The sequence below is a fragment of the Acidimicrobiales bacterium genome (genome assembly GCA_035536915.1).
In the GTDB taxonomy this organism is placed as follows: Bacteria; Actinomycetota; Acidimicrobiia; order Acidimicrobiales; family JAHWLA01; genus JAHWLA01.
In genome coordinates this window covers 1-57671 of sequence record DATLNE010000049.1, presented here as the reverse complement: position 1 = coordinate 57671, position 57671 = coordinate 1, and the positions used below count along the sequence as shown (strand labels likewise).

Here is a 57671-nt window from a genome sequence, read left to right as displayed (position 1 = left end):
GGGCGACAGCGCACTCGTCGAGCTCACCGAGGCGGGCGCACGCCGGCACGGCCTCGCCTCGGCCACCGTGGCCCGGGTGGTGGCCGCCGCCACCGAGGGGTGAGCGGCCTTAGGAGGTGAGGGCCACCATGGCGTCGTGCAGCCCGCCCAAGGCCTGGGCCAAGCCGCCCTTGATCTCACCGCGGTCGCCGTGTACCACCGGCATCTGGTCGGGCCGCAATGTCGCCGCCAGCTCCGCCAGCCGGGGGTCGTCGTAGCGCAGGTGGCAGAACGCCAAGGCCACCTCGTAGTCGGCGGCCACCCAGAACGTCGGGTCCTCCACGGTGCCGCGGCCCGTGCGCACGCCGTCGTCGCCGATCACGGCGAACCACGTCAAGGTCTCTTCCCCGGGCCGCAGCAGGTGGGCGGGCGGCGAGGTGAACTCCTCGTACCACGACACCTGCTGCCCCTCGAGGTCGACGCCCGCCACCAGCGAGCGGATGACGCCTTCGGCGCGCGCCACCCACTCCTCACTGCCCAGCTCAACCAGTGCTTCGTCCATGGCCGTCACGCGCTGGGCTCGGACCCGACGACGCTGATGAAGCTGACGCAGCTACCCGGCGCACCGCCGAGGTTGTGGGTGAGGCCGAGGGTGCGGCCCTTGGCCACCGACTCCAGCTTGCGCTGCTCGGGCGCCTCGCCCCGCAGCTGCAGCCAGCACTCGAACAACATGCGCAGGCCGCTGGCCCCGATGGGGTGCCCGAAGCTCTTGAGCCCGCCGTCGGGGTTGACGGGAAGCTCGCCGTCGCGGTCGAACACGCCCGCCAGCACGTCCTTCCAGCCCTGGCCCGGGTCGGAGAAGCCGAGGTCCTCCATGAGGACGAGCTCGGTGGGGGTGAAGCAGTCGTGCACCTCGGCCAGCGCCAGCTGCGAGCGGGGGTCGGTAATGCCCGCCTGGGCGTAGGCGTCCTCGGCGCAGCGAACCACCTCGGTGAAGCTGGTGTAGCCGTAGCCCGGGTCCATCGGCCCGGAGGACGGCCCGGCCACGAACGACAGCGCCTTCACGAACAGGGGCTTGTCGGTGTAGCGGTAGGCGTCCTCGGCCCGCACCACGATGGCGGCGGCCGAGCCGTCGGCCACGCCGGAGCAGTCGTGCACCCCGAGCCAGCCCGCGATGCGGGGGCTGGCCTTCACCTGCTCGACAGAGACCTCTGTCTGGAACTGGGCACGCGGGTTGCGGGCGCCGTTGGCGTGGTTCTTGGAGGCGATGCGGGCCATGACCTCGCGCATCGTCTCCTCGTCGACGCCGTAGCGCTCGGCGTAGGCCGGGGCCAACAGGCTGAACAGGGCAGGGGCGGTGAGGTTGGGGTCGGTGCCGTCGGTGACGGGACCGGGGGCGTAGAGCCCGGAGATGCCGGAGTCCTTGAGCTTCTCCACGCCGATGGCCATGGCCATGTCGTAGGCGCCCGAGGCCACCGCGTAGCAGGCGTTGCGGAACGCCTCACTGCCGGTGGCGCAGAAGTTCTCGTTGCGCGACACCGGCTTGTAGTCGAGCTTCAACGGCTTCGACAGGGTGATGCCCGAGTAGCCCGAGGCCATGGTGCCCAGCCAGTAGGCGTCGATGTCCTCCGGCGGCACCGAGGCCGAGGTCATGGCCTCGTTGGCGGCGTCGATCAGCAGGTCGTCGGTGCTGCGGTCCCAGTGCTCGCGGAAGGGGGTACACCCCATGCCCACGATGGCGACGCGGTCGCGGATGCCGTGCGATCCCATGGTTTCAGCCCTCCATGGCCCGGACCGGCCGGGCCTTCCAGAAGTAGTCGTGGACACCGTCGACGGTGGTGTAGAGCCGGCGGAACGTGAGCTCGACGCGGTTGCCCACGGCGACCGTGTCGGCGTCGACGTCGGTCAGTTCGCACTGCAGGCGGCCACCGCCGTCGAGGTCGACGACGACCAGCACGACGGGCGGTGCCACCGAGTACGCCAGGTGGTCGATGCTGAAGGTGGCGACCGTGCCCGACTCGCCCGCCAGCGAGACCGGGGTCATCTGGTCGGTGGCCTTGCAGTTGAAGCACACCCGCTCGGGCGGCAGGTGGCGCGTGCCGCAGGCCACGCAGGCCGAGCCCACGAAGCCGAACTTCCAGCCCACGCGGCGCAAGGCGGGCGGTGCCGCCGGGCGGTCGGGGTCGGGCCGGCGCGGGGGCTCGCGGCGCAGCATGCCGCGCCACGTCAGGGCGTCCTGGTAGCTGATCGAACGGCCGGGGAGCTGGGCGGCCACCGACACCGCAGGCCGCCGTTCGGCGACGCCGTCGGCCACTCGCAGCACGATGCAGTCGGCGCCGTCGGCCAGGGTGAGGAGCACCACGACGGCGCCGGGTGCCGCCTGTTCGAGCACCGACGCCAGCAGCACGCCGGGGTGGGCGGCGCCGCAGTTGCCGATGGACCCGACCAGGTCGTCGACCAAGGCGTCGGGCCGGGCGCCCGCGCGCTTGAGCACCGTGCGGCCGGCCCGGGCGTGCAACCCGGTGACGATCAGGTGGTCGACGTCGGTGGGCGTGAGCCCGGCTTCCTTGAGGCCGTCGGCCAAGGCCGCTTCGGCCAGCGGCACGTAGGCGGTCTCGCCGAAGCGCTCCTCCCACACCCGTGAGAACGACTCGCCGGGCTTGCGCCAGCGGTCGAGGAACTCGCCCGTGGTGGAACGGTGGGCCAGCAGCTCGGCAGCCAACGGCCCGCTGTCGGCCAGCACGAAGGCGGCCGCGGCGTCGCCGCCGTCGCGTTCGTCGCCCGAGCCGGCGAGGCCCCAGCGGACGTCGGAGAGCACGGCGAGGGCCGGGCGTCCGGCCGCCGCGCTGTCGGCCGCAGCGCGGAAGGCGCCGAGGGCGGAGCGCACCGAGCCCACCGAGTCGTAGGCGGGCACCGCCGGGTCGAGGCCGAGGGCGGCGTGCACTGCCGCCGCGTTCGTACGGTCGGCGTAGCCCGGGTCGGTGGTGGCGAACACCAGGAGCTCGGGCGAGGGAGCGGCCGGGTCGAGCCCGCGGGCCGCCTCGACGCCCATCGACGTGGTGTCCTGGTCGTAGCCCGCCACGGCACGTGAGCCGCGGCCCCCACGCCCGCCGATGGCGGCGGCGATGGTGGCCCGTTCCAGGCGGTACAGCGGCAGGTGGGTCGCCCAGGCGGCGATGCCGACGGTCATCGCCGGCCCCGGCGTGCGGGCTGCAGCTGGTCCATGGACTGGCTCCTCCTGGTCATCGGTTCTCGAACACGGGGGTGCGGCGGGCCCGGAAGGCATCGACGGCCTCGCGGTGGTCCTGCGTGCAGGCGCACACGATCTGCGTCTGGTTCTCCAAGGTGATGGCCGCTTCGAGGTTGGGGGCGTCGAAGTTCGCCGTCATCACCTGCTTGGTCATGCGGATGGCAAAGGGAGCGTTGGCGCAGATGTCGTCGGCGATGGCCAAGGCGGCGTCGAGCACCTCGCCCACGGGGACCACCCGGAGTACGAGGCGCGATGCCAACGCTTCCTCGGCGTCGATCAGCCGGCCGGTCAGCATCATCTCGAAGGCCAACGTGGGGCCGACCACCCGCGGGAGCAGGTAGCTCACGCCCACGTCGCACCCCGAGATCCCCAGCCGCACGAAGGCGGCGTTGAAGCGGGCGGCGGTGTCACACACCCGGGTGTCGGCGGCCAGTGCCATGGCCAGGCCGCCCCCGGCGGCGGGGCCGTTCACCGCGGCGATCACCGGCTGGGGGATCGAACGGATGCGGGCGACCACGGCGGCAAAGGCGGCCTGCACGCCGAGGAGGCCCGGGACGGTGCCGCCGCCCTCGTGGCCGCTGGCCATCGACGCCAAGTCGTGCCCCGAGCAGAAGCCGCGCCCTTCGCCGGTGAGCACGACCACCCGGGTCGACTCGTCGACTGCCACTTCGTCGAGCAGGCTGTGCAACTCGTCGACGAACTCGAGGCTCATGGCGTTGAGCACCTCGGGCCGGTTGAACCGGAACACCGCGACCTCAGGCCGCGGCCGCTCGACCACGACGGTGGTGCGCTCGGCCATCTAACGGACCGCGTCGCGCCAGGGGACGTCGCGGTCGACGCGTGGCTCGGCGGGGAGGCCGAGCATTCGCTCGGCGAGGATGTTGCGCATGATCTCCGAGGTGCCGCCCTCGATGGTGTTGCCACGCGACCGCAGGAAGGCCTTGGCCGGGTCGATGTAGAGGTCGAGCGGCGAGGCGTTCTCGTAGGGGGTGCGCACGAGCATGCCCTCGGCACCGAGCAGGTCGAGCAGCATCGAGCCCAGGCGCTGGTTGAGCTGGGTGGCGGCCAGCTTGGAGATCGACCCCTCCGGTCCCGGGGTGCCCGCCGAGGCGAGCGCCTTGGCCCGCATCGACGTGAGGCGGTTGACCTCGAGGTCGGCGTAGAGCTTGGTGACCTCGGCCCGCAGCCGCTCGCGCTGTGTCGGGCTCACCACCTCCCAGATCTTCAGCAACACCTCTGTGGGCGTGCCCGCCGGGCTCGAGCCCGCGCCGCCCAACAAGACCCGCTCGTTGGCCAAGGTGGTGAGGGCCACCCGCCAGCCCGCCCCCTCTTCGCCCAGGCGCTCGGCCTCGGGCACGACCGCGTCGGTGAGGTACACCTCGTTGAACTCGGCGTCGCCGGTGATCTGGCGCAGCGGCCGCACCTCCACGCCGGGGGCGTGCATGTCGATGACGAAGTACGTCATGCCCTGGTGCTTGGGCACCGACGGGTCGGTGCGGGCCAGGAGCAGGCCGTAGGAGGCGACGTGGGCGAACGAGGTCCACACCTTCTGGCCGGTCACCCGCCACACGTCGCCGTCGCGCACGGCGCGGGTGGCCAGCGAGGCCACGTCGGAGCCGGCGCCGGGCTCACTGAAGAGCTGGCACCACACGTCCTCGCCGGTGAACAGGCGGCGCAGGTAACGGCTGCGCTGGTCGGCCGAGCCGTGGGCCACCAGGGTGGGCGCCGCCATGCCGAAGCCGATGGGGTTGCGTTCGTAGCATGTGGGCGCGCCTGCGTCCCGGAGGCGTTCGGCCACCACCGCCTGCAGTGCGGGGGTGAGGCCGAGGCCGCCGCACCCCTCGGGGAAGTGCACCCAGGCCAGGCCCGCGTCGAACTGGGCGCCGAGGAACGCCTCGGGCTCGGTGGTTGCCGGGGGGAACTGGGCCAGCAGCGCGTCGACCCGCTCGGCCAGCGCGACATCGTCGACGGTCTCCAGAAGGGTCACGGGGAGGACAGTAAGGACCCCCCTCCGCGCCAGACAGTGGGGACTTCCGGGCAGTTAGAGCACTCTCCCTTGGAGGCGGTAACCACCGGGGAAATCCTGCTGGCGACACCGGTCGCGCGCGGGGTCCACTGGGGCGGAGGCCGCGACCGCCGGAGGCGCTGATGTGCTGCGAGGAGCACCACGGGGACGACCTGCCGCGTGTGGTCGCGCAGGCACTGGAGTCGTACCGCGCCCTGCAGGCTGCGCGGGGCTGGGACTGGGGCGAGGAGTGGCGGGGCGGGCCTTCCGCTTATGACAGCCCGCTGTGGTTCCACCACTCGCGGTATGCCGACTGGACCTCGCTGTTCGTCATGACCCTGCGGCTCCAGGCTGAACAGCCCGGCGCCACCTTCCACGAGGCGCTGTGGCGCTTGACCTCGGCCGACCCCCCTGTGGGCCTGGTGGCCGTGGAGCTCACCACCACCGGGCCGTGCATCAACCCGTCGGTGTGGCCCTTCGCCCTCGACGGCCGCACGGTGACGCTCGGCGTGCTGGTGCGCTCCTCGCTCGACCGACCGGTGGACGTGACCGTGGCGGGCACCACGCTGCCCCTCGCATCGGGTGCGGCCGACTTGGTGTTCGTCGACCGCTCGGCGGAGGCACCGACGTTGGTGGTGACGGCCGACGGGCATCAGGCCGAAGCGCAGGTGGTCGAGCCGCGACCCGCAGGGCGGCTGCGGGTGCGGTCGAGCAAGCCGTGCCGGTGGTCGGTGGTCGACGAGCGCGGCGACGGGTGGTTCCCCGACGGCGTGCTGCGCAAGTGGGACGCCCACGGCCGGCCCTACTTCCACGGCGCCGAGGTGGAGCTGGTGGTGCCGGTCGGCTCTCTCGCCGTCAGCGCGGCGCGAGGCATGGAGCACGGCAGGGCCGAGGCCGTGGTCGACGTCGCCGCCGACGACGACACCGCGGCCGTGGTCGAGCTGGAACCTGAGCGGCTCTACGACGCCGCCGCCGAGGGGTGGTTCGGCGGCGACCTCCACGTCCACCTGAACTACAGCGGCGACTACGTGGCCACGCCCGCCGACGTGGCCGCCATGCAGGAGGGCGAGGCCCTGCACGTCTTGCACCTGGTGGCAGGCAACCAGAACACCGCGCTGGTCTACGACCTGGAGGCCTTCGAGCACTGGGCAGGTTCCGACCTCCCGTGGACGAACCCGTCGCAGTTGGCCCGCTGGGGCCTGGAGTACCGCAACGACATGTTCGGCCACATGCACGCCTTCGGCGCCACCGGCGCGCCGAGCCGATACCACTCGGGCCACGCCTGTTCCGACCACCCCGTCGACTGGCCGCCCAACGCCGAGGCGTGCAAGGAGCTACGGGCCCTCGGGGCCACCGTCGGCTACACCCACCCCATCCTCGGCAGCCCCATCACCGCCGAGTCGCCTGCCCCCGCCTTCGCCGTGCCCCGCAGCTGCGAGGCCCGCGAGCTGGTGGCCGACGCCGCCTTGGGGCTGGTCGACTCCGTCGACCTCATCGGCCCCGCCACGACCGACGGCCCCGTCGTGCTCTACCACCGCCTGCTCAACACCGGGCTGCGGCTGGCGGCCACCGCGGGCACCGACACCATGGTCTCCATGGCCCGGGTCGGCCCCTTCTCCAACCCGCCCGGCTGGGCGCGGGTGTACGCCCGGCTCGACGGCGAGTCGCCCACCGCCGAGGGATGGCAGGCCGCGGTGCGAGCGGGCCGCACCTTGGCCACCAACGGCCCGTGGGTGTCGCTGCACGTGGCGGGCGCCGAGCCGGGCACGGTGCTCGACGTGGCTCCGGGCACCGAGCTCGACGTGGTGGCCCGTTGCGTGGGCGTGGGCGCCGAGTGGCTACGCGTCGTCGGCCCCGACGGGGTGCTGGCCGAGGTGGCGGTGACAGGGGAGCGAGCGGAGCTGTCGTTCCCGGTGCGGGTCGACGGCCCTCTGTGGGTCGCCGCCACGGTGGCCGGCAGCGCGCACCCCGGCATCCTCTACGGCGCCGCCTTTGCCCACACCACGCCTGTCTACGTCGACGTGGCGGGCGGCCGCGTGCGCCGGGCTGCCGACGCCCGCTGGTGCCTGGAGTGGCTCGACCGCTTCGAGGAGCTGGCCCGCACCCACGGGCACTTCGACGAGGCGGGCCAGGTCGACGACCTGGTGGCCGTGCTCGACGAAGCCCGCCCCTACTACCGGGCGATCGCTTCCGAGGCCTGAACGGCGACCTCGCGGGCCCAGCCGTAGTCGGCCTTGCCCGCCGGGCCGCGGCGCACGGTGTCGACCCGCACGACCGCCTTGGGCAGCTTGTAGCGGGCCAGCCGCGCCGCCGCGGTGGCGACGAGGTCGGCGTCGGTGGCCGTCGACTCGGGGCGCAGGGCCACCACGGCGACCACCTCTTGGCCCCAGCGCTCGCTGGGCCGGCCCACCACGAGGACGTCGACCACGTCGGGGTGGCAGACGAGCGCTTGCTCCACTTCCTCGGCGAACACCTTCTCGCCACCCGAGTTGATGGTGACCGAGTCGCGGCCCAACAGCTCGATGAGGCCGTCGCCTCGCAGTCGGGCCCGATCGCCGGGCACCACGATGCGCTGCCCGGCCACCACCGGGAAGGTGCGCTCGGTCTTGGCCGCGTCGCCCAGGTATCCCAAGGGGATCGGGCCTCGTCGGGCCAGCCAGCCCACGCCGTCGTGCCCGGGGGAGAGGAACTCGTCGATGGCCTCGTTCACCACGCAGGTGTCGCGCAACGCTGCGAACACGCCCTGCGAGGTGTCGCCGCCCGACTGGCTCACGTGGCTCAACAGGCTGCCGCTCTCCGAGGAGCCCACGGCGTCGGTGATGACCACGTGGGGGAGCAGGTCGAGGAGGCGACGCTTCATCCCCGGGCTCAGCACGGCGCCGCCGCTCATCATCGATGTCAGGGCCGACAGGTCGTAGGAGCCTCGTTCGAGCTCGTCGCACAAGGGCCGGGCGAAGGCGTCGCCCACGATGTTGGTCACCACCACCCGCTCGCGCGCCAACGTGGTCAGCACGTCGGCGGCGTCGAAGCGGTCGACCACGCCCTGGATGACGATGGTGGCGCCGCTGAACAGCCCGAGGAACGCCACCCACTGGGCCGAGCCGTGCATGAGCGGCGGCATGGGCAGCAACGGGGTGGCGGGCAGGGCGGTCATGGTGTCGACCAGGCACTGCATCGACGTCATGTCGGCCACGTAGGCCTCGAGCGCCGGCGCGATGGCGCCCGCGAAGAGCTCGGCCTGCGTCCAGAGCGTGCCCTTGGGCATGCCCGTGGTGCCGCCGGTGTAGATGATGTAGAGGTCGTCGGGGGAGGGCTCGGTGTCGGGCGCCGCGCCCGACCCGGCCGCCAGCACGGCTTCGTAGTCGTAGGCGCCAGGGAGGAGCGGGTTGCCCGAGCCGTCGTCGACCTGGATGAGCAGCGGGCGCCGGCGCAGCCGGTCGACCACGGCAGCCAGCTTGGGTGCGAAGGTGGCGTGGTACACGACCACTGCGGCATCGGCGTCGTCGAGCAGGTACGTCAGCTCGTCCTCGACGTACCAGTAGTTCACGTTGAAGGGCACGGCCCGCGCCGCGTTGGCGCCGAAGGTGGCCTCGATGTACTCGTTGCCGTTGTGGAGGTACAGGGCCACGTGGTCCTGGCCCGACTTCCACCGCTCCAAGGCGTCGCGCTCCTTGTGCAGGGTGACGCCCTGCGACAGGAGGAACTCCGCCAGCCGGTGGGCCCGGTCGAGCACGTCGGCGTAGGTGAGGCGGCGGTCGCGGAAGACGACGCACTCGCGGTCGGGCACCGCGGCCGCGATGGCAGAGAAGAGGCTGTAGTGGTTGAACATGGCGGGTCCGTCCCGATCAGGAGGAAGCCCGAACGGAGTCCTTGCGGGCGGGGACCGGCGGCGGAGCCTCGTGCCACGGGCCCACGCCGTCGGCGGGCGTCGCCACCGGGAAGCCGTCGTTCACTTCGGCCCAGTGGGCGTGGTTCACCTGGTGCAGGGTGAAGCAGGCGGTCAGGGCGTTCTGGAAGCCCATGTTGTCGACCGTCTGGTTGACGCTCTCCTTGATGAGCAGCGCCGTCATCGTGGGCAGGGCGGCGATGCGTTGGGCGAACTCCAGCGTGCGCGCCTCGAGGTCGGCCCGGGGGAAGACCTTGCTGACCATGCCGAGGCGGTAGGCCTCGTCGACGTCGAGGGCGTCGCCGGTGAGCATGAGCTCCTTGGTGCGGCGGGGGCCGATCTCCCAGGGCAGGGCGAAGTACTCGACGCCGCACATGCCCAAGCGGGTGCCGACCACATCGGCGAAGAGGGCATCGTCGGCGGCCACGATGAGGTCACAGCACCACATGAGCATGAGCCCGCCCGCGTACACCGGCCCTTGCACCTGGGCGATGGTGATCTTGCGCAGGTCGCGCCAGCGCCGGGTGTTCTGGAAGAAGTAGTGCCACTCCTGGAGCATGCGGGCCTCGGCGGCCTTCCGGGTGCCCCCGTTTGTGCGGTACGTCTCGTGGCGGGTTTCCTCGGCCAGCTCCGCCATGAACTCCGGCGTGCCCAGGTCGTGGCCCGACGAGAACACGTCGCCTGTGCCGCCGAGGATCACCACCCGCACGTCGTCGTCGCCCTCGGCGCGCAAAAAGGCATCGTTGAGCTCGACCAGCAGGCCGCGGTTCTGGGCGTTGCGGCTGCGGGGCCGGTTGAGCATGATGCGGACGACTCGCCCGTCGTCGAGTGACTCGTAGGTGACGTAGTCGTAGGCGGTCATGGGGGAAACGTACGACGGGGTTGAATCAGGGCAACAGCCATGGAACCCCTGCACCTAACCCGTCGCGGCGTGCTCCGGGCCTCGGTAGCTCCAGCAGTCGCACTGGGCGCCGAAGTAGAGGTCTCGCACCGCGACGACCCCGTCGTGGCGGTCCTTGGTGAAGTGCACGCGGAACGTGCCCACGCCCGGCTGCGGGCCTTGCGACTCGACCACCTGGCGGAGCCCCTCGGCCGTCAGCGACGGCGCCGCCTCCAGGCCTCGCTTGAGGAAGAAGAGCTGTTCGCAGATGGCCTCGTACACGCCTTCGTAGCCGGGCGGGAAGTCGTTGCCCATGCCCGCCTCGACGATGGCCTGGCGGCATGTGGCCTGCGGCCCCGGCCGGGGCGGCTCCACGTTGTTTGTCGCCAGGTCGGTGCCGGGCTTCCACCCGAAGGCGACGGCGTTGACGAGCTGCTCCTTGGGGGCGCCGAGCGTGCGCAGGGCGCCGATGGTGTTCTGGGTGGTGAGGCCGTAGACGGGGTCGTAGTCCTGGTTCTGCGCCGTGGCCATGAAGTTGGCCACCGAGACCTGGCAACTGAAGCAGTTGCCCCACATGATCCGGTCGATGCCCAAGGTCTGGAACCGCAGCACTGTGGTCGACAGGTTCTGGTCGTCGAAGTAGTAGGCCTTCTCGACCACGTTCGCGCCGATGCGGGCCAAGGCGGGCTCCAACACCTGCTCGGAGAGGCGCCGCGCCGTCGGGGTGTCGGTGATGAGGAGGCCGACCTTGGAGCCGGGGGCGAAGAAGCCGCGCCGTTGGAGCTGGGCCACGGTGACCTCTTCGCGACGCTCGCCTCCCATGCCGTCGAGGCGGTACCAGTAGGCGCCCAGCTCGGCCGTGCGTTTCTTGTCCATGATCTCGTCGAGGTTGCCGATCACCGTCGAAATCATCTTCCGCTTGGCGGCACAGGTGTTGAAGATGCCTTCGGAACTGAACAGGGGGAGGGCGGCGAAGGCCTTGGCGTCCTGGGTGAAGGCGTCGCACGTCGACTGCTCGGCCTGGCTCCGGGTCGAGGCCTGGGCTGCCGCGTGCACGGGGTACTCGTGGTAGATCGGGACGATCTTGCGGCCTGCGATGCCGCCGTTCTTGTTCATCCAGTCCACCACCGCCTGGGCCGCTTCCTTGGAGGTGGCCTTGGCCTCGTTCCTCGCCGTCGGCGCGAAGGCGGCGAACAGGGCGGTGATGTCGAGCCAGGTGATACCCACCGTGATGGTGGTGGGGGTGATGCCCGTGCCGGTGGCGAGCCGCCCCCGCTGGGCGGCAGCTTCGGCGGCCTTCTTGGCCGCTTCGGTCGCCGCCGCCGACGCGCCCGGTCCTGCGGTGGCGGTCGGCCCGGTTCCTGCAGGGCCGCTGCCGGCGAAGTCGTCCGCCGGCCCGCCTTCTTGTGTTGTGAGCTCTTCGAGCGCTCGGGGCGACAGCCCGTCGACACCCTTGACGGTCGTCCCGCATGCGGAGACGAGGAGGACAGCAGCAGCGAGGCCCACCCAACAGCGCTTCGTCCTCATGGCGTCACCCGACTCCGTGCAGGGGGCCTCGGAACTTCCAGCAGTCGCAGGCTCTCTCGAAGAAGAGGTCTCGCACCGCCGACACGCCGTCGTGGCGACCGGGGCCGAACCGGGTGGCGAAGGTGCCGACGGGGACGTGGTCGCCGAAGGACTCGACCGCCTTGCTCATGCCGTCGATGGTGAGTGACGGTGCCGCTTCGAGCCCTCGCTTCAGGAAGAAGAGCGCTTCGCAGATGTTCTCGTAGGCGCCCTCGTAGCCCGGCGGGAAGTCGTCGGCCATGCCCGCCTCCGTGACCGCCCGGCGGCAATCCGCAGGCGGTCCCGGACGGACCGGCTCCACGTTGTTGGTCGCCAGGTCGATCGCAGGCTTCCAGCCGAACGCCACCGATCGTTCGAGCGCGGCGGGCGGGGCGCCCAGCGTGCGCAGCGCCCCGATGGTGTTCTGCGTCGTCAAGCCGTAGGCCGGGGTGAACCCCTGCGCCTCGGCCGTGGACATGAAGTTCGCCGCCGACACCTGGCACGAGAAGCAGTTCCCCCACATGACGCGGTCGACCTTCGCGTCACTGAAGGTGAGGACGGTGCTCGACATGTTGTCGGCGTCTGTGTAGGTGGCCTCGACCACGGGCGTGACGCCGATGCGCTTGAGCGCGGGCTTCAACGACGTCTCCGCCAGGCGACGGGCTGTGGGGGTGTTGGTGATGAGCAGGCCGAGCCGTGTGCCGGGAGCGAAGAAGCCGCGCCGGTGGAGCTGGTCGACGGTGACCTGCTCGCGGCGCTCGCCCGCCATGCCGTCGATGCGGTACCAGGTCTTGCCGATGTCCTTGATCCGGGGGTTGTCGACGATCTCGTCGAGGTTGCCCACGACCAGGGAGACGAGCCCGCGCTTGGCGGCGCAACTGTTGAAAACGCCTTCGGTGCTGAACGTCGGCATGGCGGCGAAGACGACGTTGTCCTGGGTGAAGGCGTCGCACATCGACTGCTCGGCTTGGCTGCGGGTGGAGTCCTGGGCTGCAGCCTGCGCGGGGTACTCGTGGTAGATCGGGACGATCTTGCGGCCCGCGATGCCGCCGTTCTTGTTCATCCAGTCGACCACCACTTGGGCGGCGTCCTTGGTGGTGGCCTTTGCATCGTTGCGAGCGGTGGGGGCGAAGGCCTGGAAGATGGCGCTGATGTCGACCCACGAGATGCCGACGGCGATGGTGGTGTTCGTGATGCCTCGGCCCATCGCCCCCTTGGGCGGTGCCGTGGTCCCCGTCGTGCCGCCCGGGCCACGCCCGCCCGGCCCGGTGCCCGTCGTGCCCGCCGTGCCGCCGCCGCCGGCCCCGCCGGCGCCCGGCCCGCCCGCTCCGCCTGCACTCCCGGCGCCGCCGATGCCGAGGCCGTCGCCACCGGCGTAGGCCTCCAGCTCGGCGCTGCTGAGGTTCTCGGCGCCGGGCACCGTGGAGCCGCATGCGGCGGTGGTGAGCATGGCTGCGACCAAGGCGACGAGGTGGCGTCGGCCCACTCGTGCGGTCTTCGCCTTCGTGCGCCCGTCAGGTGCGGATGACATCGGCGTGCTCCTCTCGTTGGTCCCGGTTGCCGGAGCGCTCGATGGCCTCCATGCTCCCGCCGAGGTAGGCCTCGACGACGCGGGGATCGTTCCGAACTTCTTGCGGTGAGCCGACCGCCAGGACGCGCCCTGCGTCCATGGCGATGACCCGGTCGGAGATGCTCATGATCAGGGGGATGTCGTGCTCGATGACGAGCAACGTCAGGGCCAGCTCCTCGCGGAGTTGGTGGAGCAGCCCGCCCAGCGCCTCGGTCTCGCGCTGGGCGATGCCCGAGGCGGGCTCGTCGAGGAGGAGCAGCCGGGGCTGCAGCGCGATGAGGCAGGCGATCTCGGTGATGCGGCGGGTGCCGGTCGACAGTTCGCCGATGGTGCTGTGGCGGTAGCCGTGCAGGCCCATGAGGCCGACCAGCTCGCGGGCTCGGGCCGCCTTGGCCCGCTCGGTGCGGCCGAAGCCCAGCACGGCGTCGGCGAGGCGGGTGGGGCTCACGCGCTCGAACGCCAGGTGTACGGCGTCGAGCACGGTCATGGTGGGGAACAGCGCGGCGTCCTGGAACGAGCGGATCATGCCGAGCTGGGCCCGGATCTCCGGCCCGAAGCCGGTCACGTCGCGGCCCGCGAAGGTCACCGTGCCGGAGTCGGGCTCGGTGAAGCCGCCCAGCAGTTCGAACAGGGTGGTCTTGCCTGCGCCGTTCGGGCCGATGAGGCCCACCGTCTCGCCCGGCCACACTTGCAGCGACACGCCGTTGACGGCCTTGACGCCGCCGAAGCTGCGGGCCAGGTCGCGTGCCTCCAGCAGGGGGTCGGGCGTCTGCACCGAGGTGTTGGCGCGGTGGCGGCGCAGCGCGCTCACGTCGATGCCGGAGCCGAGGGGCGTTGCCGCCGGGTCGTTTTCGGCACTCGCACCGCGGCCGGGGGCGTGGGCGATCAAGGCGACCAGCCGGTCGCGGACCGGCAGCATCAACTGGGCCAGCCCGCCGGGCAGGTAGAGGATCAGGATCAGCCAGCCCGCCTGGGTGGCGGCCAGGCCTGCGGCGTCGAGCTCGACGAACTCGGGCACGCCGATGACGTAAAGGGCGCCCAGCAGCGGACCGCTCAGGATCGAGATGCCGCCGATGACGGTCATGGCGACGACGTTGATGCTGGAGTCGATGGGGAAGGTCGAGCCGCTGACCCGCGAGAGCGAGTGGGCGATGAGGGCCCCGCCCACGCCTGCCAGCACGCCCGCGATGCAGAAGGCCTGCACCTTCACCATGCTCGCCCGCACCGAGAAGGCCCTGGCGTTGGCCTCGTTGTCGCGCACGGCCACCAGCAGGCGGCCGAACCCGCCACGGCGGATGTTGCGGGCCAGCCACATGGCGACGATGAGCACGAGCAAGGAGAAGACGAAGTAGCCCTTGGCCGTTTCGATCGGCGTGTCACCGATGCGGGGCCTGCCGGGCTCCACGCCGGCGCCGAAGGCCCACGGCTGCTGGAGGCCCCACGATTGCACCACGAGGGCGAACGACAGGGTGGTGACGGTGATCATCAGCCCGCGGACCCGCAGCGAGGGCAGGCCGACGGCCAGCGAGGCGATCGCCCCCGCCGCCGCGGCGTAGAGCAAGGCCAGGCCGAAGTTGTCGGTGCGCGACATGACGGCTGTGGAGGCGACCGCGCCCACCGCGCCCACGGCGAACTGGCCGAGGGTCAACTGGCCCCCGAGCCCGGTGACGATGCCGACGGCCAGGCCCACCACGGCGTAGCCGACGATGTGCACGAGGATGGTGGCCGAGCTGTTCGACGCCTGCCACGCCACCAGCCCGCTGAGCAGGAGGGCGACCACGGCCACGGCGGCACCCAGGCGGCGCACCATCCAGTGGTTGCGCAGCTCTTCGGCGACGGGCCGCCAGGCCTGCACGGCCGCCCAACTGCCCTTCTCCTCCTCGCGGCCGACCTCCCGGCGCTGGAGGGTCAGGGCCACCACGATCACCACGAACAGCACGAGCGAGACGAAGCCGCTGCGGGGGAAGTTCCAGAGGATCGACTGCTCGATGATGCCGAGGCCGATGCCGCCGACGAGGGCAGCGGGCAGGTTCTTCATGCGGCCGATGACGGCGGCGGTGAGCGCCCGCAGGAGGAGGCTGGGGCCGAAGCCCGCCCCCGAGGCGGTGAACCCGGCGGTGGGCAGCACCAGGATGGCGGTGAAGGCCGAGAGCGAACCGGCCAGCGCCCACGCCAACGCCGACATGCGCCCGGCGAACACACCCGACATCCGGGCGGCCTCGGGGTTGGCGGCGGCGGCACGGATGCCGAGCCCCCACCGGCTGCGGCGGAAGAAGACGGCGAGGGCGACGACCACCATGGGGCCGAAGATCAGCATCGCCATGTACGGCCGGGTGAGGGTCAGCGCCCCGACCTTCGCTGTGGGCAGGAACGGCGGCTGCGGGAAACCCGAACCGGCCTTGGCCTCGTTGTTCACGGCGAAGCCGAGGGCGAGGAGGAACTGGCCCACGCCCAGGGTCGCCACGATGCTCATGACCCGAGGAGCGGCGCGCAGGCGGCGCACGACGGCCACCTCGCTCACGGCGCCGACGCCCGCGCCGAGCAGCAGCGCCAGCACCAGGCCGATGTAGTAGGGCACGTGCCAGCGGCTGACGGCGAGGCCGAACACCGCCGCCGCGAACAGGCCGATCTCGCCGTGGGCGAAGTTGATGACGCGGTTGGTGCGGTAGATGATCACCAGGCCGACGCCGAGCAGCCCGTAGGTGAGGCCCACGATGGAGCCCAGCAGGACGACCGGTAGCGGCGTGTCGAAGCCGAAGGGGGAGAAGGCGAGCAGGGCGGCGGGGCTCATGGGTGCCGGACCTCGGTGCCGATGCCGGTGCGCTGCACGGCGGCGGCGGCTGCTTCGAGCAGGGCGTCCAACTCGGCGTCCTCGGCGGCGGCGTCTGCTTGCTCGGCGTGGAGCTGGAACAGGGTGGCGCCCACCGACGCCAGGGCGAGGCCGCCCAAGCCGCCCGACACCAACCACGGCCACTGCGCGCCGTCGAGCAGGGTGCGGGCGGCGCCGCGCCATGCCAGCCAGACGCCCACGGCGCCTGCGAGCATGAGAGCAGCGCCGACGGCAGAGGCGTTGACCGCCCGTCGTTCCGGCTCCACGCCCGACACGAAGTTGGGCCGGCGGCGGGTGGTGCTCCACACGACCATGGCCCCCAAGGCGATGGCCACGACGGCCCACAGGGCGCCCGCTGCCGCCGAGCCCCGGAAGAACCGCGTGCTCGCCAGCTCGGGCGCGGCCTCGGCCGCTGGTGCTGCGGGTGCGGTGGTGGTCGACGTCGGCGCCGCCTGGGGCGCGAAGAGGTCGAGCTCAGGCGCCGTCAACCCCGGAGCCGACTGGCCCAGGCCGGCGCCGAAGCCGGGATCGAAGCCGCCGCCAAAGTCGTCACCGTCGTCGCCTCCACCGTCGGAGCTGTCGTCGCCGGGGGTGACCACCAACGCGGCGCGCCCCACGGTGAGGCGGAAGGGCGAGGTCACCGGGACGCCGGCCGCGGCGGGCACGCCGTAGGGGACCAGCATCACGCTGCGCATGGAAGAGGCGCCCGCCAGCAGGCCGGAAACGTCGGCCGACCACCGGTTCTCGCCGTTGGGGGTGACGGCGACGCTCGTCTCGCAGTCGGCCACCGGGGCCTCGGCCCACGCGCCGGGGTTGGCGGGCTTCCAGGCGTCGTCGGTCGGGCAGGCGCGAACGGCAGGCGCCCCTTCGAGCACGACGTCGAGCAGGTGGAGCACAGCCCCGTCGTCAGGGCCGAGGCGATCGGCGAAGCGCAGCGCGGCCACGGATTCGGCACCCACCGGTCCGGCCCAGGCGACTTCCACGCCGCCGCTGGGCTTGCCTTCGGCGAGCGGGCGTTGCGTCCACCACCCGGTCGCGGACGGGCCCGCCTCTTCGCCGGAGGCGGAACCCATCGGCGCCGACAGCAACAGCACGGCCACGGCGGCCGTCAGGCGAGCGCGTCGGGCGTTCATGCCGTCTCCGTCGAGAGCCGCCGGCGTCGGGAGGGCTGGGCGGGTGCCGTGCCGTTGGAGGGCTGCACGGCGGGAGCCTCGGCGGGCTGCGCACCGGTGTCGCCGAGGCGGCGCAGGAGGGCGGTCAGTTCTTCGTGCCGGGCGGCACGTTCGGCGGCGCGGCGGCGCCGAGGGCCGCTGCGCAGCAGGAGCAGGCCCACCTGCACGAGGAGGAGCCCCGCGCCGCCCCCGGAGATGACGTAGGGAAGCTGGAGCGAGGTGACCAGCAGCCCGGCGACCTTGGCCCAGGTGAAGACGAGCACGCCGAAGCCGCAGGCGACCAAGAGGACGCCGCCGCCGACCGCCGCCTCGGGCGTGGCCGCCCGCTGGCGCAAGGCATCGAGGACTGTGACGGCCTTGCCGCCACGCGCACGTAGGTTCATTTCGCTCCTTCCGGGGCTGCCCCGGACAGAAAGACCGCTCGCAAGAGGTCGCCTCGGCTGAGGAGGTCGGCGCTCGAACCGTCGAAGCGCATCTCCCCCTTCTCCATGAAGTAGGCGTGGTCGACCAGGCCCAAGGCGATGTTCACCGACTGCTCGACGAGCACCACGGCGGTGCCGCCCGCGTTGATGCGGCGGACGAGGTCGAGCAACGGCCCCACCACCACGGGCGCCAAGCCCAGCGACAACTCGTCGATGAGGAGCAGCCGCGGCTGGAGGATGAGGGCCTTGGACAGTCCGAGCATCTGCTGCTCGCCGCCCGAAAGGGTGCTGGCGTTCTGGTCGCGGCGCTCCTGCAGCCGAGGGAAGGTGGCGAAGCAGAGCTCGATGCCTTCCTCAAGCCCCTGTTTGCGCCGGCCCAGTGTGTAGCCGTAGGTCCGCAGGTTCTCGGCCACCGACATGCCCGGGAAGATGGCCCGGCCGCCGGGCACCTGTGTGATCCCGAGGCCCACGCGGCGCTCGGCGTCGAGGTAGGTGATCTCGTGGCCGCCGAAGCGCACGCTGCCCGCATGCGGCAGGCCGATGCCGGAGATGACCTTGAGCAGGGTGGACTTGCCCGCGCCGTTCACGCCGAGCAGGGCGACCATCTCGCCTTCGTCGACGGTGAAGTCGACGTCGAAGAGCACCTGGAGCTTGCCGTAGGAGAAGTCGATGCCCCGGCACGACAGCATGGGCAGGTGGCCGCCGCTGCGGCGGATGCGCGAGATCTCCTCGTCCTCGAGCACGGCGTCGACGGCCCGGTCGAAGTCGGAGCCGACGGTTCGTGCGGCCGAGGCGATCATGGCGCTGCCGATGAGGCCGGGGCCCATGACGGCGACGAGCGAGCCGCCGATCCCGTAGCGGCGTTCGATGCCGCTGAAGAACAGCAACCCGACGATGCTGCCCGCCGCCGTGGCCATGCCGGTGAGGGCCGACTGGTGGGCGCGCATGGGCGCGGCCACCAAGGTCTGGGCGGTGACGTTGAGCGACGGGGTGATGATGGCGATGAGGCCGAAGGCCAACCCGAACAGGGCGGCCATCACCAGGAAGACGGGCATCAGGGCGGCGATGCAGATCGTCACCACGGCTACGGCCATGAGCGCGCCTGCCGTGCGCACCACTTGCGCCGGGTCCTCGCGGAACATGGCCTCGCCCCGCTTGCCGAACAGGGCCAACGCCCCGATCGAGAGGGCGAAGACGCAGGCGAGGAAGATGCCTCGTTCGCTCGGGCCCATGCCCCAGCGCTCGTCGAGGAAGAAGAACAAGAAGGTGAGGAACGGCGCCGTCAGCGCGCCGATCACGCTGGCCGCGCCGAGCAGTCGGCGCACGGTGCGGATGAGCAGCAGGCGGCGCACGATCTCGAAGAAACCAAGCGTGAGTGTCTCGTCGTGTTCGACGTCGTCACCCGCCTCGCCGTGGCGCTCGTGCACCGCCTGGCGGATGGCCCGCTCGTCGTAGCGGCCGAAGCCGGGGTCGCGCAGCCGGATGGCCGACAGCGACACCACCAATGACAAGAGGCCGGTGACCAGGAAGACGCCTCGCCAGCTCAGGTAGAACCAGCCGGTGAGGATGGCCACCAGCAGCGGCGCGATGACGTTGGCCGCCTGCAGGCCCACTTGGTAGACGGTCAGCGCCCGCACCCGGGCCGACGGGGGGTGGCTGTCCATCATCAACGGGGTGTGCAGCGCCTGGCTGGCGCCCGAGGTGAGCCCGTCGATGGTGCCGACGCCGAGCAGCCCCCACACCCCGGTGACGAAGGCGGTGGCGGTGCCTGCCAGGCTGAAGCCGATGGCGTTGCCCACGGCGAGCAGGGCTCGGCGGGGCTTGCGCGTCAGCGCGGCGGCGGGCAGCGGGGCGACGGCATGGGCGAAGTTCTTGAGGGTGAGGACGGCGGCGACGGCCCCGACCGACAGCCCGAACGAGCTGCTGATCTCCGGCGCCAGCACCACGAAGCCCCACCCGTGCAGGGTGTCGATGACGGCCAGCAGCGAGATGGTGACGAGCGGGTACCGGCTGACGCCGTGGCGCTTGAGGATGGTGTTGAGCTTCTCCGGCTCCCCTTCGCCGGTGCCCTCGACACCGAGGGCGGAGCGCGCCGCCGAGCGCAGCTCGTCACGCGTCTGCTCGATCTCGTCGAGCGCGGTCTCTTCCTCGGCGTTGTGCGCGCCGCGGCCGTTGGCGTGCGCGGGGGCGGTCACCGCCGCCCCCTGGCGACCTTGACGGTGCGAGTGAAGGCACTCTCACCGATCCTGTGACCTTGGGGGTCGACAAGCACGATGGTGATCGTGTGCTCCTCGGTGTCCCCCTTGGCTCGGACAAAGGGCAGTCGCTCCAGCGTCAGCGAGGTGCCGCTTACACGGTACACATCGTGGGAGTTGAACCACTTGTCGTCCGGGCAGCCCGGGGTGGTCTCGCACGCCCGGTCGTCGCGGGCGAGCCAGCTCAGCGGCTTTCCGGGAGGCTGGGGCGCAGCATCGACGAAGACGGCGAAGTACCCGCTCTTCTTGCCTGCCTCGGCGCCCGGCTCGGTGATGGTGAAGTCGTCCACGTCCCAGCGGATGGTCAGCGGCAACTCGACCTCGGCGTCCTCGGCCGGAGCCTGGAAGCTCAGCCGCCGGTCCACCTGGAAGTCGAGGTTGCTGACGCCGCACCCGGTGGCCGTCGCCAGCACCGCCACGAAGGCGATCGGGCGGCATGCCGATGCGAGGCGGCGGCGGGGCTGGAGGGCCGTGGACTGGGGTTTCACAGGTTCCTTTCTCCGTTCACCAATCGAACACCGTGTGTTCCTGTAGGAACAGGTCGGAGTCCCCCAGACTTAGGATCGCGTCGGCCCGCGTGGCCGCCGAGCGTTCCGGTCAGTCGAGGCGCTCGATGATGGTGGCGTTGGCCATGCCGCCGCCCTCGCACATCGTCTGCAGGCCGTAGCGGCCGCCGCTGCGCTCCAGCTCGCAGAGCATGGTGGCGAGCAGCTTGGTGCCCGAGCACCCGAGCGGGTGGCCGAGGGCGATGGCGCCGCCGTTGGGGTTCACCCGGTCCAGGTCGGGGCCCACTTCCTTGGCCCACGCCAGGACGACCGACGCGAACGCCTCGTTCACCTCGAAGTGGTCGATGTCGCCGATGCCCAGGCCCGCGCGGTCGAGCACCTTTGTGGTGGCGGGGATCGGGCCGGTCAGCATGGTGACGGGGTCGGAGCCCACGACGGCGAAGGTGTGGAAGCGGGCCCGGGGCTTGAGGCCCAGCTGGTTGGCCCGCTCCTCGCTCATGATGAGCACGGCCGACGCGCCGTCGCTGATCTGGCTGGCGTTGCCCGCGGTGACGCGGCCGTCCTCGTAGAACGCAGGCTTCAGGCGGGCCAACGACTCCACCGTGGTGTCGGGGCGGATGCCCTCGTCGGCCGTGACCAATTCGCCGAACTCGCCCGGCGCGCCCGTCTCCGGATCGATGCGCCGCTCCCGCACGGGCACCAGCTCACGCTCGAAACGGCCCTCGTCGCGAGCCCGGGTGGCGAGCTGCTGCGACCGGGCGCCGTAGGCATCGAGGTCTTCACGGGACAGGCCCCAGCGCTGGGCCAGCACCTCCGCGCCCACGCCTTGGTGGGGGAGGCCCTTCACGCCCAGCGTCTCGATGTCGCCGTAGCGGCCCCACACCGCTTCGCCGATGGGGAAGGCGTCGGCCGTGGTAGCCGAGCCCATGGGCGTGGTCGACATGACCTCCACGCCCGCGGCGATGGCGATGTCGTAGGCGCCGGCCAGCACGCCCTGGGCGGCGAAGTGCACGGCCTGCTGCGACGAGCCGCACTGCCGGTCGACGGTGGTGGCGGGCACGCTCTCGGGGAAGCCCGCGCCGAGCACGGCGTAACGGGCGATGTTGGCCGACTGGCGCCCCACCTGGGTGACGCAGCCGGTGATCACGTCGTCGACGAGGGCCGGGTCGATGCCGGTGCGGGTGATGAGCGCCCGCAGCACTTCCGAGGCCAGGTCGGCGGGGTGCCAGCCGCTGAGCGCGCCGTTGCGACGGCCTCCCGGGGTGCGGACGGCATCGACGATTACGGCGTTGGGCATGTTGCTCCTCGAAAGAGACTGGGGTTGGTGTGTGTTGCAGCGGACCACGACGGGCACCGCGTGAGGAAGATCTGGAATCCCTAGACCTAACGACGGCCGGTCAGCGCACGCCGTCCCAGAGCAGGCGCTCCTCGGGACGGGGGTCTTCGACTTCGCCGCCGGCGCCGCCGAACTGGCGGGTGACCCGGCGGTCGAGGTCGTAGGGCCGCCACCCGGGGTCGCCCGTGGTGATGTAGCGGACCCACGCACCGTGCATCTCGTCGGCCAGTTCCTGCGGCGGGGTGTCCCCGATGAGGTCGGCGAGGCTGGGGTCGCGCAGCACGTCCCAGGTGAAGGGCAAGTCGAGCCCGTGGGCCGCCTTGAGCCGGCCGCCGAGGGCAGGCGACTCCCAGGCGAACTCGTAGGCGTGCACGGTGGCATACGCCGTCTGCGCTTCGGCCAGGCGGATGCCGGGGATGCGGAACTGGCGGTCGGTCTCCATGGCCGCCCACAGGTCGAGGACCGGCGTGTCGCCCAACCGCTCCTCGTAGGTCTTCATGGCCTCGGCGCCGGATCGTGTGCCCGTGGCGAAGGTCATGTCGTACATGGCCGGGAGGATCTCGGCGGTGATCGGCAGCAGTTCGGGGGCGACGCCCACGAACAGTTGGATCTCGTCGCGGCAATGGCCGACCAGCACGTCCTTGCCCGCCGCGGCGCCCTTGCGGATCGCCTCGATGGGCAGCACGGGCAGGACGTCGGCGCCGATCATCGGCTGCCACGCCATGCCCGACGCCACGGCGTCGCCGTACGTCACCGGGTCACCCGACGAGGCAACCTCCAAGGCCACCTGGGCCTGGGCTTCGAGCAGGGCCTGGTCGGAGACGGCCCGCTGGCCGTCGAGGTCGTCGGGGCTGAGGCCGAGGGCGGCCACGAAACGGGCGGCGACGTTGCGCGCCACCTCGGGGGGCAAGCCGTTGTGGCCTGCGCCGCTCTGCAGGATGCCGCGGTGGAAGAGGTTGGCGGCTGCCGGTGCCGCCAGGAGGCAGCCGACGCTCATGCCGCCCGCCGACTCGCCGCCGACGGTGACGTTGCCGGGGTCGCCACCGAACGCCGCGATGTTCTCCTGCACCCATTCGAGGGCGGCGATCTGGTCGAGGATGCCGTAGGCACCGGTGCCCGGCTCGCCGTCGGCCAGGTGGTGGAACCCGGCGGCGCCCAGTCGGTAGTTCACCGTCACGCACACCACGCCCTGGCGGGCGAAGGTTGTGCCGTCGTAGATGGAGTCGCTCCCCGAGCCGGTGTTGAAGGCACCGCCGTGGACCCACACGAACACGGGGAGGCCGGCGTTGCCGGGGTCGGGCGTCCACACGTTGAGCGACAGGCAGTCGGCGCCCATCGGGTGGGTGGAGTTGAACGAGGCGAAGGACCCGGGGATGACGTTTTGCGGCACGATCGGGCCGAAGGTGGTGGCCTGGCGCGTCTCGGTCCACGGCGTGGGGCGCTGCGGGGGCCGGAAGCGGCGGTCTCCCACCGGAGCCTCGGCGTAGGGGATGCCGCGGAAGACGGCTCCAGAGGCGGTTCGCTCGCCGGCAACAGGGCCGGACGTCGTCATGGCAGTCGGTTGCATCGTCGGACTCCCCCGATCGCGGTTGTCGTCGGCACCGTCGCACCGCGGCGGGCGGGGGAGCGAGTGGGAGTATCCCTACGGTTATCGCCCGGCCGCGCTAAGTGCGGGGGATGTCCAACTAGTTGCGGGGTGCCCGTCTGTCGGACGCTCGGAGCGTGACCACCGCTGACGTGTCGAACAACCGCTCCGCCCTCGTGACCGGCGGCGCCTCCGGGCTGGGGGCCGCCACCGTCGACGCCTTGCTGGCCGACGGCTGGTCCGTCGTGGCCCTCGACCGTGACCCGGCGGGGCGCACCGACGACCGCCTCTGCGAGGTGAAGGGCGACGTCACCTCGCCCGACGACGTGGCCGCCGCCGTTGCCGCCGCCACCGACATGGCGCCGCTGCGCCTGGCCGTGCACTGCGCGGGCATGGGCGTGCCGGGGCGCACGCTCAACCCCGACGGCACGGTGATGGAGCTCGACGTCTTCCGCCATGTCGTCGACGTGAACCTCAACGGCTCGTTCAACGTGGGCCGCCTGGCCGCTGCGGCCATGGCAGGCCAGGAGCGCGACGAGCACGGCGGGCGCGGCCTGCTGGTGTTCACCGCCTCGTGCGCCGCCTTCGACGGCCAAGCGGGGCAGGTGCCCTACGCAGCAGCCAAGGCCGCCGTGGCGGGCATGACCCTTCCCCTGGCCCGCGACCTGGCGCCGGTTGGCGTGCGGGTCATGACGATCGCCCCCGGCGTGTTCGCCACCCCGATGTACCAGCCGTCCGACGAGGTGCTCGATGCCGCCGGCCCCGAAGCCCGAGCGTTCGTGGAGAACATGCACAGCCGCCTGGAGGCCGAGATCCTGAACCCGCGCCGGCCCGGCCGCCCCGCGGAGTACGCGTCGCTCGTGCTCCACCTGGCCGCCAACCCCTACCTCAACGCCGAGGTCATCCGCCTCGACGCGGGCCTGCGTCCTCGGGCCAAATAGGCGGCCGTCGCTCAGGCCTGTTCCGCCTCGTCGACCGGTGACGCGTCGCGGTCGAGCACGTCGAGCGAGTCGCAGTACCGGGCCAGGGCGAGCCGGTTGGCGCAGCCCGTCTTGGAGTAGATACGCGACAGGTAGGCCTCGACCGTCTTTTCGCTGTAGTGCAGTTCCTGAGCGATCTCCCGATTCCGCCTGCCCGCCTGCACGAGGCGGCAGATGTCGAGTTCGGCATCGGTGAGGCCGAAGACCCGACGGCGGCGGGGGATGGGGACGTTCCACCGGCGCAGCTCGGCCACGGTGTGCCGGCGCCACACCGTGGCGCCCGCTTGGTTGAAGACCTCGATGGCGGCGAGCAGGTTGTCCTTGGGGTCGACGCCCAGGCGGGCCGCCTCGTAGCGCAGGGTGGCTTCGAAGGAGCGCATGCCGTGGGCGGCGGCCAGCTCGATGCCGCGGACGGCAGCCTCGGCGTCGTCGTTGGCGGATGCCAGCGCCTTCTCGGTGATCACCCGGAAGCCCGGGCCGCTGTCGTCGCCGACCAGTTCGACGAGGCGTTCGGCTGCGGCCACGGCACCGGCCTTGTCGCCCGCCGCCAGTCGCACGTCCACCAAGCGGTGGAGCAGGGTCACGGTCATCCGGAACGGGGCTTGGGCGGCGTCGATGGCGCCGAGCAGGCGGGCCTCGGCTTCGGCGAAGCGTCCGTCGTAGGCGTCGGCGCCCGCCAGGACGGCGGCCACGATGCGGTCGACGTGGCCGAAGGCAGGCCACTGCCGGTCGACGACCGAGCGGGCGGTGGCCACGTCGCCCGACTCCAACGCCATGGTGCCTTCCACGAAGGCCACCACCGCTGCGCACAAGGCGTGCTGCGAGTCGTCGAACTCCAGGCGGGCCGACTGGCACCGGCGCCGGGCTTCGTTCCAGTCGCCCCGGTGGAAGGCCACCAACGTGCCCGCCACGATCTCGAGGTCCCAGTTGGCGTGGTCGTCGACGACCTCCTGCAGGGCGGCAGCCTCGGCCAACGCCGCTTCGGCGGCCACGATGTCGCCCACGCAGGCGAAGGTGTAGGCGGCGCTGCGGCGGGCCCGCAGGCGCCACGACGGGGGCGCTTCGTCGGCGGTGGCCAGGAGCGTGTGCACCAGTGCCACGGCCTCGGTGTCGCGCACGCTGATGGTGGTGACCTGCGAGGCGGCGTCGAGGGCAGCGACGCGGTCGGCGATCGACGCGCCCGCCAGCTCGATGGCGAAGGCGGCGTCCTCTTGGGCCTCGGCATCGCGGTCGAGCAGGGCGCAGACGCCGGCCCGCATGGCGCGGAGTCGGGCGGTGTCGCGATGGGCGGCCGCCTGGGCGTCGATGGCCTCCAGCCCCTCGCGTGGGCGCCCGGCGGCGCCGAGGGCGGCGGCCAACAGCACCACGACCTGGTCGGCGTGCTCGACGGGCAGCGACGGCAGCACCGAGCGGCAGGTGTCGACGGTCAGGTGCACGGCGCCCGAACGCCAGGCGGCGGCGGCCAGCCGGGTGCGCACGCCGGGAGCGCGCGGGCTGTCGCGCGGCAGCCGGTCGAGGGCGGCGCCGTAGTACGCGGCGGCCGAGCGGGGTGCGGTGCGGGCCACCGCATCGCCTGCTTCGATGAGCACGGCGGCCCGGTCGGCATCGGCCTCGGGGGCGATGGCCATGATGTGGCGGGCGATCTCCAGCACGTCGACGCGTTCACCGCGGCGGCGCAGGGCGGTGAAGCGGTCGGCCAGCTCGGAGTGGATGCGCCGGCGCTCGGCCGGGCCGAGGTCGGCATACAGCGCATCGCGCAGGATGGCGTGGCCGTACTCCAACCGGTCGGTGCCGGTGAGGATGCCCGCCCGCACCATGCGGTCGCAGGCCACCACGGCGCGCTCGGCGTCGAGGCCGGTGATCGACGCCAGTTGCGGGAGGCGGCCGACTTCGCAACTGCCGGCCACGGCCAGGAGCCGGGCCAACGCCCGCACGTCGCCGCCGAGGGGGAGCACCCGCTGCAGCAGGGCGACGCGCCGGCTCAGCGACGGCACGGCGTCGCCGTCGGAGCCGTCCTCGGCCAGGACCAAGGCGGTGTGGATGGCATAGAAGGGGTTGCCGCGGCTGACGCCCACCACGTTGGCGGTGATCGACGGCGTCTGGGCGCCGCCCAGGGCCTGCTCGACGACGCGCACGATGACGTCGTCGGCCAAGGGCGCCAGCGACACGGTGTGCAGGCGCTCCTCGGTGCTCAGGCTGTGCACCAGGTTGTCGAGGGGGAGGCGGCGCTCGGGGAGGTCGGAGCGCACCGTCGCCACCCACGCCACCGGCAGGTGGGCCAGCCTGCGGACCAGCAGCCCGAAGAGGACGAGCGAGTCGCCGTCGGCGGCGTGGAGGTCGTCGATGGCCAGCACCAGCGGGCCCTGCTCGGCCACCTCGGCCAACAGGGCGGCGGTGGCCTGGAAGGCCCGGCGGTGCAGTTCGGCTTCCTCGTCGACGCCGCGGCTGCCGTGGGCCAAGGCCGTCTCCAAGTCCTCCACCCGGCGCCGCACGGCGGCGTCGCGGTGGTCGCGCAAGGAGGAGACGACCTCGGAGAAGGCGGCGTAGGGGTACACCGCTTCCTCGGCCCGAGCCCGTCCCTTGGCCACGGTGACGCCGTTGGCCGCGGCCCGGGCCACGGCGGCGTCGAGCAGCGTGGTCTTGCCCAGGCCCGCGTCACCCACGACGAGCACCACGTGTCCGCCTGCAGCGGAGGCTCGGTCGATCAGGTCGAGGAGGGTCGTCAGCTCCCCATCCCTGCCGATCGGGGCGGAGCCGACGCTCGATGAAAGCGTGTGCTGCATGTGGGTTCCGAGGGCCATCGTACCCAGTCATTCGCCCTATGCCGCCCGCGGTCCCCGCCGTTTACGAAGGTGTAGGGATGCTCCTACTGTCAGGCGGCGACGCCGCGGCGGTACAACGGGGTGGTGTCGAGCGCAGTGACCATCGAGCTGACCTTCATCCCTCCGGCAGGCGCGCCGGTGCCCGGCGCCGCCCCCCATGCCGAGGGCGTCCTGCGCACGAGCGACGGTGAGCTGCGCCCCTTCAGCGGGTGGCTCGAGCTGCTGAGCATGCTCGAAGGGATCGCGTTCGAGCACGCCCAGCCGGCGAGGTAGCCACGCCCATGGCGGAGCGTCGCAACACGTTCTGCCGGGTGTGCGAACCGGCCTGCGGGCTGGTCGCCACCGTCGAGGACGGCAAGCTCGTCGACCTGGCACCCGACCGCGACCACCCGGTCACCAAGGGCTTCGCCTGCCAGCGGGGCATCGCCGGGCTGGAGATCCACCACGACCCCGACCGGTTGAACTACCCCCAGCGACGCCTCCCCGACGGCAGCTTGCAGCGGGCCACGTGGGACGAGGCGATCGCCGACATCGCCGTGCGCATCCGGGCCATCTCCGAGCGTCACGGGGCCGAGGCGTTGGCCAGCTACTGCGGCAACCCGGCGGCGTTCAACTCGATCACCGGCGCGGGCATGCCGCGCATGCTGAAGAAACTGGGCGCCACCCGCCACTTCAACGCGGGCACCCAGGACTGTTACAACAAGTACGCGGCCAGCGCCGCCGTGTTCGGCAGCACCTTGCTGCACCCGGTGCCCGACTTGGCCAACGCCGAGGTCATCCTGCTCATCGGGTCGAACTGGCGGTCGAGCAAGGCCAGCTTCTTCTCGGTGCCCAACCCCTACGGCCTGCTCATGAAGGCGGCGTCGCGAGGCGCTCGCATCTGGTTCGTCAACCCGCGGCGGGTGGAGTCGTCCGACGCCCGCACCGGCCCGACCATCCAGGTCAAGCCCGACACCGACGTGTACTTCCTGGCCGCCCTGTTGTGCGAGATCGAACGAACGGTCGGCTTCGACCCGGTGGTCGAGCAGCGGGGCCGCAACGTCGAGGGGCTGCGGGCCTTCGTGCGCCGCTACCCACCCGAGCGGGTAGCCGAGGTGTGCGGCATCGACGCTGCGGTGATCCGGGAGGTGGCCTTCGCCTTCGCCACCTCGGGGCGCAGCGCGGTGCACATGTCGACGGGGGCCAACATGGGCCGCCAGGGCGCTTTGGCCTACTGGCTGGTGCACCAGTTGAGCTTCGTGACCGGCAACCTCGACCGCCAGGGCGGCAACGTGGCCGCGCCCGCCTTCTACCGCAACACCGAGGTCGGCCGGATGGACTTCGGTGCCGCCCGGGAGCAGACGGAGTTCGGCGAGCGCTTCGCCGCCGACACCCCTGGCGGCCTCTTGGCCGACTACATCACCCAGGCAGAGCACCCCATCCGGGCCATGTGGGTCACCGCCGGGAACCCGGTCCTGTCGGTCCCGGGCGCCACCAGCCTGCACGAGGCCATGGCGTCGCTGGAACTGCTGGTGTGCCTCGACATCTACCCGTCGGCCACCAGCGAGCTGGCCCACTGGCTGTTGCCTGCCACCGACCAGTTCGAGCGGCCCGACCTGAACCTGGCGGCCATCGGCATCCAGCACGAGCCCGCCGCGCAATGGACCGAAGCGGTGGTGGACCCGCAGTTCGAGCGACGGCCCGAGTGGTGGGTCTACGCCCGGGTGGAGCAGGCCCTGGGCATCCGCTCGGCCCTCGACGCCGATGACCCCGAGGCCGTGATCTGGCGCGGCGTCGACCACCTCTTGGACCAGGGGGGGTTGAGCCGCCGACAACTCCGGGAGGCGCCCGACGGCGTCGTCCGCTTCAGCAAGGGGTTGGAGGCGGGCACGCTGTTCGAGACCGCCATCCAGACGCCCGACAAGCGGGTCGACTGCTGCCCCGACGCCTTCGACAGCGCGCTTGGTCGGTGCGACGACATCTTCGCCGAGTTGGCGGGCGAGCCTCCCGGCACGCTCAAGCTCATCTGCGGCCGGCATGCCCGGTGGCAGAACTCGTGGTACGCCAACGTGCCGGGCATGAAGCGGTCGGGCCACGACCGCAACCGGCTGGGCATGAACCCCGACGACGCCGCCGCCCGCGGCTTGGAGGACGGCTCGTTGGTAGAGGTGCGCTCGCAGTGGGGAGCCATCACCGTCGACGTGCGCATCGACGACACCCTGCGCCCCGGCGTCGTGTGGCTGGAGCACGGCTGGGGCCTGCAACCGGGACTGCGGTTGTCGCGGGCCATGCCCGGCGCCAACGTCAACGTCGTGCTGCCGCATGGTCCCGAGAGCTTCGACCGCCTCTCCAACCAGCAGCACCTCACCGGCGTGCCCGTCGAGGTGACGGCCGCCGTCCCCGCCTCGTAAGGAGATCCGTGTACCCCGGCACCTGGGCCAAGAAGCGACCCGACCATCCCGCGTACGTCTTCGCCGGTTCCGGCGAGACCGTTACGTACCGCGGGCTCGACGAGATGTCGAACCGCATCGCCCAGTGGCTGCGGTCGATCGGCTTGCAGACAGGCGACCACGTGGCGCTGATCATGGAGAACCACCCCCGGTTCCTCCAGGTGTGCTGGGCGGCCCAGCGTTCCGGGCTGTACTACACGCCGGTCAACTGGCACCTCACGCCCGCCGAGATGGGCTACATCGTCGGTGACTGCGGGGCTCGCGTGGTGTTCACCACCACAGCGCGGCTGGCTGCGGTGGAGCAGCTGCGCGACGACCTGGCGCCGGGGTGCCGCGTGGTCGTGGTCGACGACGAGCGCTCGTTCGAAGAGACGTTGGCGGGCATGCCCACCACGCCGGTGCCCGACGAGACCGAGGGCGTCGACATGATCTACTCCTCGGGCACCACGGGACGGCCCAAGGGCGGCACCCGGGCGTTGTCGGGCGTCCCCATGGAGCGCGATGCCGACCCCGTCATCAGCGGCTTCGCCGGGCTCTACCAAATGGACGAGTCGTCGGTGTACCTCACGCCGGGGGCGCCGCTCTACCACGCCGCGCCGTTGCGCTTCTCGATGGCGGTGAACCGCATCGGCGGCACCAACGTGATCCTGGAGCAGTTCGACGCCGAGGGCGCGCTGCGGGCCGTCGCCGAGCACGGCGTCACCCATTCGCAGTGGGTGCCGACGATGTTCGTCCGCATGTTGCGGCTGCCCGAGGAGGTGCGCTCGCGCTACGACCTGGGCTCGCACCGGTTGGCAATCCACGCCGCCGCGCCGTGTTCGAAGCCCGTCAAGCAGGCCATGTTCGACTGGTGGGGGCCGATCCTGCACGAGTACTACGGCGCCTCGGAGGGCGGGGTGCAGACCTACATCGGGCCCGAGGACTGGCTGGCGCACCCGGGGTCGGTGGGGAAGGCGCTGTTCGGCTCCATCCACATCGTCGACGACGCCACCGGCGAGGAGCTTCCGCCCGGGGAGTCGGGCGTGATCTGGTTCGACGGTGGGTCGCCCATCAAGTACCACAACGACGAGACGAAGACGGCCAAGGCCTACGACAGTCGAGGGCGCACCACCGTCGGCGACATGGGCTACCTCGACGACGACGGGTACCTCTATCTGACCGACCGCCTCGACAACATGATCATCGCCGGGGGCGTGAACATCTACCCGCAGGAGGTCGAGGACGTCCTGCTCGAGCACCCGGCCGTGGCCGACGTGGCCGTGTTCGGGGTGCCCCACGAGGAGCTGGGCGAGCAGGTGAAGGCGGTGGTCCAGCCCCTCGACGGCGTGGCCACCGGCCCCGAGCTGGCCGACGAGCTGCTGGCCTTCTGCCGGGAGCGGCTGGCGAGCTACAAATGCCCGAGGTCCGTCGACTTCGAGGACCAGTTGCCCCGCTCGGCGGCAGGCAAGCTCTACAAGCGGCTCGTGCGCGACCGTTACTGGCAGGGTCGTGAGTCCTCGATCGTCTGACAGGATCGCACGATGACCATGGACGAGTTCGTCGCCGCCTACGCCGAAGCCCTTGGCACCGATGCGCCAACGGCCCACGAGGTCGAGCAGCTCCTGGCGCTGGCCGGCGTGGCCGCCCACGCCTCCGAACGCACCGCCGCGCCGGTCACCTGCTGGTTGGCGGCGCGGGCGGGCAAGGGCGTCGACGACGCCTTGGCCGTCGCCCAGTCGATCGCCGACGGCGTGGCCTCACCCGAGGCGTAGCCGGGCCGTCCCGATCGGTCGCCGGCTCGTCAGTCGGCGGGGGCGATCTTCCCGCCCAGTTGCACCGCCATGTCGTAGTGGTCGGCGGCGTGCCACAACTCGGTGATCCGCCCGTCGCGCACGGTGAAGATGTCGATGCCGACGCCCGCGTATGTGTTGCCCGACACAGGCAGCCCGGCCCACGGCTTTGTCTGCGTGCCGCGATAGGTCACCCGGGTGACGACTCGGCCTTCACCGAGGTCGAACATCTCCTCGACGGTGGCGGAGAAGTCGGGGAAGATCCCGCGCCAGCTGTCGACGGCGCGCCGGAACTGCTCGATGTCCACCGGCTCGGCGTTCTCGGTGGCGTCGGCGGCAAAGAGGTCGAGCAGCTTCTCCGACTGGCCCTCCGTCCACACCGACTGCCAGAAGGAGCGCACGACGTCCGCGGGGGAGCCTCCCATGGGCCGAACGTAACAAGCCGCCACTCGATGCGCCGGTACACCCGGTGAGACGGCGGCTGCGTGGGTAGCAACCCGGTGTGCAGTTTTCGGAAGGCCGCCGGTGAAGGGGAGCGCTCGTCGGTTGCCCATCGTGGAACGGGTTCGAACCAGCCTTTTCTTTGTGCCCGCTGTGGCCGTCGTCCTCGGCGGGGCGCTCTCGTTCGTCCTCGTCGCCGTTGACCGTGGGATCCCGCAGGACCGCACATCGTGGTACCTGTTCGGCGGCGGGCCCGACAGCGCTCGCAACCTGCTGTCGACCATTGCGGCCGCCATGGTCACGTCGATCAGCCTCATCTTCTCGGTCACGATGATCGTGCTGCAGCTGGCCAGTGCCCAGTACTCGCCTCGCGTGCTGCGCACGTTCATCCGCGACCGCTTGGTCCAGGTGGTGCTCGGCGCCTACATCGCCACCTTCGTGTACTCGCTGCTCGTCCTGCCCGAGGTGCGCTCGGGCGACGGCGGCGACGAAGTGTTCGTGCCTGCCGTGGCGGTCTCGGGGTCCCTTGCCCTGGCGCTGGTGAGCCTTGCCCTCTTCGTCCGCTACATCGACCACATCGCGCACGGGATCCGGGCAGTGACGTTGTTGAGCGCGGTGGCCGACGAGACCCGCCAGGCCATGGCCCGCATGTACCCCGACGAGATCGGCAGCGACGCCGATCACGAGCTCCTCGATGAACGGCCGAGGCCGACGACCGTCGTTCACTCCGCCGACCGAGCAGGGGTCGTCGTCGCCGTCGACGAGGACCGGCTGCTGCGGTGCGCGCACGAAGCCGACGTCGTCGTGCGGCTCGTGCCGCTCGTCGGTGAGTTCGTCCCCACCAAAGGCCCGATGTTCGAAGTCCACGGCGACAGCACCGACGACACACGCAAGGAGATGCTCCAGTGCGTCGGCCTCGCGCGCGAACGCACCATGCAACAAGACCCCGCCTTCGGCTTTCGCCAGATCGTCGACATCGCCGAGCGAGCGTTGTCACCCGGCGTCAACGACCCGACGACGGCGGTGCAGGCCGTCGACGAGCTCCACGACCTGTTGCGACGACTGGCCGACCGGCGCTTCCCGTCGGAGGCGCGGCTCGACGACGACGGCGCGCTGCGGGTGGTCGCCCCCCGCTACGGCTGGGACGACTACGTAGGGCTGGCGTTCGACGAGATCCGGCACTACGGCCGCGGGTCGATCCAAATCGCCCGCCGCATGCGTGGCGCGCTCGAGGATCTGGCAACCGTGGCGCCGGAGCCCCGACAGGCTGCGCTCGACCGGCAGCTCCGCCTACTGGAGGAAAGCACCCGCCGCGACTTCCCTGACGAAGAGGACACCCGGCACGCGCAGGACGCTGCACTGATCTCCTGAGCCCTCACCCCGTCTCGGCGCGGGCCTGGGCGACATGCGAGAGGGTGACGAAACGAGAGGCCTCGCCTCGACTGCTCGGCGGTAGATTGTCGACGGGGGTGGGGGCGACGGCCATGTGCAGCGCCCCACCCGCAGCTGTCAGCCGGCGGGCGGCGGGCAGTCGACGCGCTCGATGCGCACCTGGGCTTGGCCCGCCCCGTGGTCGGTCAGCGTCTCCTGAAGGTCGAGCTCTTCAGCCCGTGGGTTGATCTCGCGGCGGTCGACCTCGGCGTTGCAGATCACCATGCGAACATCGACTTCTTGTGCACCCGCAACCGCGGAGCCGAGCGACGTGGCGTTCATGCGCTGCATCACGATCACAGCGCCGAGCAGCAACACGACTGCTCCCACCGCCACGAGCAGCGTCCACAGCGGCACCCGAGCCGACAGCACTCGTCGATTCGGTCGTGAACGTTCCGAGGTCTCGTGGTCATCACTCATGGCGTCTTCGTCCCCTTTTGACGGCGTCCTCAGTCTCCGGCCACGAAGAACAGCCATTCGCCGTCCTCCGCTATCCCGATGCGGTAGCCGACGTAGCTGCCGAACTTCTGAAAGGCGGCAAAGTCCTCGTCGTCGTACAGCGGCCGCAGCGCCTCCCGTGCCTCGGACGCCACATCGGCCCACCGTTCTGCCGCGAAAGCCGACGGCCACACGAACTGCGGGTCACCCGCGGCGGCGCGCCGGGCATGCGGCGCGTCGAGCAGGGTGACCAAGGCGTGCAGAGGCCGTTCTCCACCGGCCTCGCCTCGCTGCCAGGAGGCGGCGAGGTCGTCGACGCCGCCGAAGCCGGCCGTGAACGGACGCCGTCCGCTGGAAGCCAGTTGCGCCAGGCGGGCGTAGTCGCACTGTGTGGCGGCATCGACGATGGTGCGACGGGTGGTGGCGACCTCCACCGGCAGTCCCGGCTGCGTGGCGGGCGTGGCACTCAGCCCGTCGGCCGAACACCGGGCGGCTCGCGGGGTGACCCGCAACGATGCCACCATCCGGTCGAGTACCGCCTTCACCTCGCCGTACGCCACGCCATCGCGCGCGCCCGCTTGCGAGGCGGACCCGACCACGGTGCGGCCGTCGGCGTCCACGAAGTACGTGTAGGTGCGGGAGCCTGCGGGTTCCACGAGGCCCGTGGATTCCGTCTCCGCTACAACGGCGGTGTGGCCCGCAACGGTGCGGTTCTCCCGAAGCACGACCCGCGCCGCCGTCGACTCCACGACTCGACGGGCGTGGGCGTCGACTGGGCCGTCGAGGACGCGCACGTGCACGGCGATTCCGAAGACGTCTGTGGCGGGGGCAAGTTGGAACGGGCGCGGATTGAACCAATGGCAGGTCTCCACCACCTCGCCGACGTTGGTGTGCCAGTCGTGCGGGTACTCGAGCGCGTACCCGGCGCGGGGCGCCTCGCACGACTGCCACGCAGCCGCAGCCGTCGTCGTGCTCGTGGCCGGGGTCGTGTCGTCACCCGACCCCGTGCCACAGGCCGCCGACAGCAGCGCCAGCGCTACCAGGAGCGGCGGCCGATTCATCCTCAGACGTGTACCCGGTAGGCGGGCGCCTTACGACGCAGGTCGCCACTTGTAACCCGACTGCAACCCTGGCGTTCAGGGTTCGACGACGCTCGTCGTCGTACATCTCGTGGCCAGGGGCGCTGATCGGTTTAAAAGCCCTTTGATTTCAAGGGTTTTTGCTTGATCGTGTAATCGAACACATGTACGATTAAGGAGTGGTCGGGGAGTTGCGGGACGTCGTCGAAAAGCTGGAGGTCCCGCTCGACGGCGAGGCCTTGGCGGAGGCTCTGAAGCTGGCCGACCTGCTGAACGCAAAGCTGGCGGCGGCGGTCGGCGAGTTCGACGCCGAGGCCCTGTGGGAACTCGACGGCGCCACGTCGATGACGGCCTGGCTCCGGCACCACGCGGGCATGACGGCGAGCACCGCCAAATCGACGGCGTCCACGGCGAAGAAGCTCCGCACGTTGCCGATGACGGCGGCGTGCTGGTTGTCAGGGGCTATGTCGGGCGGCCAGGTGCAGGCCATCGTGCGCAACGCCACGCCGGAGTTTCCCGAGCACGAGGCGGCAATCGTCCCTTCGTTGGTCGACCTGTCGGTGGCCGATACCGCCTTGGCCATGCAGCAGTGGAAGGCCATGCTCGACATCGAGCCGAAGCTCGAGAAGGGCGTCCACCTGTCACAGACGTTGGACGGCCAATGGGAACTGACGGGATCACTCGACGCGCTGGGGGGCGAGACGGTGGCGACCGCCTTGCGGCTGGCCATGGTCGACGACCCCGACGTGCTGCCGTCGCAGCGCAGGGCCGAAGCGTTGGTCGACGTGTGCAGGTTCTTCCTCGACCACCAGAACGGCAGGCGGGGTGGCAGGCATCGGCCGCACCTCAACGTGGTGGTCGACTACGACGCCCTGCGCGCCGGCAAGGGCGGCAGCTTCGTGGGCGGCGGGCTGCTCGACGGTGCGTCGGTCCAGGCGCTGGCCTGCGACGCGGCGATCCACCGAGTGGTGACCGACGGCCGCTCAACCATCCTCGACTACGGCACCTCGACGCGGACCATCCCGGCCCCGTTGTGGTCGGCGTTGGTCCTGCGCGACCGACACTGCCGCATCGAAGGCTGCGACCGGCCGTCGCAGTGGTGCGAGGCCCACCACGTGGTGCCGTGGCACGACGGCGGGACCACTGCCCTCGACAACCTGGTGCTCAAGTGCAGCCGCCACCACCACGTCGGCCACCAACCGGGTTGGTCGGAGAAGCTGAAGCCCGACGGCACGTTGGTCATCACCGATCCACGCGGCCGCACCCGCACGACCCGACCACCTGGCGCGTCAACAGCGTTGCCGAGCGGCCGCCACCCACTGACGACGCCGGTCGCGGCTCAGGGAGCCGGGTCGGGTGGCACGACGTGGCGGTCGATGCGTGCCCCCGACTGCCCGAGGCCGGTGACCGTCACGCGGTCGAAGGCGCGCAACGAGCGGTCGTTGCGGTCGAAGTAGAGGATCGAGCAGGCGAGGGGTTCCGACTCCTGCTTCTCCAGGGCGCGCAGCCCAGCGCCGCCGGTGGAGCCTTCGACCAGCAGCCGCGTCTCCGCCCCGAGCATCTGCACGCCGGGCCGGTGGAGGTGGCCCGCGAGCACGACGCCGCTCAGCCCGCCGAGGCCGGCGGCCACCCGGGGGTCGTGCACGGCGACGACATCGACGCTGCCGTGGTCACGCAGGCGGCGGGCGACCTCGGGTGCAAACCGGTCGGCCACCTGGGACTCCTGGCCTGCGTCCGGCGCGGAGCTCTTGTCGGGCGTGAACCGCGGGTCACCGATCCCCCAGAAGCGCAACCCGGCGACCAACCGGCCTTCACCCTCCAGCACCACCGCATTGGGCTGGGCGGCGACAGCCGCAGCGGTTGCCGCCGAGTCGTGGTTGCCCCGCACGAACACGTACGGCACGCCCAAAGTGCCGATCCGTTCAACGAACTGGGCTTCGGCTGCGGTACCCCAGTCGTTGATGTCGCCGGTGTCGACGACGGCGTCGATCTTGAACTGGCGCACCAGTTGGCCGATGAGGTCGAACGCCTGCGGGTTGAGGTGCAGGTCGCTCACGTGGAGGACGCGAACGGTGTCGGTGCTCGCCGTGAACGACGTCAACCCCGCCGTCGTCTTGTACAGCTCGGCCACGTTGCCGATGAGCCGAGTGAGTTGCGAACGGTAGGCGTCGTACTGGGCACGCACCTGCTCGATCGAGCCGATCGCCTGCGGTGCGACCGTCAACAGCCCCGTATAACGGGGCTCGGCCACGGCGTGCGGGTTCCACGTGGCCCGAGCGGTGCCCGCGATGGCCACCGTGGCGACGACGGCCGCCAGTGCGCCCAAGGCCAGCGTGCGGCGCGCCGGGCGCCGCAACCCTGCCACGAGCAACGCGCCTGCCATGGCGCCCGCGACGGCGCGGAGCAAGACGGCGCGGATCGCTTCTCGGGCGTCGCGAGCGGCGTCGTCGTCGACAGCGCTCAGCGTCGACGGGTCCTCGACCACCCGCTGGGCGTCGGCCACGTCGAGCTCGTCCGCCGTGGCGACGAGCCCCAGCGGGCCGTCGTGGGTGTCGAGGCGCAGTGTGCCGAGTGGAGCCAAGCGTACGAAGGTGTCGCCCGTCGAAGAGAGGCGCAACGACACGGTGGCGTGGAACGGCCCGATCTCGGCATGGGTGCGGCCCGCAGCAACGGCACCGCCGATCGCACCCGCCCCGCACATCAGCAGGAGCGCGACGACGCGCACCGGCTTCGCCGTCAGCAGACGCTGGACCGTGCCGGCGTCGCCCGTCCTCACCGGGGTTCGAGGCTCAAGCTGTACCGCGTGGACACGCCGTCCGTCTCCGTCTTCACGCCCAGCGGCTCCGAGCGCGGGTGAAGGGGGAGGTCGTCGAAGTTGCCGCGCTGGAAAGCGGTCTCCGAGGGCATCCGCTGGGTGGCCGGACCGTCGCCGCCGCCGCACGCCGCGAAGAACGCGGGGGCAACGGCGAGGAAGCAGATGCGACGAGGCATGACGACCACCTTCCCACACGACCCGCTTTCGCCAACCCGTCCGCGGGGTAGGGGGTTCGTCGCGTGTTCCGCCCGCTGCGCCGCTCCGGCGGCTACCTGCCCATCGACGACTACGGCCTCCTCGGCAACGGCACGACCGCGGGCTTGGTGGGACGCGACGGTGCGCTGGCGTGGTTGTGCGTGCCCAGGTTCGACGACGACCCCCTCTTCTGCTCGATCCTCGACAACGCCACAGGCGGGCACTTCACCGTCGCGCCGGTCGAGGTGGTGGAGGCGAGGCAGCATTACGAACCCGACACCGCGGTGCTCGTCACCGAACTGCGCTCGTCCACCGGAACCGTCCGGGTCACCGACTGCCTGGCCCTGCGGGCGGGCGCCGACCTGCAGGAGGACATGGCCGCGGGACGCAGCGAACTGGTGCGCTGCGTCACCGTGCTCGACGGCGACGTCCGCCTGCGGGTGGAGATCGAGCCGAGGGGCGGCGCGTCGGTCGAACGCCGCGGCGAAGGCCTACGTGTGCGTGCCCACCGTCGTCCTGAGCTCGACCTGCAGCTGACGGCGAGCGTGCCGCTCGACGGCCTCCACACCGAGCTGGCCATGGCCGCCGGCGACGAGGCGCACTTCGTACTGCGCTGGGCCGAGGCTGCTCGTCGCCGTCCCGCGGCCGACGTGCCTGGGCTGGTCGACGCCACCGCTGCAGCGTGGCGCCGGTGGGCGACGAACATCGCCTACGACGGGCCGCAGGAAGCGCTGGTTCGTCGCTCCGCCGTCACGCTCAAGGCGCTCGACTACTTCGACACCGGGGGCTTGGTGGCGGCGCCCACCTCGTCGCTGCCCGAAGCCGTCGGCGGCGTTCGCAACTGGGACTACCGCTACGCATGGGTGCGTGACGCCGCCCACGCCGTCTACGCGCTGCGGCGCGTCGGCTTGGAGGCCGAGGCGTGGGGCTTCCTCGGCTGGGCCCTCGATGCCGTCGAGCGCGACGGCCACCCCCGGGTGCTCTACACCCTCGACGGGCGTTGCCCTCCGGCCGAGCGAGTCGACAGCGAGCTGTCGGGCTATCGCGACTCTGCCCCCGTGCGGTGGGGCAACGCGGCGGCCGACCAGCGACAGCACGATGCCTACGGCGAGATCCTCGACTGCGCGTGGCAGTGGGTGTCGGGCGGGGGGTCGATCGAAGGCCTGTGGCCACAGCTCGTCGCGCTGGTGCACGAAGCGGCGGCCAAGTGGAACGAACCCGACCACGGCATCTGGGAGGTGCGAACCGCAGGACGGGCCTTCACCTACTCGGCCGCGATGTGCCAGGTGGCCCTCGACCGAGGCGCTCGCATCGTCGACAAGCTCGGGCTCCCCGGCGATGCCGCGGGGTGGCGGGCCGAGGCCGCCCGCATCACCCACGCCATCGTGGAGCAATCGTGGGACGACCAGCGGGGCTCGCTCACCGAGCACCTCGGCGGCGGTGCTCTCGACGCCAGCCTCCTCGCCCTCCCGTTGCGCCGCGTGGTCGACGCCCGCCACCCGCGGATGGTGGCCACCGTCGAGGCAGTGGTGCGCGAGCTGGGCGCGGGCGACGGCCTGCTGTATCGCTACCTGCCCGACAAGTCGCCCGACGGCCTGCCCGGCCACGAGGGCGCCTTCCTGTTGTGCAGCTTCTGGCTGGTCGACAACCTCGCCTACCAAGGACGGCTCGACGAGGCACACAACCTCTACGAATCCCTGTGCGGGCGGGCCGGTCCCTTGGGGCTCCTGCCGGAAGAGGTCGATCCGACGACGGGCATGTTCCTCGGCAACTACCCGCAGGCCTTCAGCCACGTCGGGGTCATCTCGTCGGGGATGAACCTGGCCAGGCTGTCGAGGCAACGTTGAGCGCAACCCGCCTGGTGATCCTGGGTGCCACGGGCGACCTCACCGGCCGCTATCTGTTGCGCGCCTTGGCAGAGTTGGCGGCTGCCGACGCACTGCCCGACGACATCGAGATCGTCGGCGTGGCGCGCGATGCATGGGACGACGGGCGCTTTCGCACCCACGCGGCCGACCGCCTCGGCCGTCACGCAGCCGACGTGCCGGTTTCCGCCCGCTCGTGGTTGGTGGAACGGCTTGCCTACGTAGCGGGCGACGTCACCGACCCCGCCGTCCTGCGCGCGGCCGCAGGCCACGCGGCGGGACCGCTGATCGTGTACCTGGCCTTGCCGCCCGCCGTCTTCTGCCCGGCGGTCACGGGCCTGGTTGCCGCAGGCCTGGCCGAACGGGCGCGCTTGGTCGTGGAGAAGCCGTTCGGCACCGACCTGCACTCTGCGCAGGAGCTCAACGCCGCCCTGGCAGGCAGCCTCCCGGAGCGCGACGTGTTCCGCGTCGACCACTTCCTCGGCAAGCAGACGGTGCAGAACATCCTCGGCCTGCGCTTCGCCAACCGCCTGTTCGAACCACTGTTCTGCGCCGAGCACGTGGAGCGGGTGGAGATCGTGTGGGACGAGACGGTGGCGCTGGAGGGACGGGCCGGCTACTACGACCACACGGGCGCACTGCGCGACATGGTGCAGAACCACCTGCTGCAACTGCTCGCCCTCATTGCGATGGACCGGCCCGAAGGCCTTGGTGAGAGCCCGTTGCGCGACGCCAAGGTGGCCGTGCTGCGGGCAGTGCGGCGCTTCCGGCCCGACGAGGTCGAGCAGTACACCACCCGCGGGCGCTACCAGGGCTACGTCGACGAGCCCGGTGTCGACCCGTCCCGCGCCACCGAGACGTTCACCACCACCACGCTCTTCGTCGACAACGACCGCTGGGCCGGCGTGCCGTTCCGGGTGCGCACGGGCAAGGCGATGGCGGCGCGACGTCGCGAGGTGCGGGTGGTCTTCCGGCCGGTGGAGCGGCTCCCGTTCGGCCAGCGCGACGATCCTGGTCCCAACGTCTTGACCATGGCGATGGACCCCGACCGATTGGTCGTCGACATCGCCCTCAACGGGGCAGGCGATCCCTTCTGCCTCGACCCGGCGCGCTGGGAGCTCGACCTTGCCCCTCAGGAGCTGTCGGCCTACGCCCGGCTCCTGCTCGACGTGTTCCAAGGCGATCCCGCCCTCGCCGTGCGGGGCGACGAGGCCGAGGAGTCGTGGCGCATCGTGGAGCCCATCCTCGACGCCTGGGCGACGGGCGCCGCGCCCTTGGTCGAATACCCGGCGGGATCGGAGGGGCCGCAGTGAGCGAGCGGAGGTTCGTCGGCCCGTTGGCGTCGTTCCTCCAGACGGAGGCGGGCGGCGGCGCCCTGCTCCTGGTGGCGACCGTGGTCGCCCTCGGGTGGGCGAACAGCCCGTGGGCCGACGGCTACTTCGACTTCTGGCACACCAAGCTGCAACTCGGCCCCGACGGCTGGGGCATCCGGGAGGACCTCCAGCATTGGGTGAACGACGCCTTGATGGCCGTCTTCTTCTTCCTGATCGGCTTGGAGATCAAGCGGGAAGCCGCCGTGGGCGAGCTGCGGGAGGTGAAGGCCGCCGTCCTGCCCGCCCTCGGCGCCCTCGGGGGCATGGCGGTCCCGGCCCTGCTGTTCGTGCTGCTGGCGGGCGGGGGCAAGGCGGCGCAGGGGTGGGGCATTCCGATGGCGACCGACATCGCCTTTGCCGTGGGCGTGCTCGCCCTGCTCGGGCCCCGGGTGCCCGGAGGCCTCAAGGTCTTCCTGCTGACGCTGGCCATCATCGACGACATCGGGGCCATCGTGGTCATCGCCGTGTTCTATTCGGGAGGCGTGGCCGTGCCGTGGCTGGCCGCCGCTGCCGTGTGCCTCGCCGCCGTCGTGGCGTGGCAACGGTTCGGCTTCTCGTCGCCGCTCGCCTACGTCCCCCTCGGCATCGTGGCCTGGTACTGCACGTACCGAGCAGGCGTGCACCCGACGATCGCGGGCGTCGCCCTCGGCGTTCTCACGCCGGCACATCCCGTCGACGGCCGCCATGTTTTGGAGGACCTCGAGCACCGCCTCCACCCGTGGTCGTCGTTCCTCGTCGTGCCCGTCTTCGCCTTGGCCAACGCAGGCGTCGCCTTGGGCGACGGTGCGCTCGGACGGGCGTTGTCGAGCCGGGTGGCGCTCGCCGTGTTCGTCGGCCTCGTCGTCGGCAAGACGCTCGGCATCTCCTCGTTCGTGCTCGGTGCCCGCCGGTTCGACGTGGGGCGCCTCCCCGACGGCGTGCACGGCGGCCACGTCGTAGGCACGGCCGCGCTCGGGGGCATCGGGTTCACCGTGGCCCTCTTCATCACCGGCCTGGCGTTCGAGGACGCCGCGCTGCAGGACGAGGCCAAGATCGGCATCCTGGCGGCGTCCGTGGTGGCCGGGCTCATCGGTGCCGCAGTGCTTGCGGTCCTCCGCGACCCCAAGCCCGAGGACGTCGACCTGCCTGCCGCCACGTCCTGAGTCGCTAGTCGGCGAACACCGCTCGCGTATGCGAGGCGAAGAAGCTGTGGTCGTTCCCCTTGTTGGGGTCGTCGGAGTTGTACTTGGCCGACGAGGTGCCGTCAGGAAGCTCGTCTTCGGGGTAGATGGCGCCCACCGGGCAGATGTCGGGCTGGTAGCAGGCGGTGCACGCCGTGCACTCCTCTGTGTTCACGTAGAGCAGGCTGTTACCGAAGACGGCGATGGCGTCGGGGTTCGGCGCGTGCGTCGTGGCGATGTCGCCGCTGCCCGGGGTGTCCTCCGAGAACAACACGTCCTTGGCGGCGTCGTACTCGTAGATGCACTGCACCGGGCACACGTCGACGCAGGCCCGGTCCTTCACGTCGATGCACGCTTCGGTGATGATGGCGAGGCCGGACATACGCGGCTCCTTTGTCTTGTTCGAGGTGGACTGCGATCAGCTCTCGGTCGGCTCCCGTGCTTCGGAGGCGACGTTGACGACGGTGGCGGTGACGGGCACGGCCAGGAAGGCGCCGACGAAGCCCCCGACCGACGCCCCGCCCGCGACGGCAAGCAGGATGACGACGGGATGGAGGTTGAGCGCCCTGCCGTAGACGATGGGCGCCAAGAGGTCGTTGTCGAGCTGCTGGACGGCAAGGGCGACGCCGGCGACGATCAGCGCAGGCACGAACCCGGCGGTCACCAGCGTCACCAGCACGGCCGTGATGCCTGCCACCGCGGCGCCGACGAACGGCACAAAGGCGGCGGCGAACGTGAGCACCACCACAGGGAGGATGAGCCCGCCCGAGACCAGGGCCAGGGTGACCGCCATGATCGCCGCTTCGACCGCGCCCAGCATGGCGGCGCCGCGCAGGTAGCCGCCCAACGTCTGCCAGGCGCGGCCCGCCAACCGGCCCGCCAGGGGACGCCGTTCTTCAGGAAGAGCGGCCATGGCCGCCCGTTGGAAGCGCTCGCCGTCCTTGACGAAGAAGAAGGCGAGCACCAGCGCGAGCAACAAGCCCGCCAGCAGTTCCACGACCAGCACCGCGCCTCGCAGCACGAACCCGCCGGGCGACGCCACCGAGCCCCGCAGGACGTCGCCGAACTGCGACTGCAGCTCGTCCAGGCGGGCCCGGTCGACGGGGACCGGCGAGTCGTCCGCCAGCCACGTCTTGACGCGCTCGAAGCCGTCGTCGAGCGTGGGCGGCAGGCGGCTGAACTCTTCGGCGAAGGCGGGCACCACCAAGGCGACGGCGGCCACCACCACGCCCAGGAACCCGAGGAACACGGCCCAGGTGGCGAGCAGCGGCGGCCACCCGTGGCGGCGCAGCGCGCGTGCAGGCACGGTGAGGGCGACGGTGAGGAAAAGGGCGGCGATCACCGGGAACACGACGAGCCGGAGCGCCTGGAGGAGCCACAGGAGTCCCCAGCCCGCGGCCGCCAGTACGACGAAGCGCCACGCGTACGCGGCCAGCCGGTCGATCGCCGGGTGCACCCGCGGAGCCGAGCCCCCACTGCGGCCCCGGTCGTTCGTCACCGTGCTTTCGTACCCCGGAGCGCCTCGGATGAGGCCAGGACCATCCTTCGTAACCCGAATGCAACCTTTTCGAAGCGGGATCGCAGGGTGGCCTTGCCACACTTCGACGCAGGAGGTTCCGGTGCTCACTTCGACGACAAGGACGCAGGACGACACGGTGATCTGCTCGCTGGCGGGCGAGCTCGACAGCTTCACGGCCCCATCGCTGCACGGCACCTTTGCTCGGGCCGGGACGCCGCACGAGCTCGTTGTCGACATGGCGGGCGTCACCTTCGTCGATTCGGCGGGCATTGCCGCACTCGCGGCGGGCGTCCGCAACCTCCAAGCGGCGGGCACGGGCGTCGTCGTGTCCGTGCCCGCCGCGCATATGCGCCGCCTGCTCCGCTCCATCGGCCTCGACCGGTTGGCGCCGGTCGTCGACGGCCTCGTCACCGCCGGCGGCCCGGCGGGATGACGGCAGGAGCGGAGGCCACACCCTCGCACGCTCTCCTTCCCCAGGGTCTGCGCGTGACCGGGGAACGGCTTCGGGGCGGCACAGTACGGCTGCGGCTCGCAGGGGAGCTCGACCTGGCGACGGGCGAGCACCTGCGAGCCGTAGCCCGAGAGCCGGGCCTGGCGCGCTGCGCCTGCTACGAGATCGACCTTCGAGCGGTGGGCTTCGTCGACTGCGCGGGCATGCGGGCTCTCGCCGACCTCGTGCGCTCCATCGAAGACGTCGGTGGCTGCGTGGCCGTCCTGCCCAGCCCCGCGGTGGCCCGCATCGTCCGTGCCGCCGGGATATGCCGAGAGCTGGTGTTCGCCTGATGTACGAGTTGCATGTGCGAGTGGAAGACGACGACGTCGTCATCGAGGCCCGTGGCGCCCTCGACGCGGAGGCCCGCGCCCACTTGCGTGAATGGATCGAGGCCGCCGAGGAGAGCGGCCTCAACGCCCGCATCGAGCCTGCGCCGTCGTGCTGCCCGTTGCGGCCGAAGCCGACGGGGCTAGCGTTGCCCCGGTGTCGGGCCGCATCCTGATCATCGAGGACGACGACTCGATCCGGGCCACCACGCGCCTGGTGCTCGAAGACGAGGGCTACACCGTCGACGAGGCCACCTCGGCCGAAGAAGGGCTGCAACGCTTCGAGCGCCTGCCCGCCGATTGCGTGCTGCTCGACATCATGCTGCCGTCGCTGAACGGCTTCGACTGTTGTCGCGAGATCCGCAAGCGCAGCGACGTGCCCATCATCATGGTCACCGCTCGCTCCGACGCCTTCGACGTGGTCGCCGGCCTCGAAGCAGGCGCCGACGACTACGTCAGCAAGCCGTTCGAGCCCAAGGAGCTGACGGCCCGACTGCGGGCGTTGCTGCGCCGGGTGCGCGGCTTCGGCGACAGCGCGTCCAAGGTGATCCGGCTGGGCGAGGAGATCGAGGTGGTGCCCGACGAGGGCCTGGTGCGTCGTCGGGGCGAACCCGTGCACCTCACCCGCACCGAGTTCCGCTTGTTGTGCGAGATGGCGGCGGCGCCCAACCGGGTGTTCTCCCGGGAGACACTGCTGTCGCAGGTGTGGGGCTACGGCTACTTCGGCGAGGCCAAGCTGGTCGACGTCCACATCCGCCGCTTGCGCACCAAGATCGAGGACGACCCGGCGTCGCCCCGGTACGTGCAGACGGTGCGCGGCCTGGGCTACAAGGTCGTCCCCTAAGCCGCGGCCGCCGACCGTGCGACTTCGGAGCCGTCGCCTGCGGGACCGGCTCATCCTCGCCTTCGCCGTCGGCGGCCTGTTCCTGGTGACCGCGCTCGCCGTGCTCACCCACGTCCTGGCCCGCGACTACCTGCTCGACCAGCGCCAGTCCTCGGCAGCCCGGCAGGCACGGGCCAACGCCCGCCTTGTGGCCACGCTCGTGCGGGTGCCCGACTCCGGGTTGCCCCGGCTGCTGGGGGCGCTGGAGACGCGGGAGACCTCGCGTTCGGTCGTCCTGCACGGCGGCGAGTGGTTCGCCACGTCGGTGGCCGTGGGCCGAGACGCGCTGCCCGCCGACCTTCGTGAGCTCGTGGTCGACGATCGCCAAGCGGGCAGGCAGCGCTTCCGCTTGGGCCGAGAGCCGGCGCTGGCGGTGGGGCTCCCGCTGCCCGACGGCGACGCCTACTTCGAGGTCTTCCCCCTGACGGAGTTGGAGCGCACGCTGCGCGCCCTTCGGTATGCGCTGGCGCTGGCGGGCGCGGCGACGGTGGCCGGGTGCGTCGGCTTGGGCGCGTGGGCCAGTCGCCGGGTGTTGCGGCCCATTGCCGACATCGGCTCGGCCGCCGAGAAGATCGCATCGGGGAGCCTCGATGCGCGGCTCGACGCTGCGGGCGACGCCGAGTTGGTGGCGCTGGCCGACAGCTTCAACGCCATGGCGGAGTCGCTCGAACGGCGCATGGCCCGGGACCGCCGCTTTGCCGCCGACGTGAGCCACGAGTTGCGCTCGCCCGTCACCGCCTTGAAGTCGGCGGTCCAGGTCATGCGGACGCGGCGCGAGTCGATGGACGACCGGGGACGGCGTGCGTTCGACGTGCTGGCCGCCGAGGTCGACCGCTTCGACCGGTTGGTGCGGGACCTGCTGGAGATCTCGCGCGCCGACCAGGAGCCCACCGCGGCCGAGTTCGAGACCGTCGACTTGGGCGCCCTCGTGCACGCCGCCTCCCGAGGCGCGCCCGTGGCGGTCGAGGGACCCGAGCCGGTGCGGGTGCGGGGCGACAAGCGCCGCTTGGAGCAGGTCGTGGTGAACCTGGTCGAGAACGCGGCGGCCCACGCCGGAGGCGTCGAGGTGGTGCGCGTGCGTCGGGAAGGCGACAAGGCGCTGGTGGTGTTCGACGACCGCGGCCCCGGGGTGCCCGCCGACCAGCAGGAGCGTGTCTTCGAGCGTTTCGCCCGCGGGCCGTCGAGCGGGTCGCGGCCGGGCGGCATCGGGCTCGGCTTGGCGTTGGTGCGCGAGCACGTCCGCGTGCACGGCGGCCGTGCCTGGGTGGAGGACCGGGAGGGCGGCGGCGCCCGTTTCGTCGTGGAGCTGCCGGCGGTGGCCGAATGAGCAGGCTGCGGCTGGTGCGCTCCGTGGGTTGCTTGGCGCTGTCGTTGCTCGTCGCCTGCGGGGTGCCCACCCAGGACAGCGCCGAGCGCTTGGGGGACCAAGGCGCCGTTGCCTTGGTCGACCCGCCCCCGGCCTCGCGGCCCGGCGCGGTGTCGATCTCCGTGTTCCTCGTGCGCGGCGTCGACCTCGTCGCCGTCGCCCGCGCCGTCGAGCCGGTGACGGTCGACGGCGCAGTGCACGCCCTCATCGCGGGCCCGTCGAAGGAAGAAGCAGCAGCGGGCCTCCACAGCGCAGTGGGGCCGTCGACGCGTGTGCGCCAGGCGGTGGCGGAGGACCGCGTCGCCCGCATCGACCTGTCGTCGCCGTTTGCCCAAGCTCGCTCGGAAGACCAAGTGGTGGCCGTGGCGCAGTTCGTCTACACGGTGACCGGGTTGGCCGACATCGAGGCGGTGTCGATCACCGTGGACGGCGAGCCCATCGAGGTGCCGACGCCCGACGGCGGGCTGCGGAGCGGGCCACTGCGACGGGCGGACTTCCCCGGGCTCAAGGCTGTCCCCTCGTGAGGGGCGGCGTAGACGGCAACGCCGCCGGGTACTGACGGCGCGGTGGCCCAACCGCACGCATCCGGACGCCAGAGGACGGATCGGGAACGCCTGGCCGAGTCGATCGCCGCGTGGCTCGACGTGCCGTTCACCGTCGCGGGCATCCTGCTCGTGCTCGTCATCGTGGCCGACGGCGTCACGCCGTCGGGCAGCGGGTGGAAGTCCGTGTGGTTCGTGGCGGGCTGGGCGCTGTGGGCGTTGTTCGCGCTGGAGTTCCTCCTCCGGGTCGTCATCGCGCCGTCGACGAGTGCGTTCCTGCGTCGCAACTGGTGGCAGCTCGCCTTCCTGGCCGTCCCCTTCTTGCGATTCCTGCGGGCGTTCACGAGGAGCGCGCGGGTGGCGAGGGCGGTGTCGACGTCGGTTCGCGGCACCAGGACCGCCGCCCGCCAGTTGACGAGCCGGGTGGCGTGGCTCGTCTCGGTCACCGTCGGGGTGGTGCTGGCAGCAGGCCAAGTGCTGTACGAGTACGGCCCCGGCCTCACCTACGGCCAGTCGCTGCACCGCGCTGCGCTGGCGGCGGTGAGCGGCGAGCCGGTCGGGGCTGACGGCGCAGTGGTGGCGACGATGGACATCGCGCTGGCCTTGTACGCGACGGTGTTCTTCGCTGCACTCGCCGGCGCGCTCGGCGCGTTCTTCCTGGGGGGCCGACGAGAGCCGGGCTAAGGCGTGCGGGGCAAAAACACCTGTGCTTATAAGGGTTTTTGCTTGATTTGCCGATCGAACATGTGTACGATCAGAGCGTGGTTGGAGAACTGCGGGACGTCGTCGAAAAGCTTGAAGTTCCGCTCGACGGCGACGCCCTGGCAGAGGTCTTGAAGGTGGCGGACCTGCTCAACGCCAGGCTGGCGGCGGCGGTCGGCGAGTTCGACGCCGAGGCGATGTGGGAGCTCGACGGAGCCACGTCGATGACGGCCTGGCTCCGGCACCACGCAGGCATGACGGCGAGCACCGCGAAGACGGTGGCGTCCACCGCGAAGAAGCTCCGCACCCTGCCGATGACGGCAGCGTGCTGGTTGTCAGGGGCTCTGTCGGGCGGCCAGGTGCAAGCGATCGTGCGCAACGCCACGCCGGAATTTCCCGAGCACGAGTCGGCGGTGGTGCCCGCGTTGGCCGACCTGTCGGTCGCCGACACCGCGTTGGCCATGCAGCAGTGGAAGGCCATGCTCGACATCGAGCCGACGTTCGAGAAGGGCGTCCACCTGTCGGAGACGTTGGACGGCCAATGGGAACTGACGGGATCCCTCGACGCGCTGAGCGGCGAGACGGTGGCGACGGCGCTGCGATTGGCGATGGTCGACGACCCCGACGTGCTGCCGTCGCAGCGACGGGCCGATGCACTGGTCGATGTCTGCAGGTTCTTCCTCGACCACCAGAGCGGTCGCCGCGGCGGACGGCACCGCCCGCACCTCAACGTGGTGGTCGACTACGAAGCCCTACGTGCCGGCAAGGGCGGCAGCTTCGTGGGCGGCGGGCTGCTCGACGGTGCGTCGGTGCAAACCCTGGCCTGCGACGCCGCCATCCACCGAGTAGTCACCGACGGCCGCAGCACCATCCTCGACTACGGCACCTCCACCCGGACGATCCCAGCCCCGCTGTGGTCGGCGTTGGTGCTGCGGGATCGGCACTGCCGGTTCGAGGGCTGCGACCGGCCGTCGCAGTGGTGCGAGGCCCACCACGTGGTGCCGTGGCACGACGGCGGCACCACTGCCCTCGACAACCTGGTGCTCAAGTGCAGTCGCCATCACCACTTGGGCCACCAACCGGGCTGGTCCGAGAAGCTCAAGCCCGACGGCACCCTCGTGGTCACCGACCCGAGAGGGCGCACCCGCACGACCCGACCACCGGGGACGTTGCCGCATGTGCCACGCCGTGGCACCAAGTCCTGCGGCGTCGAGCAATCCGATCACCCCCGCGGCTTCGAACCAGCCTTGTGAACGCGCCCGAGTCCATCCGTCGCATGCCGATCACGACGCCGATGGTGGTGATGTCGGCGATGTTCGTCGCCGCGGGCGGGTTCATCCACGCGCGCCAGTGGCTCGACGTCTATCGACACGTCCCGGCCGACGCGCCGGGCGCGGCCGTCGTCCGCATCGGGTTCCCCCTCAACGCCGCGGCATCATTTCTCTTCGTCGTTGCGCTCGCGCTGGTGTTCCGCCGCCCCTCACGGCTCACGCGACCTGTGGTCTGGGCCGCCGTCGCCTTCCAGGTCGCATCGTTGGCGACGCTCGTCGCCACCCGCGTCGGCTCGGTCGTGGGCTGGGCGGAGCCGATCTGGACGCCCGCGGCCCAGCAGACCCTGGCCGTCGAGGCCGCAGCGATCGCCGCACTCGTGGTGCTGGCGCTGTTCAGCCGCCGTGGGCAAGCAGCCGCTGGACCTCTTCCACATCTCCACGGCTGCCGATGTAAAGCGGCGTGCGTTGGTGAAGCGCCTGCGGCGTGATGTCGAGGATGTCGTGCTCCCCGTCAGTAGCGGCACCACCGGCGTGTGCGGTGATGAAGGCAAGGGGCGCGTTCTCGTAGAGCAGCCGGAGCTTGCCTTCCGGCTTGGCGCTCGTCGGCGGGTACATGAACACGCCGCCCTTCAACAGGGTCCGGTGCATGTCGGCGACGAGCGCTCCCGCATAACGAGCCTGGCGCGGCCCGCAGCGGGTCTCCTGGCGTCGGAAGGCGGCGACCATCGAGCGAGTCGTGTCGTCCCATTCGCGCTCGTTGGCCTCGTTGACGGCGTAGCTGCCCTTGCCTTCGGGGATGCGGATGTCGGGGTGCGTGAGGAAGAACGTCCCGATGGAACGGTCGAGGGTGAAGCCGTTCACGCTGCCGCCGACGGTGTAGACGAACATGGTCGACGGCCCGTAGAGGACGTAGCCCGCGGCAACCAGGTCGCGTCCGGGCTGGAGGAAGTCGGTGACGTCGGCGACCTCGCCGGCCCGGCCGGCAGCGCGGCGGTAGATGCCGAAGATGGTGCCCATTGCGCCGTTGACATCGACGTTGCCCGAGCCGTCGAGCGGGTCGATGGTGAGGACGTACTTGCCGTGCTCGGAGCCGGGCATGGCGTAGACGTCCTCGCGCTCTTCGCTGCCGATCCCGGCGATCATCGGTGCGTGGTCCATCACCTGGCTGATGATGTCGTTGCTGATGATGTCGAGTTCCCGGACCTGCTCGCCCTGCACGTTGCTGTCGCCGGTGAGGCCGAGCTTGCCGACGAACCCTGCGCGCATGATCTCGGACGCCAACATCCGTGCCGCGAGGCTGACTCGGTTCAGCACGGTGGACAGGTCACCGCTCGCGCCCGACTGCGCCTGGTCGCGGAAGAACTGCTCGCTGAGGGTCAACCCGGTCAAGAGGGACACGCTGTCGAGCTTGCCAAAAGACCCGACCGCGGCGACAGCCGCGCCCGCTGCAGACTGCACGTAGCATTGCCGCCGTCGAGGTCAGGCGCGCATGGCGATCCGGGTGAGGGACGCCGTGGAGGGTCGGATCGACGGCCAGCTCCGGCAGACGTGCCGAGGCGTCAACCACAGGGGGCACACGTGCTGGACGACCGCCAGAAGACGCTCTGCGATGACAGCCCGTGGGACTTCGGCGGCCTGCGTGCGACGATCGTCAACTGCACGCTGAAGCGGTCGCCCTCGCAGTCGCACACGCAGGGCCTGCTCGACCGCTCCATCGCGATCATGGAGCGCGCCGGCGTTGAAGTCGACGTGATCCGCGCCGTCGACCACGACCTGCCGCCGGGCGTCTATCCCGACATGCGGGAGCACGGCTTCGCCACCGACGAGTGGCCGGCGATATGCGACCGTGTCATGGCCGCGGACATCGTCGTGATCGGCACGCCGATCTGGTTGGGCGAGAAGAGTTCGGTGTGCACCCGCGTGATCGAGCGCCTGTACGGCAACTCGGCGGAACTCAATGACGCGGGCCAGTACGCGTACTACGGCCGCGTGGGCGCCTGCGTCGTCACGGGCAACGAGGACGGCGCCAAGCACTGCGCCATGAACATCCTCTACTCGCTCCAGCACCTGGGCTTCACGATCCCGCCCCAAGCGGACGCGGCGTGGATAGGCGAAGCCGGGCCGGGACCTTCCTACCTGGACGACGACTCGGGCGGACCGGAGAACGACTTCACCAACCGCAACGTGACGTTCATGACGTGGAACCTCCTCCACATGGCGCGGATGCTGCGAGACGCCGGCGGCATACCGGCGTACGGGAACCAACGTTCGGCCTGGGACGCGGGCTGCCGTCCGGCCTTCGACAACCCCGAGCACCGCTAGCACCCAGCGGTCTTGTCGTGGGCGGCTGAATCCGCTCCCACGAGAGCTTCGCCCGATTTGCCATCCGCAGCCGAGCGCGGCCTCGAACACACCCTGTGACCGCATCCCCGCGGACGCAGAAACGAGGCAGAGCCGATGCCGAACCGATCCCGCGTCCGCAAAGGAGCAGTCGCCGTAGGCGCACTGTCGCTCCTGGCCGTGACCGCCGTCCCAGCGAGTGGCGCCAGCCACCGTGAAGCGCCGTTGACCGCGGCCGATCCCCAGATCGACGCCACGGACCTCTATGCGTTCGTCAGCCCCGACGCACAGGACACCGTGACCCTTGTCAGCAACTGGATTCCCTTCCAGGAGCCGGCGGGCGGCCCCAACTTCTACCTGTGGGGCGAGGGCGTGCAGTACGACATCAACATCGACAACAACGGCGATGCCAAGGCCGACATCGTCTACCGCTGGACCTTCAAGACCAACGTGAAGAACAAGGACACGTTCCTCTACAACGTCGGGCCGGTCACATCGCTGAAGGACGACACGCTCAACATCGTCCAGACCTACAACCTCGAGCGGATCGCCGCCGACGGCAAGGCTGAGACGCTCGTCACCGACGCCATCGTCGCCCCGTCGTTCGTGGGCAAGGCTTCGATGCCCGACTACGGCAAGCTGCGCAACGAGGCGGTCACGCCGTTGTCGAACGGCAAGGGCAAGAGCTTCGCCGGCCAGGCCGACGACCCGTTCTTCCTCGACCTGCGCATCTTCGATCTGCTCTACGGGGCGGACCTGAGTGAGACGGGCGACGACACCCTCGATGGCTACAACGTCAACACCCTCGCCGTCCAGGTGCCGAAGTCGGATCTCGCCGTGTCGGGCGACGCCAACGCCAACCCGGTTGTCGGCGTCTGGACCACCGCGTCGCGTCCCGGTACCCGTGTCCTGAAGAATGACGGCACGGTCAAGGGCTCGGGCAATTTCGTACAGGTGTCCCGGCTCGGGAACCCACTGGTGAACGAGGTCGTCGTCCCGCTCCAGTTCAAGAACGCGTTCAACGGCTCCACCCCCGACGGGGACTCGCAGTTCCTCCCCAAGGTTCAGGATCCCGAGGTGCCGAAGTTGATCGAGAAGATCTACAAGATGCCGGCCCCTGCCACTCCTCGGGACGACCTGGTGTCGGTGTTCCTCACGGGCGTGGAAGGCCTCAACAAGCCGGCCAATGTGACCCCGAGCGAGCAGCTTCGGCTCAACATGTCGATCCCGCCGGCAGCAGCACCGGACCGAATGGGCGTAGTCGGCGGTGACAAGGCCGGCTTCCCGAACGGCCGGCGCCTCGACGACGACGTCATCGACGTGGCTCTGCAGGTGATGATGGGCGAGCTCAAGGGCTCCCCGAACGACCTCGGTGACGGCGTGAACGCCAACGACGTCGCCTCGGTCGCCACGTTCCCTTACGTCGGCCTGCCCCATTCAGGGTCCGACGCCGCCAACACCCAGGTGAAGGGCGTCCAGCTGAACCGCAGCAGCGCCCCCGCCGGCGGAGTCGCCGCTGGTGGCGGGGGAACGAGCGGGAACAGCAGTTCCATCCCCTCGGTACCGCTCACCGCCGCCGTGGCAGGCATCGTGCTGATGTCCGCTGTGCTGATCAACCGTCGCAGGGTCCTCAACTAGGGCCCTTCGTTCAGCGGTTAGGGACCACGGGTGGTTCGCCAGGCCACCGCGGCAATGACGCCGCGGTGGCCTGCAACCGCACATCGAGCATGCCCGACCACCAGATTGGCTTCGCCGGTTCGGCCAGCCCCGGCGGCAGCGAGCGAACGGGCCAAACCCCCAGGAGACGACGATGTCGGTTTCGCCCACAGCCTTGACCAACCTGCCGTCGCGCGTCGTCACCGCGGTGCTGGGTGGGGCCGTAGCCCTCGTGTTGAGCGGAGCCATGGCGGCTCTCGTCCAACACCGCGAGGTGCCGGGTTCCCAGTTCGCCGTATCCTCGGCTGCACCCGGCGGGCGTCAGTCACCGTCGTCGCCCACGTCGCCGTCGTCGATCGCAGAGGCTGCGGTGGTGACGCCGGTGCGCGTCGACATCCCCAGGATCGGGGTGTCCGCACCGGTCGATTCGATCGGCCTGCACGACGATCGCACCGTCGCCGTGCCGGACACCTTCGACCGAACCGGCTGGTACAGCGGTCTGGAAGCACCGGGCCAGGTCGGAACCGCCATCATCGTCGGCCACCTCGATTCGCACACCGGTCCGGCCGTCTTCTTCCGGGTACCCGAGCTCGGCCCCGGCGACGAGATCCTCGTCGCTCTTGCCGACGGCACCAGCGTGCGTTTCGTGGTCGAGCGAGCGGAGCAGTACCGCAAGCAGGAGTTCCCGACCATCGCCGTGTACGGGCCGACAGACAGGCCAACGCTTCGACTCATCACCTGCGGCGGCACCTTCGACAAGAAGAGCCGCCACTACCGAGACAACGTCGTTGTCTACGCGAGCGCCCAGGAGGCGACATGACGAACCCGAACACCCTCCCAGCCGGCCCTGGCGGCGTCCACGGCCGGGTGCGGCGGACCCCGATCACCGCTGCCCTCCTCGCCGCAGGCATCGCCCTCCTCGTCGTGGGCGTGGCGGGTGTGGCCTTCCAGCGCCGACCGTCGGCGGGGAGCCCGGCGGCAGCGGCATCGGTGCCGACCACAGCCGCCACCCCGCTGGCCCGGTTGGAGAAGAAGGTGGCAGACGATCCCGGCGACGCCAGTGCATGGGCGGCGCTCGGTGCGGCCCATGTCGACCATGCACGGGTGAACTCCGACCCGTCGTCGTACCCGAAGGCCGAGCGGGCGCTGGACAGGTCGCTGGCCCTCGACGGCGATGGAAACTGGGAGGCGCTGGCCAGCCAGGGCGCTCTCGCTGCTGGCCGGCACGACTTCGCCAAGGCACTGCGCTTCAGTGAGCAGGCGCGTGAGCTGCAACCGCAGAGCTCGTTCATCCTCGGAATCATCGTCGACTCGCTGACCGAGCTCGGCCGCTATCCAGAGGCGGTGGACGCCGCACAGGCCATGGTCGACCTACGCCCCGATCTCGCCTCCTACGCCCGCGTCTCGTACCAGCGCGAGCTCCACGGAGACATCCCCGGTGCCATCGACGCCATGCAGGCCGCTCTTCGTGCCTCCTCCGCTCCCGGCGACAGGGCGTTCGCCGCGTATCACCTGGGGGAGCTGGAATGGCAGGGAGGCGACGTGCCCCGGGCGGAGGCGCGCTACCAAGAAGCTCTTCGGGCGGACCCGACAGCCATGCAGGCCGTGGCAGGACTCGGAAGGGTCGCCGCTTCGAGGGGCGACCTCGCAGCCGCCATCTCCCGGTACGAGGAGGCGGTGGCGGGCTTTCCCGATCCCGAGGCGCTGAAGGAATTGGGTGAGCTTCACCTCCTCGACGCAGACCGCGAGGCGGCGGAGCTGCGGTTCCGTCAGGCCGCTCGGGAGAACGCGAAGCAGGCCGCCGGTGGGGTGGCCGTCGACCTCGAGATCGCCCTGTTCAGCGCCGACCACCGGCGCAACCTCGATGCGGGACTGGCGGCGGCAAGCCGGGAGTGGGGTCGCCGTCAGAGCATCCACGTCGCCGACGCTCTCGCCTGGCAGCTGTTCGTGCACGGTGAGCACGAGAACGCCCTGGTGTACGCCGACAAGGCCCTGGCCCTGGGCAGCCGGAACGGCGCGTTCCACTTCCACCGGGCAGAGATCCACCGTGCCCTGGGCAACCGCGACGCAGCGGTCGCCGACTACCGCCAGGCTCTGGCGATCAGCCCCAACTTCTCCCTGCTCCATCGGGGCCCAGCCCAGCGCGCCCTGGCTGACCTGGCTGGCTAAGCGGCGAGCAACTGCGGTGAGGGACGGGCGCCAGGGAGCTCGAATCAAGGATCCCCCTATCTTTTTCTCGATCGGTCCCGTAACCTCGCCACAGGGGGAGGGGGACGACGCCGGTGGACAAGAGCAGGCGGAGCTTCTTGCGCAGCGGGGTGGTAGCCGGAGCCGGGCTCGTGCTACCGCACATTCGCCTGGCGTCGACATCTGCCGCTGTGCCCCGAGCGGCGGGTGTGGGCCTGGCAACGGTTCAGGAAGGCAAGGGATTGATCCTGGCCCAGGACTTCACCGGCCCGGTAATGGCTCGATTCGTCGTCTGGCCGGCGTCGGTTCCGGGGCAGGTCACCACCAGCGGTTGGGTGGCTTCCAACCGGGCGAACATGGCGATGGCCAACTTTCCGACCCTGAGACCGCCCCCTGGATCGGCTCTGAACTGGAGGGCCGATACGTACAACGGCTCGGCCGCCCCCGTACAGGGGCCCCAACGTGCGTTGGCAGCCTGGCCGGCGGTGGGAGAGCGGGCGCAGTGGAACTTTGCCTTCGGATCTTGCGCTACGCAGGTTTCCAGGCTCGTTCCCGCTCTTGGCACAGCGGCAAAGTTCCGGCCAAAGTTCTTTGCCTTCCTGGGCGACATGGGGTACCGGGATGGCGAGCAGTACCCGGTACAGGACTACGCGAGCTACTCCAGGATGTTCCGCGACTTCCTCGGCCGGCCCGATATGGCCGCCCTTCTGGGTACCACGGCGTTCTTCGGCATGCAGGATGACCACGACTACGGCAAGGACGATTGCGACCGCAGCACGGTCAAGCCTTATACGGTCGAGGCCTACGCCGATCTGGTCCCGGGCGCCAGTGCCGACATCCTGGCGTACCGCAGCTGGCGGATCGGAGGGGTGGATTTCTTCCTCACCGACAACCGGCGCGATCAGGATCCGCCCAGGCTCTATCAGAACGGCCGCTACCGAAGCGTGCTGGGGCAGGCTCAGCGGGATTGGCTCATGAGCGGGCTGGCCGCGTCAACGGCCCGGGTGAAGGTGGTGTTCGTGCCGATGACGCCCGCCTACTACTGGTCGGGAGGGGAGCGGTCGGAGCTCCTGCGCTTCATTGCCACCAGCGTCTCCGGGGTCGTCATCTTCTTGTCCGGGGACAAGCACGCCGGTGCCTTCGCCCGCTACTCGGAGCGGTGCTGGGAGCTACTGGCTGGGCCGTTGCGCAACCCTGTCAAGCACAACACCCCGTACCGACGGTTTGTCCTGTGGACCGAGAACGGCACCGGGCGGTCCGTCTCCGACTGCTTCGGGTTGGTCGAGGTCGACACACTGGTCAACCACACGGTGACCCTTCGCTTGATGAGCGGGGACGGGCCGGAGCTTCACCGCCAGGTCGTGCCACTGTCCTAGAGGGGAGGAAGCACGAGATGCCAGGAGGCGACGACGTCGCGCTTCCTGGCATCTCGAGTGGGAACGGCGCAGGCGGCAACCCCGTGGTGGGGACTACCGGACGACGACCTTGAACGTGCTCCAGGCCGGGGAGGCGTCTGTGTTGGAGGTGGCGTCGGAAGCCACCACGCGGATGCTGTAGCTTCCCTTGCCCATCAACCGGGCGGTGAGCTGCCAGGTGGTGGATGCGCTGTCGGCACTTGCGAGGGTGGCGGTGTAGGAGGCGTAGCCGGCCGCCCAGGTGCCGTCGGCCTGCAGCCACAGCCCGGAGTCGGCGTCGCGGATCCCGATCCTTACCGCCTGGACCGCCACGTTGTCGGTGGCGGTGCCGCGGAACACGATGTCGCCCTTGCGCACCGTGGTCCCCGGGAGAGGCGAGGAGATTCGGCTGTCGGGGGCGATGGTGTCAGCTACGTAGCTGGAGAAGGTGACGGTGGCGGGCGAGGTGTCGACGTTGCCACTGCTGTCGACCGCGGCGGCCGTGACCGAGTAGCTGCCGGCACCGGTTGGGCTCCAGTCGAAGCTCCAGCCGGTGCTGGTGGCGCCGGCTGCGGAGAGGGTGGCGCTGTGTGCCTGGTAGGAGCCCCAGGTCCCGTCCGCCCGCCACCACTGCCCGGTGGCGTCGTTCTTTACCGCCACCTTCACCGCGGCCACGCCGGTGTCGTCGCTGGCCACGCCTGAGAAGGTGATGCCACCATTGGTTGCGCCGCCAGCGGTCGCGCCACCCGCGGTCCCTCCACCCACCGGCACCGAGTCGCCGTTGGACGGGCTGGTCACGGTGGTGTCAGCAGGCGTGGTGTCGGGGACGTAGCTGGAGAAGGTGACGGTGGCAGGCGAGGCGTCGGCGTTGGCGCTGGCGTCGACGGCGGTGGCGGTGGCGGTGTAGCTGCCGGCACCGGTGGCGCTCCAGTCGAAGCTCCACCCGGTGGCGGTGGCACCCGGTGCCGCCAAGG

At 70.9% G+C, this 57671-nt stretch carries 52 protein-coding genes (1 of these 52 running past the window's edge); 26 read left to right on the top strand and 26 right to left on the bottom strand.

The features are described from left to right. Positions 1-103: the end of a winged helix-turn-helix domain-containing protein gene (locus VM938_15630; protein HVF76467.1), read on the top strand. The gene continues 230 nt to the left of window position 1, outside the view; the window shows 103 of its 333 coding nt (coding positions 231-333); its start codon lies off the left edge, out of view; the stop codon is at positions 101-103. Positions 104-109: 6 nt separating this feature from the next. On the opposite strand, the gene VM938_15625 is transcribed toward VM938_15630, so the two are convergent. Genes VM938_15625 through VM938_15605 form a run of 5 tightly spaced genes read right to left on the bottom strand, consistent with a single transcriptional unit; the run spans position 110 to position 5216 of the window. Beyond that, positions 110-541, bottom strand: a complete 432-nt coding sequence (locus VM938_15625) for a hypothetical protein (protein ID HVF76466.1) — start codon at positions 539-541, stop codon at positions 110-112. A gap of 5 nt (positions 542-546) precedes the next feature. Beyond that, complete coding sequence (locus VM938_15620) at positions 547-1749, bottom strand: acetyl-CoA acetyltransferase (GenBank protein HVF76465.1); 1203 nt, start codon at positions 1747-1749, stop codon at positions 547-549. Between the two features lie 4 nt (positions 1750-1753). After that, on the bottom strand, positions 1754-3169 hold the full coding sequence (locus VM938_15615) for an OB-fold domain-containing protein (GenBank protein HVF76464.1): 1416 nt from the start codon (positions 3167-3169) through the stop codon (positions 1754-1756). Positions 3170-3221: 52 nt separating this feature from the next. Continuing rightward, the gene (locus VM938_15610; GenBank protein HVF76463.1) at positions 3222-4028 is read right to left on the bottom strand and encodes an enoyl-CoA hydratase/isomerase family protein; all 807 of its coding nucleotides are present in this window, start codon (positions 4026-4028) and stop codon (positions 3222-3224) included. Beyond that, positions 4029-5216 (bottom strand): acyl-CoA dehydrogenase family protein, encoded by a 1188-nt coding sequence (locus VM938_15605; GenBank protein HVF76462.1) that lies wholly within the window; start codon positions 5214-5216, stop codon positions 4029-4031. A 161-nt stretch (positions 5217-5377) separates the two neighbouring features. On the opposite strand from VM938_15605, the gene VM938_15600 reads away from it, so the two are divergent. Then, positions 5378-7435 (top strand): CehA/McbA family metallohydrolase, encoded by a 2058-nt coding sequence (locus VM938_15600; GenBank protein HVF76461.1) that lies wholly within the window; start codon positions 5378-5380, stop codon positions 7433-7435. On the opposite strand, the gene VM938_15595 is transcribed toward VM938_15600, so the two are convergent. From VM938_15595 to VM938_15545, 11 genes are all read right to left on the bottom strand, one after another. After that, positions 7408-9063: an acyl-CoA synthetase gene (locus VM938_15595; protein HVF76460.1), complete on the bottom strand. Its 1656-nt coding sequence runs from the start codon at positions 9061-9063 to the stop codon at positions 7408-7410. The two genes, VM938_15600 and VM938_15595, sit on opposite strands and share 28 nt — an antisense overlap. Positions 9064-9079: 16 nt before the next feature. After that, on the bottom strand, positions 9080-9982 hold the full coding sequence (locus VM938_15590; GenBank protein ID HVF76459.1) for an enoyl-CoA hydratase: 903 nt from the start codon (positions 9980-9982) through the stop codon (positions 9080-9082). Positions 9983-10036: 54 nt separating this feature from the next. Then, positions 10037-11527, bottom strand: a complete 1491-nt coding sequence (locus VM938_15585) for an ABC transporter substrate-binding protein (protein ID HVF76458.1) — start codon at positions 11525-11527, stop codon at positions 10037-10039. A gap of 4 nt (positions 11528-11531) precedes the next feature. Beyond that, positions 11532-13076: an ABC transporter substrate-binding protein gene (locus tag VM938_15580; GenBank protein HVF76457.1), complete on the bottom strand. Its 1545-nt coding sequence runs from the start codon at positions 13074-13076 to the stop codon at positions 11532-11534. Beyond that, on the bottom strand, positions 13060-15906 hold the full coding sequence (locus VM938_15575) for an ATP-binding cassette domain-containing protein (GenBank protein HVF76456.1): 2847 nt from the start codon (positions 15904-15906) through the stop codon (positions 13060-13062). The genes VM938_15580 and VM938_15575 overlap by 17 nt, the downstream gene beginning before the upstream one ends. After that, positions 15903-17078, bottom strand: coding sequence for a hypothetical protein (locus VM938_15570; protein HVF76455.1), 1176 nt, complete (start codon positions 17076-17078; stop codon positions 15903-15905). Before VM938_15570 ends, VM938_15575 begins: the two co-directional genes overlap by 4 nt. Further along, on the bottom strand, positions 17075-17500 hold the full coding sequence (locus VM938_15565) for a hypothetical protein (GenBank protein ID HVF76454.1): 426 nt from the start codon (positions 17498-17500) through the stop codon (positions 17075-17077). Before VM938_15565 ends, VM938_15570 begins: the two co-directional genes overlap by 4 nt. Beyond that, positions 17497-19734, bottom strand: a complete 2238-nt coding sequence (locus VM938_15560) for an MFS transporter (GenBank protein ID HVF76453.1) — start codon at positions 19732-19734, stop codon at positions 17497-17499. The genes VM938_15565 and VM938_15560 overlap by 4 nt, the downstream gene beginning before the upstream one ends. Then, positions 19731-20282: a hypothetical protein gene (locus VM938_15555; protein ID HVF76452.1), complete on the bottom strand. Its 552-nt coding sequence runs from the start codon at positions 20280-20282 to the stop codon at positions 19731-19733. Before VM938_15555 ends, VM938_15560 begins: the two co-directional genes overlap by 4 nt. A gap of 109 nt (positions 20283-20391) precedes the next feature. Further along, positions 20392-21597 carry a thiolase family protein gene (locus VM938_15550; protein ID HVF76451.1) on the bottom strand — a complete coding sequence of 402 codons (1206 nt, stop codon included), beginning with the start codon at positions 21595-21597 and terminating at the stop codon, positions 20392-20394. Positions 21598-21697: 100 nt separating this feature from the next. Then, positions 21698-23188, bottom strand: a complete 1491-nt coding sequence (locus tag VM938_15545; protein ID HVF76450.1) for a carboxylesterase family protein — start codon at positions 23186-23188, stop codon at positions 21698-21700. 170 nt (positions 23189-23358) lie between these two features. Here VM938_15545 and VM938_15540 point away from each other — a divergent pair, with 170 nt between their 5' ends. Further along, positions 23359-24162: an SDR family NAD(P)-dependent oxidoreductase gene (locus VM938_15540; protein ID HVF76449.1), complete on the top strand. Its 804-nt coding sequence runs from the start codon at positions 23359-23361 to the stop codon at positions 24160-24162. Positions 24163-24173: 11 nt separating this feature from the next. On the opposite strand, the gene VM938_15535 is transcribed toward VM938_15540, so the two are convergent. After that, positions 24174-27002 (bottom strand): AAA family ATPase, encoded by a 2829-nt coding sequence (locus VM938_15535; GenBank protein ID HVF76448.1) that lies wholly within the window; start codon positions 27000-27002, stop codon positions 24174-24176. Positions 27003-27107: 105 nt separating this feature from the next. Between VM938_15535 and VM938_15530 the strand changes: the two genes are divergently transcribed. The 4 genes from VM938_15530 to VM938_15515 are packed head-to-tail and all read left to right on the top strand — an operon-like array spanning position 27108 to position 31203. Continuing rightward, on the top strand, positions 27108-27296 hold the full coding sequence (locus VM938_15530) for a hypothetical protein (GenBank protein HVF76447.1): 189 nt from the start codon (positions 27108-27110) through the stop codon (positions 27294-27296). Positions 27297-27304: 8 nt separating this feature from the next. Next, positions 27305-29413 carry a molybdopterin-dependent oxidoreductase gene (locus tag VM938_15525; protein HVF76446.1) on the top strand — a complete coding sequence of 703 codons (2109 nt, stop codon included), beginning with the start codon at positions 27305-27307 and terminating at the stop codon, positions 29411-29413. An 8-nt stretch (positions 29414-29421) separates the two neighbouring features. After that, positions 29422-30960, top strand: coding sequence for an acyl-CoA synthetase (locus tag VM938_15520; GenBank protein HVF76445.1), 1539 nt, complete (start codon positions 29422-29424; stop codon positions 30958-30960). 12 nt (positions 30961-30972) lie between these two features. Further along, positions 30973-31203 carry a DUF6457 domain-containing protein gene (locus VM938_15515; GenBank protein ID HVF76444.1) on the top strand — a complete coding sequence of 77 codons (231 nt, stop codon included), beginning with the start codon at positions 30973-30975 and terminating at the stop codon, positions 31201-31203. 29 nt (positions 31204-31232) lie between these two features. Here VM938_15515 and VM938_15510 read toward each other — a convergent pair whose 3' ends face one another. Beyond that, positions 31233-31646 carry an ester cyclase gene (locus VM938_15510; protein HVF76443.1) on the bottom strand — a complete coding sequence of 138 codons (414 nt, stop codon included), beginning with the start codon at positions 31644-31646 and terminating at the stop codon, positions 31233-31235. Positions 31647-31746: 100 nt separating this feature from the next. On the opposite strand from VM938_15510, the gene VM938_15505 reads away from it, so the two are divergent. Further along, entirely contained in the window at positions 31747-33033 is a 1287-nt protein-coding gene (locus tag VM938_15505) for a DUF2254 domain-containing protein (GenBank protein ID HVF76442.1), read from the top strand. A gap of 138 nt (positions 33034-33171) precedes the next feature. Here the strand turns inward: VM938_15505 and VM938_15500 are convergent, their stop codons facing one another. Both VM938_15500 and VM938_15495 read right to left on the bottom strand, forming a co-directional pair. Continuing rightward, positions 33172-33513 (bottom strand): hypothetical protein, encoded by a 342-nt coding sequence (locus VM938_15500; protein ID HVF76441.1) that lies wholly within the window; start codon positions 33511-33513, stop codon positions 33172-33174. Positions 33514-33542: 29 nt separating this feature from the next. Then, a complete protein-coding gene (locus tag VM938_15495) occupies positions 33543-34592 on the bottom strand; it encodes a hypothetical protein (protein ID HVF76440.1) in 1050 nt (349 codons plus the stop codon). Positions 34593-34789: 197 nt separating this feature from the next. Here VM938_15495 and VM938_15490 point away from each other — a divergent pair, with 197 nt between their 5' ends. Beyond that, complete coding sequence (locus tag VM938_15490) at positions 34790-36067, top strand: DUF222 domain-containing protein (GenBank protein ID HVF76439.1); 1278 nt, start codon at positions 34790-34792, stop codon at positions 36065-36067. On the opposite strand, the gene VM938_15485 is transcribed toward VM938_15490, so the two are convergent. Both VM938_15485 and VM938_15480 read right to left on the bottom strand, forming a co-directional pair. Beyond that, positions 35950-37386 (bottom strand): metallophosphoesterase, encoded by a 1437-nt coding sequence (locus tag VM938_15485; protein ID HVF76438.1) that lies wholly within the window; start codon positions 37384-37386, stop codon positions 35950-35952. The genes VM938_15490 and VM938_15485 overlap by 118 nt on opposite strands. Further along, complete coding sequence (locus VM938_15480; protein ID HVF76437.1) at positions 37383-37601, bottom strand: hypothetical protein; 219 nt, start codon at positions 37599-37601, stop codon at positions 37383-37385. The genes VM938_15485 and VM938_15480 overlap by 4 nt, the downstream gene beginning before the upstream one ends. Before the next feature lie 63 nt (positions 37602-37664). Here VM938_15480 and VM938_15475 point away from each other — a divergent pair, with 63 nt between their 5' ends. From VM938_15475 to nhaA, 3 genes are read left to right on the top strand one after another with little or no spacing between them, the layout of a single operon-like run. Further along, positions 37665-39467 carry a glycoside hydrolase family 15 protein gene (locus tag VM938_15475; GenBank protein ID HVF76436.1) on the top strand — a complete coding sequence of 601 codons (1803 nt, stop codon included), beginning with the start codon at positions 37665-37667 and terminating at the stop codon, positions 39465-39467. Then, a complete protein-coding gene (locus VM938_15470; GenBank protein ID HVF76435.1) occupies positions 39464-40798 on the top strand; it encodes a glucose-6-phosphate dehydrogenase in 1335 nt (444 codons plus the stop codon). Before VM938_15475 ends, VM938_15470 begins: the two co-directional genes overlap by 4 nt. After that, on the top strand, positions 40795-42000 hold the full coding sequence (nhaA, locus tag VM938_15465) for a Na+/H+ antiporter NhaA (protein HVF76434.1): 1206 nt from the start codon (positions 40795-40797) through the stop codon (positions 41998-42000). The genes VM938_15470 and nhaA overlap by 4 nt, the downstream gene beginning before the upstream one ends. 4 nt (positions 42001-42004) lie before the next feature. On the opposite strand, the gene VM938_15460 is transcribed toward nhaA, so the two are convergent. After that, a complete protein-coding gene (locus tag VM938_15460; protein ID HVF76433.1) occupies positions 42005-42400 on the bottom strand; it encodes a ferredoxin family protein in 396 nt (131 codons plus the stop codon). Between the two features lie 36 nt (positions 42401-42436). Then, complete coding sequence (locus tag VM938_15455) at positions 42437-43516, bottom strand: AI-2E family transporter (protein HVF76432.1); 1080 nt, start codon at positions 43514-43516, stop codon at positions 42437-42439. 121 nt (positions 43517-43637) lie between these two features. On the opposite strand from VM938_15455, the gene VM938_15450 reads away from it, so the two are divergent. The 9 genes from VM938_15450 to VM938_15410 all read left to right on the top strand — a co-directional run bounded on the left by VM938_15450 (position 43638) and on the right by VM938_15410 (position 49608). Continuing rightward, the gene (locus tag VM938_15450) at positions 43638-43970 is read left to right on the top strand and encodes an STAS domain-containing protein (protein ID HVF76431.1); all 333 of its coding nucleotides are present in this window, start codon (positions 43638-43640) and stop codon (positions 43968-43970) included. Positions 43971-44023: 53 nt separating this feature from the next. After that, positions 44024-44320 carry an STAS domain-containing protein gene (locus VM938_15445; GenBank protein HVF76430.1) on the top strand — a complete coding sequence of 99 codons (297 nt, stop codon included), beginning with the start codon at positions 44024-44026 and terminating at the stop codon, positions 44318-44320. After that, a complete protein-coding gene (locus tag VM938_15440) occupies positions 44320-44532 on the top strand; it encodes a hypothetical protein (GenBank protein ID HVF76429.1) in 213 nt (70 codons plus the stop codon). Before VM938_15445 ends, VM938_15440 begins: the two co-directional genes overlap by 1 nt. Further along, complete coding sequence (locus VM938_15435) at positions 44514-45200, top strand: response regulator transcription factor (GenBank protein ID HVF76428.1); 687 nt, start codon at positions 44514-44516, stop codon at positions 45198-45200. Before VM938_15440 ends, VM938_15435 begins: the two co-directional genes overlap by 19 nt. Positions 45201-45216: 16 nt before the next feature. After that, on the top strand, positions 45217-46566 hold the full coding sequence (locus VM938_15430) for a HAMP domain-containing sensor histidine kinase (GenBank protein ID HVF76427.1): 1350 nt from the start codon (positions 45217-45219) through the stop codon (positions 46564-46566). Then, positions 46563-47129 carry a GerMN domain-containing protein gene (locus tag VM938_15425; protein ID HVF76426.1) on the top strand — a complete coding sequence of 189 codons (567 nt, stop codon included), beginning with the start codon at positions 46563-46565 and terminating at the stop codon, positions 47127-47129. The genes VM938_15430 and VM938_15425 overlap by 4 nt, the downstream gene beginning before the upstream one ends. 42 nt (positions 47130-47171) lie before the next feature. Then, a complete protein-coding gene (locus VM938_15420; protein ID HVF76425.1) occupies positions 47172-47831 on the top strand; it encodes a hypothetical protein in 660 nt (219 codons plus the stop codon). A 77-nt stretch (positions 47832-47908) separates the two neighbouring features. After that, the gene (locus VM938_15415; GenBank protein HVF76424.1) at positions 47909-49102 is read left to right on the top strand and encodes a DUF222 domain-containing protein; all 1194 of its coding nucleotides are present in this window, start codon (positions 47909-47911) and stop codon (positions 49100-49102) included. After that, positions 49099-49608 carry a hypothetical protein gene (locus tag VM938_15410; GenBank protein ID HVF76423.1) on the top strand — a complete coding sequence of 170 codons (510 nt, stop codon included), beginning with the start codon at positions 49099-49101 and terminating at the stop codon, positions 49606-49608. Before VM938_15415 ends, VM938_15410 begins: the two co-directional genes overlap by 4 nt. Here the strand turns inward: VM938_15410 and fbp are convergent. Beyond that, complete coding sequence (fbp, locus tag VM938_15405; GenBank protein ID HVF76422.1) at positions 49514-50518, bottom strand: class 1 fructose-bisphosphatase; 1005 nt, start codon at positions 50516-50518, stop codon at positions 49514-49516. The genes VM938_15410 and fbp overlap by 95 nt on opposite strands. A gap of 180 nt (positions 50519-50698) precedes the next feature. On the opposite strand from fbp, the gene VM938_15400 reads away from it, so the two are divergent. The 5 genes from VM938_15400 (at position 50699) to VM938_15380 (ending at position 56679) form a co-directional block, all read left to right on the top strand. Next, entirely contained in the window at positions 50699-51442 is a 744-nt protein-coding gene (locus VM938_15400; protein ID HVF76421.1) for a flavodoxin family protein, read from the top strand. Positions 51443-51577: 135 nt separating this feature from the next. Further along, entirely contained in the window at positions 51578-53098 is a 1521-nt protein-coding gene (locus VM938_15395) for a DUF4331 domain-containing protein (GenBank protein ID HVF76420.1), read from the top strand. Between the two features lie 172 nt (positions 53099-53270). Then, the gene (locus VM938_15390; protein HVF76419.1) at positions 53271-53936 is read left to right on the top strand and encodes a class F sortase; all 666 of its coding nucleotides are present in this window, start codon (positions 53271-53273) and stop codon (positions 53934-53936) included. Further along, positions 53933-55285, top strand: a complete 1353-nt coding sequence (locus tag VM938_15385) for a tetratricopeptide repeat protein (GenBank protein HVF76418.1) — start codon at positions 53933-53935, stop codon at positions 55283-55285. Before VM938_15390 ends, VM938_15385 begins: the two co-directional genes overlap by 4 nt. A 227-nt stretch (positions 55286-55512) precedes the next feature. Beyond that, positions 55513-56679 (top strand): alkaline phosphatase D family protein, encoded by a 1167-nt coding sequence (locus VM938_15380; protein ID HVF76417.1) that lies wholly within the window; start codon positions 55513-55515, stop codon positions 56677-56679. A gap of 93 nt (positions 56680-56772) precedes the next feature. On the opposite strand, the gene VM938_15375 is transcribed toward VM938_15380, so the two are convergent. Continuing rightward, on the bottom strand, positions 56773-57671 hold an 899-nt coding region (locus tag VM938_15375; GenBank protein ID HVF76416.1), incomplete at its 5' end, for an Ig-like domain-containing protein.

What these genes read in the sequence shown, in the direction of transcription:
- VM938_15595 (HVF76460.1), bottom strand. Translation starts at nt 9,063, where the DNA reads ATGTTCAACCACTACAGCCTCTTCTCTGCCATCGCGGCCGCGGTGCCC.
- VM938_15480 (HVF76437.1), bottom strand. Translation starts at nt 37,601, where the DNA reads ATGCCTCGTCGCATCTGCTTCCTCGCCGTTGCCCCCGCGTTCTTCGCG.
- VM938_15575 (HVF76456.1), bottom strand. Translation starts at nt 15,906, where the DNA reads ATGAGCCCCGCCGCCCTGCTCGCCTTCTCCCCCTTCGGCTTCGACACG.
- VM938_15580 (HVF76457.1), bottom strand. Translation starts at nt 13,076, where the DNA reads ATGTCATCCGCACCTGACGGGCGCACGAAGGCGAAGACCGCACGAGTG.
- VM938_15500 (HVF76441.1), bottom strand. Translation starts at nt 33,513, where the DNA reads ATGAGTGATGACCACGAGACCTCGGAACGTTCACGACCGAATCGACGA.
- VM938_15425 (HVF76426.1), top strand. Translation starts at nt 46,563, where the DNA reads ATGAGCAGGCTGCGGCTGGTGCGCTCCGTGGGTTGCTTGGCGCTGTCG.
- VM938_15390 (HVF76419.1), top strand. Translation starts at nt 53,271, where the DNA reads ATGTCGGTTTCGCCCACAGCCTTGACCAACCTGCCGTCGCGCGTCGTC.
- VM938_15550 (HVF76451.1), bottom strand. Translation starts at nt 21,597, where the DNA reads ATGCCCAACGCCGTAATCGTCGATGCCGTCCGCACCCCGGGAGGCCGT.
- VM938_15460 (HVF76433.1), bottom strand. Translation starts at nt 42,400, where the DNA reads ATGTCCGGCCTCGCCATCATCACCGAAGCGTGCATCGACGTGAAGGAC.
- VM938_15440 (HVF76429.1), top strand. Translation starts at nt 44,320, where the DNA reads ATGTACGAGTTGCATGTGCGAGTGGAAGACGACGACGTCGTCATCGAG.
- VM938_15565 (HVF76454.1), bottom strand. Translation starts at nt 17,500, where the DNA reads ATGAACCTACGTGCGCGTGGCGGCAAGGCCGTCACAGTCCTCGATGCC.
- VM938_15495 (HVF76440.1), bottom strand. Translation starts at nt 34,592, where the DNA reads ATGAATCGGCCGCCGCTCCTGGTAGCGCTGGCGCTGCTGTCGGCGGCC.
- VM938_15590 (HVF76459.1), bottom strand. Translation starts at nt 9,982, where the DNA reads ATGACCGCCTACGACTACGTCACCTACGAGTCACTCGACGACGGGCGA.
- VM938_15625 (HVF76466.1), bottom strand. Translation starts at nt 541, where the DNA reads ATGGACGAAGCACTGGTTGAGCTGGGCAGTGAGGAGTGGGTGGCGCGC.
- VM938_15535 (HVF76448.1), bottom strand. Translation starts at nt 27,002, where the DNA reads ATGGCCCTCGGAACCCACATGCAGCACACGCTTTCATCGAGCGTCGGC.
- VM938_15510 (HVF76443.1), bottom strand. Translation starts at nt 31,646, where the DNA reads ATGGGAGGCTCCCCCGCGGACGTCGTGCGCTCCTTCTGGCAGTCGGTG.
- VM938_15385 (HVF76418.1), top strand. Translation starts at nt 53,933, where the DNA reads ATGACGAACCCGAACACCCTCCCAGCCGGCCCTGGCGGCGTCCACGGC.
- VM938_15525 (HVF76446.1), top strand. Translation starts at nt 27,305, where the DNA reads ATGGCGGAGCGTCGCAACACGTTCTGCCGGGTGTGCGAACCGGCCTGC.
- VM938_15610 (HVF76463.1), bottom strand. Translation starts at nt 4,028, where the DNA reads ATGGCCGAGCGCACCACCGTCGTGGTCGAGCGGCCGCGGCCTGAGGTC.
- VM938_15600 (HVF76461.1), top strand. Translation starts at nt 5,378, where the DNA reads ATGTGCTGCGAGGAGCACCACGGGGACGACCTGCCGCGTGTGGTCGCG.
- VM938_15615 (HVF76464.1), bottom strand. Translation starts at nt 3,169, where the DNA reads ATGACCGTCGGCATCGCCGCCTGGGCGACCCACCTGCCGCTGTACCGC.
- VM938_15570 (HVF76455.1), bottom strand. Translation starts at nt 17,078, where the DNA reads ATGAACGCCCGACGCGCTCGCCTGACGGCCGCCGTGGCCGTGCTGTTG.
- VM938_15620 (HVF76465.1), bottom strand. Translation starts at nt 1,749, where the DNA reads ATGGGATCGCACGGCATCCGCGACCGCGTCGCCATCGTGGGCATGGGG.
- VM938_15515 (HVF76444.1), top strand. Translation starts at nt 30,973, where the DNA reads ATGACCATGGACGAGTTCGTCGCCGCCTACGCCGAAGCCCTTGGCACC.
- VM938_15395 (HVF76420.1), top strand. Translation starts at nt 51,578, where the DNA reads ATGCCGAACCGATCCCGCGTCCGCAAAGGAGCAGTCGCCGTAGGCGCA.
- VM938_15585 (HVF76458.1), bottom strand. Translation starts at nt 11,527, where the DNA reads ATGAGGACGAAGCGCTGTTGGGTGGGCCTCGCTGCTGCTGTCCTCCTC.
- VM938_15545 (HVF76450.1), bottom strand. Translation starts at nt 23,188, where the DNA reads ATGACGACGTCCGGCCCTGTTGCCGGCGAGCGAACCGCCTCTGGAGCC.